The sequence below is a fragment of the Stenotrophomonas sp. STEN225 genome (assembly GCF_056756445.1).
Window position 1 is genome coordinate 169,493 of sequence record NZ_JBRRBV010000005.1, and the last position, 57,406, is coordinate 226,898.

The window sequence follows — 57,406 nt, forward strand, 5'->3', positions numbered from 1 at the left end:
GCGGGTGGCGAGGGTTACGAGCTGGTGCAGGGGCAGGCGGCATTCGAGACCGCTGCGGGTTCACGCCTCGCACTGTACGCGGGGCCGGGCTGTGTGATCGCCGATGAGGGCGCAGCCCGGCTGGACGTGCGCAATACCGGGGGACACGTCCGGGTGACGTGCCTGCGCGGCAGCGCCCGCATCGAGCACCCGCAGGGCCGGCTGCGGCTGCAGGCCGGACAGCAGACCCGCTACGACGAACGCCTGAGCGGCGTGGTGGCCGAGGCCGTGGCCGCCGAGGTCAGCGCCTGGACCGAAGGCATGCTGGTGTTCCGCCGCGCGCCGTTGCGCGAGGTGGTGGACGAGATCAATCGCTATCGCCGCGGCAGGGTCCTGCTCGGTGACGGCGCACAGGCGCGTGCGCCGGTCAGCGGTCGCTTCCGCATCGATGACCCGGACGCGGCGCTGGAACAGCTGCGGTTGACGCTGTCGTTGGAGCTGCGTCGCTTCCCGGGCGGTATCGCCGTCCTGGGGTAGAGTCCCCGGCCACGCGCGTCGCGTGGCTGCCGCATGCAAGGAGAAGCCAAGGAATGCGCAACGAGACCATCGGTGTGCTCGACCTGCGACGCAACCTGTCCGCATTGCTGGAGACCACGCAGCGGCGTCCATTGACGGTGCATCGCTATGGATCGCCCTGGGTCTGCGTGGTGTCCGATCCGCAGTGGCAGGAACAGTCCGTGCTGCTGGATTTCGACCCGCAGGGCCATCCGCTGGCTGCCCTGCTGAGGTTGCAGCAGGCGCTGTCGCTGCCGGAGAAGGGCAGCGTATCACCGGCAATGGCGGCCCGCGGTCTGCTGCTGATGGCGATGCATGGCATACAGGGCCTGCCACAGTTGCACGACCAGGTGATCCATCACCGCTTGTGGCACTGGTTTGTGGCCGGTGCGGTGACCGCGATGGACGGATGGCAGTTGCCGGCACTGCGCCAGGCCACGGCCGCGTTGCTGGCCGACGCGGACGCGGCCGGGTTGCTGTCCGCATTTGGCCGACGTCCCGACGTGATGGTGCTGGCACGACAATGCGGCGGCATCGCTCCGTTGCTGGATGCCGATGCCTGCAGGCGCATGACGTCGCTGTGACAGAGCGGCTGAAGCGCAACGCACGGCACATCACGCGCAACGCGCTGTCGCTTCATCGACCCTGCTGACGTCTTCTCCAGAGTACGGCGCATCCGCGTCGTGGAGCGCAGGCAGCGTCGATGGCGGAACGTCGCAGGATCAGCATGCTCGAGCTGGATCGCCACCTGAGCCGGTCGCTGGAACAGGCCCGGCACGCGCCGCTGTGCGTACAGCGCTACGGGCATCCGTGGGTCTGGGTGCTTTCCAGCGACGCCTGGGCGGACGCCGCGCGATGGGCGGCGCTGGACGTCGAGGCGCATCCGCTGCTGGCGCTGCGCCGCGCAACCGATGCGCAACTGCCGGCGTGGCCGGAAGCAGCCATCGCGACGCTGCCCCTGGACATGGACGATGTCCGCATGCTGCAGCGTGCCGCTCTGCTGCTGTGGGTGCAGGCACTGGACAGCGCGCAACGGGTACACGATGACCTGCGCCATCACCAGGTGTACCGCCGCTTCGTCGGCTTCGGCCGTGGCAGCGCCTGGTCGCCGACGCAATGCGTGCGGATCCTGCAGGCCAGTCGCCACCCGCTGCTGCGTCGCTGCGTGGAAGGCGCGTTGGCGGCAGTACCTGCAACGCTGCTGCAGTCGGCTGGCGTGCCGCCGGCGGGCGCCAGCGCAGACAGGGTGGAGCAGCAGCGAATTGCAGGTGGATGTTTATCGTACTGACACATGCGCCGCTGACCATGGTGCAGCGGTCCCTTCCAGGATGACGAGGGCGGAACAATGGCAAGACAGCTTCGTGGTGGCAGGGCCCGGCAGCACGGTTTCAGCCTGATCGAGATCATGGTGGTGGTGGTGATCATCGGCATTCTTGCCGCACTGATCGTGCCGCGCCTGATGGATCGTCCCGATCAGGCGCGGGTGGTGGCGGCACGCCAGGACATCGCCGCACTGATGCAGGCGCTGAAGCTCTATCGCCTGGACAATGGCCGCTACCCCAGCACCGAGCAGGGATTGCAGGCGTTGGTGGCGCCGCCCAAGAGCAGCGGCGCGATGCCGACAACCCCCTATCTGGACCGCCTGCCGAACGACCCGTGGGGGCATCCGTACCAGTACCAGAACCCGGGCGCGCACGGCGACATCGACGTGTTCTCCCTTGGCGCGGACAGCAAGGCCGGAGGTGATGCCGGCAATGCGGACATCGGCTCCTGGCAGCTGTGAGGTCCACCGATGTCGCCTCCGATGGCAGCCTTTCCGTGTCGTCGCCAGCAGGGCATGGCGGTGATCGTCGCGATGCTGGTGGTCGCACTGGTGGCGGTGATCGCGACCGCGCTGCTGACCCGCCAGGCCGCGCAGCTGCGTGCGCTGCGTGGCGACCAGCTGCGGGCGCAGGTACGCATGGCCGTGGATGCCGCGCTGGAGCGCGCGGGGCAGCAGCTTCGTGACGACGCGCGCGAGCAGCTGACCACCGTGCGCGACGGTCGCTGGGCACGGCCGGTGCAACTGGATGCGCCGCTGCCGGTGCGCCTGCAGATGGTGGACGCGCAGTCGCTGTTCAACCTGCGCAACCTGTTGTCGCAGGGCCAACCGGATGCGCAGGCGCGGCAGGCCTTCGTGGCGCTGTGCGTGGAGCAGGGGGTGTCTGCGGCTACATGCAGCGGTGCCGCGGACCACATCCAGGCACGGCTGCGCGACGGTGATCGCGCCGCGCAGGCGCCCCTGCCGCGCGAAGCCCTGATCGGGCAGGCGCTGGCCGATGCCGAGCCACGCGCCGTCCGGGCGTTGTCCCGGCGCACGGTGGTGTTGCCGGCGCAGACGCTGGTCAACGCCAATACGACTGACTTGGCCGTGCTGCAGGCGGTTGCACCCGGCGCTGATCCGGGCCGGCTGCGGGCGCTGGTGGACGAGCGCGATGGCGGCCGCTGGCTGCTCAACCGCGGTGATATTGCCAACCGCCTGCAGGTGAGCAGCGAGCAGATGTCGGTGATGCCGCTGGGCATCCACAGCGAATGGTTCCTGGCGGTCGGACAGGTCCAGGCAGACGACCGCGACGTCGATTTCCGCGCGTTGATCTGGCGTGAGTACCGCGATGACAGCGTGCGCGTGCAGCGTGTATGGACGAGGATCGGCGCATGAGCGTGCAGCTGCGGGTGCGCCTGCCGGCGCTGGATCGACTGCAGGCCGACAGCCGGGTGGAGTGGGCGCAACTGCGACGCGGTGACGTGGCGGCGCATGGCTGCGAGGCGCTATCGGCGTTGGGACAGCGCCATCCGCAGGCACAGGTGCACGCCTGCCTCGATCCGCATGACCTGATCCTGCTGGAACTGCAGCTGCCGCCGCTGTCAGGTCGCCGGCTGCAGGCCGCGCTGCAGGGCGAGGTGGAGGCGATGCTGCTGGACGACCTGCAGGATGTTGCGCTGGCCAATGGGCCGCAGGCGGCTGACGGGACCGTGCCGGTGGCATGGCTGGGCCAGCAGGCCGTGGCCCAGGCGCAGCAGCTGCTGGCGTCGTGCGGCCTGAGCCTGCAGGGGCTGTACCCGACGCCGCTGCTGCTGCCGTGGACGGAGGGGCGGGCCACGCTGGAGGCGAAGGGCGAGCACCTGCTGGTACGCAGCGGGCGCGACCGCGGCTTCGTGCAGTGGAGTGGCGGGCGCGACGTGGCAGCCGTGCTGCAGGCAACCTCCCTGCGCCTGCAGCAGGCCGGCGTGCAGGCCGTGCAATGGGTGCATGCGGTGCCCTCGGGTTGGCCCGGACACCTGCAGACCAGCACAGTGGCCGCGGGCAGCGAGGCCAGCGGCCCGCTGCCGGCATGGGCACTACCGCTGCAGCGCGGCGGACGACGCCTGCCACGAGTGGCGATCGGGCTGGCACTGGCGGCCGCGGTGCTCGCCGCGACGGGCCTGCAGTTGCAGGTCTCGCGCTGGCGCGGCGAAGGTGAGGCGTTGCAGCGGGAAATGACGCGGCAGTTCAGCGCGCAGTATCCGGAAATCACCGAGGTACTGGATCCGGTCCTGCAGGCACGGCGTGCGTTGGCCGCACCGGTGCAGACGGCTCCACTGCCGCGGATACAGCAACAGGTCGCGCTGGCATTGCAGGCGGTTCCGGAGCTGGCCGGCCGCGTTCGCGGCATGGACTACACGCCCGGCGCGCTTGAACTGGAACTGGACGCCGATGCGCAGGCGCTGGCCGATGATGCGCAGCATCTGGAACGATGGCAGCAGGCGGCGCAGGCGCAGGGCCTGCAGCTGGTCCGCCAGGGCGGTGGCCGCCTGCGGCTGAGCACCGGGGGCAGCCGATGAGGGTACGGACTGCGTGGATGGAAGGCGGCATCGCGGCGCTGTCGCAGTGCTGGCGGCGCCTGCAGCTACGCGAACGCGTCATGCTGACGACGATGGTGGGTGCACTGCTGGCCGCTGCGCTGTGGGCATTCTGGCTGGAGCCCCTGCTGAAGCAGCGCAGCTACTGGCAGGTTGAGCTGCCGCGCCTGCAGGCACAGATGCGGGCACTGGCGCCCTTGCTGGACGCGCGCGAGCGCCAGCGCCTGGCCCGGGAGCAGCGGCCGACACTGACCAGCCTGCGTTCGCGGATCGCCGCCGCCGGCCTTGCCGATGCCGTGCGGGTCGACGCGCGCGAGGGACGCTGGCACGTGCAGGTGCAGTCGGTGCCCGCCGATGTGCTCTGGAACTGGCTCCTGCCGCTGCTGGCCGACCCGACCATCGAACTGCAACGACTGCAACTGCAACGCACAGGGGACGCGGATATGCCGGCGGCACGCATTTCAGGAAGCATCGTGATGAAGGCCGTTGCGGGTGAGCTTCGATGAGGTCGATGCGCGGTCTTGCCTGTGGCGCGGTGCTGGCTCTGGTCGTGGGGATGGTCCACCTGCCCGCGCCGGCATGGGCGCAGGATGCCAGCGACGAGCCGGTGCAGTTGAATCTGGTGGATACCGATATCGGTGGCGTGCTGCGGATGGCGGCGCGTTTCACCGGCCGCCAGTTCCTGATCGATCCACGCGTGACCGGCAAGATGACGGTGGTATCGGATGGTCCTGTCAGTCGCGCGCAGGCCTATCAGCTTCTGCTCGGCGCACTGCGCATGCGTGGTTTCGCCGTGGTCGAGAACGGTGGCATCAGCCGGGTCGTGCCACAGGCCGATGCCAAGCTGCTGGGCGGCCGGGTAGGCGGCGGAGCGGCAGGTGGAGAGGTCGCCACACGGACCTTCGCGCTGCGTTACGAGAATGCGGCCGCACTGGTCGCGGTGCTGCGGCCGATGATCAGCCCGGACAACCCGATCACCGCCAACGCGGGCAACAATACGCTGGTCATCACCGACTATGCCGACAATCTGGAACGCATCGCGCGGGTGATCGCCAGCGTGGACACCCCGGCTGGCATGGACACCGACGTGGTCAAGCTGCAGCAGGGGATCGCCGTGGATGTGGCCGCGATGGTCGCACCGTTGCTGGATGCGCAGGGCGCCGAGCCGGGCCAGAAGGTGGTAGTGATGGCCGATCCGCGCAGCAACAGCGTGCTGCTGCGCTCCAGCAGCCCGGGGCGCACGCGGTTGGCACGCCAGCTGGTGGAGAAGCTGGACCGGGCACAGGACGAGTCCGGCAACCTGCATGTGGTCTATCTGCGCAATGCACAGGCCACGCAGCTGGCGGGCGTGCTGCGTGGCGTGGTGGCCGGGCAGAGCGACGCGCAGGCGATGGGCAGCAGCGAGGGCATCACGCCGCTGCCTGGCGGGGCCGCTCGCAGCGCGCCGACGCAGCCGCAGCCGCAGCAGGCCGGGGCCACGGGCAATGCGCTGCCGTCGCAGCGGCTCGATCCGGACCGGCGCGACCCCGCTGATGCCGGCAGCAGTGGCTTCAGCCAGAACGGCATCTCCGTACAGGCCGATGTCGCTACCAACACGCTGCTGATCTCGGCGCCGGAGCCGGTGTACCGCAACCTGCGTCGGGTGATCGACCAGCTCGACCAGCGGCGCGCGCAGGTGCTGGTGGAAAGCCTGATCGTGGAAGTCAACCAGACCGATGCCGCTGAACTGGGGGTGCAGTGGATGTTGGGCAATGGCCGCACGTTCGCAGGCACCCACTTCGGTGGTGCGACCGGCGGCAGCGGCCTCAATGGCACAGCGCGCACCACGCTGGACGTGCTGCCGCGCGATGGCCTCAACGTGGGCGTGATCGATGGCACCATCACGCTGCCGGGCGTGGGCCAGATCCTCAACATGAAGGCACTGGCCAACGCGCTGCAGAGCAAGGGCGGTGCCAACATCCTGTCCACGCCGAACCTGATGACGCTGGATAACGAGGCCGCCAGCATCATGGTCGGCCAGACCGTCCCATTCGTCAGCGGCCGCTATGTCACCGACGGCGGAGGTGGCAGCAACAATCCGTTCCAGACCATCGAGCGTGAGGACATCGGCCTGAAGCTGCGGGTGCGCCCGCAGATCTCCGAAGGCGGGACGGTGAAGCTGGACATCTATCAGGAAGTGAGCAGCATCGACGGGCAGAGCTCCAGCAGCGAGGGCATCATCACCAACAAGCGGGCACTGGACACCAGCGTGCTGCTCGACGACGGCCAGATCATGGTGCTGGGCGGCCTGCTCGAGGACAGCGTCAGCCACGGTCGCGACGCGGTGCCGGGCCTGGGCCGGATTCCGGTACTGGGCGCGTTGTTCCGCAGCGACACGCGCAGGCGCGCCAAGACCAACCTGATGGTGTTCCTGCGACCGCACGTGGTGCGTGACCCGGCGGCCGGCCAGCGCCTGACCCGCGATCGCTACGACTACATGCGCAACGCCCAGGCCGGTGCACAGCCGGTGCAGAGCTGGGCATTGCCGGCGCTGTCGGCGCCGCAGCTGCCGCCACAGGACCTGGGTACGCTCGGCCAAGGCAACGCGCGCGACGGCCAGGGGCGACCATTGCAGAACACCAGTCTGGCCGCCCTGTACCCGACCGGCGAGGGCACTGCGCAACATGTGCAGTTCGCGCAGGGCCTGGACCCCGCACGCGCCGCGCAGGCGGTGGCGCAGGTGCGGGCATTGGGGCTGCAGGCGTACGCAGAAGCCACACCCGGCGCAGCGGGTCAGCGCCTGCGGGTGCGACTGCCACGCGATCCGGCACAGCTGGACCCGGCCCTGCAGCAGCTGCGGGGGTTGGGATACACCCCGGAACTGGTGATCGGGCCGTGACCGTGGCCAACGATCTGCGATCACTGCCGTATGCCTGGGTGCGCAGCCACGGGGTGATGCTGGCCGACACGGGTGATGGGCCGGTCCTGCTGGGCACCGCCGAGACCCCGGCCTGGGCTGTCGCCGAGCTTCGCCGCCGGCATGGACCCCTGCCGTTCCAGCAACTGGACAGTGCGGCCTGGCAGCAGCGGCTGGGCGAACAGTATCGTGACGGCGGCGACGCCGCGGCGGTCGTCGGCGCGGCGGAGAGCGAAGTCGACCTTGACCGGCTGATGCAGGACATGCCGGAGATCACTGATCTGCTGGATGCACAGGATGACGCGCCGGTGATCCGCATGATCAATGCGCTGCTGGCACAGGCCGCGCGCGATGGCGCCAGCGACCTGCACATCGAGCCGTTCGAGACCCATTCGGTGGTCCGCTACCGTGTCGATGGCACGCTGCGCGACATGGTGCAGCCGCGGCGCGCCCTGCATGCCGCCCTGGTGTCGCGCATCAAGATCATGGCGCACCTGGATATTGCCGAGAAGCGCCTGCCACAGGACGGGCGCATCGCCCTCCGCGTAGGCGGCCGGCCGCTGGACATCCGCGTGTCCACCGTGCCGACCGGGCACGGCGAGCGCGCGGTGCTGCGCCTGCTGGAGAAGGATGCCGGCCGGCTGCAGCTGCAGCGCCTTGGCATGGCCGACGACACCCTGGCCACGTTCACCGGCCTGATCCGCCAGCCACACGGCATCGTGCTGGTCACCGGCCCGACCGGCAGTGGCAAGACCACCTCGCTGTACGCAGCGCTCGGCCAGCTCGACAGCGGCACCAGCAACATCCTCACCGTGGAGGATCCCGTGGAGTACGACTTCGCGGGCATCGGCCAGATCCAGGTCAATGCGCGTATCGGGATGACCTTCGGCACCGCGCTGCGCGCGATCCTGCGCCAGGATCCGGACACCATCATGATCGGTGAGATCCGCGACCTGGAAACCGCGCAGATCGCCGTGCAGTCGTCACTGACGGGTCATGGCGTGCTGGCCTCGCTGCATACCAACGATGCGATCTCGGCAGTGACCCGGCTGGCAGACATGGGGGTGGAGCCGTTCCTGCTGGCGTCTTCGCTGCGCGGTGTGCTGGCACAGCGGCTGGTAAGGCGCCTGTGCATGCAGTGCCGGCGCGCGGAGGTCGACGCCGACGGTCGCACGGTGTGGCGGGCAGTGGGCTGCGCAGCCTGCGCACACAGCGGCTACCGCGGGCGAACCGGCATCCATGAGCTGTTCGTGGTTGATGATCGGGTGCGCGCGCTGATCCATGAAGGGCAGGGCGAGCCCGCGCTGCGCCAGGCGGCACGGGCCGCCGGCATGCGCAGCCTCCGCGAGGACGGCCAGCGCTGGGTCGACAGCGGCCTGACCACGCTGGAGGAAATCCTGCGCGTCAGCGGCGACGGTTGACGCGACGATGGCGCTGTTCGACTACCAGGCCGCCAACGCGCAGGGACGCATCGAAAAGGGCCAGCTGGATGCCGACAGCCCGCGTGGCGCGCGCCAGCTGCTGCGCGGGCGTGGGCTGACGCCCGTGCAGGTCAGCCCCGCGCGCGGCGCAGGCGGGGGCTGGGGAACACGCCGGCTTTCAGCGAGCGAACTGGCCTGGGCCACCCGCCAGCTGGCCAGCCTGCTCGCCGCCAGTCTGCCGCTGGAGGGCGCATTGAGTGCCGTCATCGAGCAGGCAGAGCGACCGCATGTGGCCCAGGCGCTGACCTCGGTGCGCGCCGATGTGCGTGCGGGTCAGCGCTTGACCGTGGCCCTGGCGGCCCGGCCGCGCGACTTCCCGCCGATCTATCGTGCCCTGGTCGGCGCCGGCGAGGACTCGGGCGACCTGGCGCGGGTGATGGAACGCCTGGCCGATTACATCGAGGAGCGCAATGCGCTGCAGGCCAAGGTGCTCACGGCGTTCATCTATCCAGCGGCGATCAGTCTGGTATCGGTGGCGATCGTGATCTTCCTGCTCAGCTATGTGGTGCCGCAGGTGGTGACAGCGTTCGTGCAGGCACGGCAGACACTGCCGATGCTGACCCAGGTGATGTTGGCCGCCAGCGCGTTCGTGCGCAGCTGGGGTGCATGGACAGCGCTGGGCATCGGCCTGCTGGTTGCGGCATGGCGGCTGGCGTTGCGCCGCACCGATCTGCGCCTGCGCTGGGATGCGATGCTGCTGCGCGTACCGGTGATGGGGCGCTTCGTGCTTGGCGTGAACAGTGCGCGCTTCGCCTCGACGCTGGCCATCCTGCTCGATGCCGGCGTGCCATTGCTGCGCGCGCTGGAGGCAGCGCGGCAGACACTGGGAAACACGCTGCTGGTGCGCTGCGCCGAGGATGTTGCCGCGCGCGTGCGTGAGGGCGCGGCACTGGGCGCTGCGTTGAAAGTGCAGAAGGTCTATCCGCCGATCCTGGTGCATCTGGTCACCAGTGGTGAAAAGACCGGCACACTTGCGCCCCTGCTGGATCGCGCCGCGCAGACCCTCTCGCGCGAGATCGAGCGGCGCGCGATGGCACTGACCGCACTGCTCGAGCCGACCATGATCCTGGTGATGGGCGGGGTGGTGCTGACCATCGTGCTGGCGGTGCTGATGCCGATCATGGAAATGAACCAGCTAGTGCAGTGACGGGCGTGCGGCGCACAGGCCACGCTTCTCCACACAATCCTCCATACCTTTTTTCGATCTTCCACAGGTTTCTTAAGCGGCCTGTCATCGGCACGGACGAGCATGAGCCTGTCGTCGCGGAGCGGGCTGGGAGGCCCTCAGCGACAGCAGGCGTGTAGTGACCGTTCCTCCCTTGGCGTTTCCCTTCGCAGCAAACCCTTCAGGAGAAGATCATGTACAAGTACAAGACTCTGGCCGCGCTGGTTGCCACCGCGCTGCTCGCCACTGCCGGCGCCGCGTCGGCGCAGACCGTTACCGGCGGTGGTGCATCGCTGCCGGCCGACCTCTACAAGGGACAGGCTGACAGCATCCTGCCGGCCAACTTCAGCTACGCCGTGACCGGTTCGGGCACCGGCAAGAAGGCGTTCCTGGAGAACAATTCGGCGCTGTTCTCGACCACCGGCACCGTGCATTTCGCTGGCAGCGACTCGGTGCTGAGCGCGACCGAACTGAGCACCTACACCACCAACCACAACCAGTCGACCAATGCCAACCGCTACGGCGCCCTGATCCAGGTGCCGTCGGTGGCCACCTCGGTGACCATCCCGTTCAACAAGCCGGGTTCGGCCGTCAACCTGAGCGTGGCGCAGATCTGCGGCGTGTTCTCGGGCGCGATCAGCGACTGGTCGACCATCGACGCCAACCGCAGCGGTCCGATCCGTGTGGTCTACCGCACCGAAAGCAGCGGCACCAGCGAAATGTTCACCCGCTTCCTGGCTGCCGCCTGCGCCGCTGAGCCGGCTGCGACCTCGAACCTGGTCGGTGGCACGTTCGCCGTGAAGTCGACCTTCGCCGACCTGTACAAGCGCGATGCCAACAAGAACCTGCCGGCGTTCCTGGTCGCCGCGCCGGCCACGGGCGGCACCTCGCTGTACAACGCTGTCTATGCGGCGGATGGCCGCATCGGCTACGTCGGCCCGGACGTGATCCCGAGCCTGACCGATGCGACCAAGGTTGCCAAGGTCAAGGGCTTCTCGCCGGACCAGGTGAGCGTGCAGGCCACCCTGGATACCGTCGCTCCGCCGACCGGCACCGCTGCCGAGAACCCCGCCAACTGGGTGCCGGTGTTCGGCAACCCCTCGGCCGGCTATCCGATTGCCGGCTACACTAACCTGGTGATCGGCCAGTGCTACAAGGATTCGGCAGTTGCCACCAGCCTGCGCGGCTTCCTGGCCCGTCATTATCCGGCGACCTACCCGGCGGCCTACGAGGCGTCGATCACCGGCCATGGTTTCATCCCGCTGACCAAGGCCTGGCGCGATGCGATCCGCAACCGCTTCGTGCTGGCCAGCAGCGCAGCCGGCCTGAACAATCCCAGCACCTGTGCGGGCATCGGCCGTCCGCTGTAATCCGCAGCACCGCGTGAACCCTGTTTGACCCGGCGCCGGCCCCTGTGGCCGGCGTCGCCATTTCCGCCGTGCGGCGTGCAGCGCCATCGCCCCCTGCACGCTGTCGGCTTCATGTCATGCGAACCGTCTATCAGTGGCAGGGCATGCGTTGCGCGTGTCTCCGATCACCGCCGCCAGTGCGGTCCACCAGGTTGATGAGGTTACGATGTCGCACCCGCTCCCGTCCGCTGTTCATCCGGCCGCGCCGATGCGCCGCAATCATCCGATGGCCTGGGCCATCGCGGTCGCACTGGGAAGCGTGGTCGCCCCGGCCAGCCAGGCCCAGCAGGCTTTCAGCCCGGCCTGGTTCGCCGAGCGCGGCGCAGCGCAGGGCGCTGCGAGCCAGAGCGGGCGCATGCCCAACGGCGTGCCCATCCAGTTCCAGTTGCCGGCCCAGCAGCAGGATGCTGCGCGGCAGAAGCTGCAGCAGTCGATCGACAATCTCGGCACCGCCGCGCAGGCCATCGCCCTGCAGCAGCGCCTGCAGGATCAGGCGCGGCAATCGCGGCGGGAGGCCGGGTTCATCGTTGCCGACGGATTGGGCAGGGACGGGTTGAAGGTCGATGAGAATCCGTTGACCCGGGGCTGGATCAACGCCCGCGAGGCGATCCAGTCACAGGGCAGTGACGGACGTGTCCAGGTCAGCATCGAGCAGACCGCGGACAAGGCGATCCTGAACTGGGAGAGCTTCAATGTCGGTCAGAACACCCACCTGAACTTCGTGCAGAGCCCGGACTGGGCCGTGCTCAACCGGATCAACGATCCGAATGCGCGGCCCAGCCAGATTCTTGGCCAGCTCACCGCGGGCGGCACGGTGTTCGTGGCCAACCGCAACGGCGTGGTGTTCGGCAACAACAGCCAGGTCAACGTCCGCAACCTGGTCGCGGCGGCGGCGCGCATCAGCGACGGCCAGTTCCGCGACACCGGGTTGTACAGCGCGGATACGAATACGGCGGCCCTGAGCGATGCCGTTGGCAAGGTGATGGTGGAGCGGGGCGCACGTATCGCGACCCACGAGCCGACCAGCGCCACGCGTGGCGGCGGTTACGTGCTGCTGGCGGGACACAGCGTGGAGAACGCCGGCCAGATCGAGGCACGAAAGGGCCAGGTGCAGCTGGCGGCGGGCGACAGTTTCGTGATCCGGCGCGGCGTTGGCACCGCAGCCAATACCAGCTCGACCACGCGTGGCAATGAAATCGCGCCGCGCTTCATCGCCGACAGTACCGCGGGCAGCGTGCGCAATACCGGCCTGCTGCGTGCCCGCGAGGGTGACGTGACCCTGGCCGGACGCAACGTCGAGCAGGCCGGCGTGGCCGTGGCCAGCACGACGCTCGCACAGCGCGGCACCGTGCATCTTCTGACCTCGGCCAGTGATGCCGGCAGCACCGTCACGCTCGCCGATGGATCGACCACGGCGGTGCTGATCGAGGACGATGGCAAGGCCACGGCACTGGACACCCAGCGCGACAGCCTCATCAGGGAATCGGCAGAGCAGGATGCGATCCGCGCGGGTGCGCGCTCGGCAACCTTCGACAATCTCTCCCAGCACAACGACCGACGCGACCAGTCGCGGGTGGAGATCGTCTCCGGTGGCAACATCCATTTCCGCCCCGATTCGCTCACGGTTGCCACGGGCGGCCAGGTCATCGCCGACGCGGTGGCCCGCAGCTACGTCGACGATGCAGCACGCGTGGACGTGTCGGGTGCCGTGGGCGTGCAGGTCTCGATGGAAAGCAACAATGTCCAGATCAAGGTGCAGGGCAACGAACTGCGCGATGCGCTGGACAACCGTGACAGCGGCAAGCTGACCAGCAGCGAGGTCTGGGTCGACCGCCGCAGGCTCATCCACGTGCCAGCCGGAACCGGGGGCTACGACGGTGAGCGCTGGTATGCCGCAGGCGGCCTGCTGGAAGTGGGCGGCTACCTCGACAACCAGGGGCATTCGATCGGCGAATGGGCCGCGCAGGGAGGCACCGTCCTGCTGGGTGGCAGTGAAGTGATCACGCATGGTGGGTCACGCATCAACCTTGCGGGTGGCAGCCTGGATGTGCAGAGCGGCGTGATCCGGCAGAGCTGGGTGCGCGGCGTGGATGGCCAGGTGTACCGCCTTGATGACGCACCGGCGGAGATGCTGTTCGACGGGGTGTACAACGGCCATGAGGTGAAACAGGAGCGCTGGGGCGTCACCGAGACGTTCCGCGATCCGGTCGTGTTCGCGGCGCAGCGTGTCGACAACGGGTATACGGTCGGCCGCGATGCAGGACGCCTGATCGTCTCCGCCCCGACGGCGGTGCTGGACGGCCACGTGGAGACCGCCACCTTCCAGGGCGCGCAGCAGAACCGCCGGCCCGATGCCGCACTGGACGGCTATGCACAGGCGCAGACGGCAGCAGCGCGCAACGCACAGCTCTACCTCGGGCGTTATGACGGCCAGGGCCGCAGCGGCGTGTTCGGTTCGGACGTGCGCGTGGATGACAAGGCGCCGAAGACGGCGGCGTGGTCACTGCTGGCACCGGTCGGGGAAGAGCGACGCGACACGGTGTGGCTGGACATCGCAGAGTTGAGTGCCCAGCAGTGGGGGCGGATCGATCTGGCGAGCGCCGATCGCATCAGCATTGACGGCCGCCTTCGGTTGCAGGCGGGTGGACAGCTGAATCTGACCGGCAGCGAGGTGGAACTGGCGGGCGACATCGGCATTGCCGGCGGCCAGCTGTCGGCGGGCAACCTGCTGGAGGTGCAGGGCAGGCCGACGGCACTGCTGCACGATGGCCGCGCACGCACCGTTATTGCCGACGGTACCCACATCGATCTTGCCGGTGAATGGAGCAACGCAGCGTTGGGAGAGCCACTGGATGCGGGTGGTGCCTGGACGGATGGCGGCCGCTTGAGCCTGAGCAACAGCCATGACGTGAGGGTGGGCGCGGGGGCGACGGTCGACGTCGAGGCCGGCGCCGCGCTGGACCTGCGCGGCAAGGGTCGTGTCGGCAAAGGGGGCAGCATCAGTCTGCAGGCGAACAGCAGCACGGTGGCAACGGACGGCAGCGGCCGGGTGCAGCTGGGCGAGGGCAGCCGGTTCAGTGGCCTTGGCCAGGGCAGCGGCACGTTCTCGCTGGGCACCGGTGGCCGGGTGCGGGTAGGCGATGCGGATCCGGCCGATGCTGCCGTGCTGCAGATCGATGCCGGCCTGTTCGGCAGCGGCTTTGCCCAGTACGACATCAATGGCCATCAAGGGCTGGAGGTTGCCGATGGCACGCAGCTGGCAGCGAGCATGCCGGGCCTTCGGGTCACCGCGGACGCGCGCGCCGCGACGGACCGGAAGGATGCACTGGAGCGCTGGCTGGCACCGCTCTACAGTGCCGATCCGATGAGCGGGCTGGTCCGCCAGCGCAGCGGTGCCAGCGTGAGCCTGCGCTCGGATCGCAACAGCGTCGGCGGCGACCTGCGGGTGGGCAAGGCCGCGCTGATCGAGGTCGACCCGGGGCAGGCGATCTCCCTGCTCGGCGCCGGCAACATCGACGTGGAAGGTACGTTGCGTGCGCAGGGGGGACGCATCAGCATCGACGATGTGCGCCTGCCGACCACGCTGTATGCCGGGCAGCGGATCGAGCGGACCTGGCGGTTCGCCGACGGTGCGCTGCTGGATGTCAGTGCGGATGCGGTGTCACTGGCCGATGCCGGTGGCCGCCTGCAGGGACAGGTGCGGGCCGGCGGGCGCATCGAGATCGGCGGCGCGCTCGACTGGGAGAGCTCTGCGTCGGTGGACAACCGTCCGCCTGAAGCCTTCGTCGTGCTCGAGCGTGGCGCGCAGCTGCGGGCAGCAGGCGCCTCGGCGCCGCTGGATGTCGACGGGAAGGGACGGACCCGGGTGGACAGCGACGGCGGGCAGATCGTGCTGCGTTCGGCCAACGCTCTGTACCTGGACGGCGCAATGGATGCCTCTGCCGGCGGCAGTAGCGCGCGTGGCGGCACCTTGGGCGTAGCCTTTGGTGGCAGCGTTCATGCGCGCGGTGCGAGCGAGGAGGTACTGCGCGCGCGTGGCATCACGCTCAGCCAGCGCAGCCCGGTCGACGCGGTGCTGCCGGACCGGCTGGAGTACGGGCACGCGGCGCTGTCGGTGGAGCAGATCCAGGCCGGTGGCTTCGACACCCTGTCCGTGTTCGGTGACGTCCGCGCGGAGGGCGATGTCGACCTGCGCATGGGCCAGAGCCTGCGCATCTACGGACAGGGGCAGTCAAGCCTCGGCATGGCCGTGGCAGCACCGCAGTCCAGCGGCATTTCGCTGAGTGCTCCGCACCTGCTGCTGGCACAGTCGCACTGGCAGTCGCTGCCGGGTGAGAACCTGGTGGTTACCGATACCGTGGCGTCGGCTGCGGAAGGCGACCACGTGCTGTCGGCGAGGGCTGATCTGATCGACATCCGTGATGTCACCTGGCTGCCCGGCTTCTACCAGGTCGTGCTGGACAGCCGCAGCGACGTGCGGCTGCTCAACGCGGTGTCCAACGGCGGATCGATCAGTGCGTTGATGGCGAGCGGGTCGATGGACGTGAGTGCCGCCCGCCTGTACCCCACCTCCGGTGCGACGGGCTACCTCGTCGCGGGTGCGTCTGCGGCGACCGTGGCGACGCCCGGATACTGGTCAGATCCGGATGCGGTGCTGCGCATCCGGGGTACCGGCACGGCGGCGGCCACTCCGCCGGAGTCAGCGCTGGGCGCGTTGCAGCTGGTGGCAGCGACCGTGCAGCAGGGCGGAAACGTGCAGGCGCCGATGGGGGCGCTGCAACTGGGCGGCCTGATCCTGGGCGGCACACGTGCCAGCCGGGTGGAGCTGTTGCCGGGCAGCATCACCTCCACCAGTGGCGCAGGTCTGGCGCTGCCCTACGGCGGTACCGTGGACGGCGTGTCGTGGAGAAGAGGCAGCAGCAGCCTGGAATCACTGACGCCGGGTGGCATTGCGTCCAAGGGCGTGACCGTAACCGCCAACGATGTGGATGTGCATGCCGGTGCGCTGCTGGACGTGTCAGGTGGCGGCGAACTGACCGGCGCGGCATTTGTCTCAGGCCGCGGTGGCTCCGTCGACGTGCTGCGCACTGCGCTGGCCGATGCCAACCCGCGCTATGCGTTCAGTGCCTCCGGCAACCCGGTGTACGCGATTGTGCCGGGACGTGCCGGCAGCTTCGCACCCAGCAGTGATGATGGCTTCTCTGCTCCAGCGGTGGGCCAGCAGATCACCGTACCCGCCGGCGTTCCCGGCCTGCCTGCGGGGACCTACACATTGCTGCCGGCCAGCTTCGCGCTGCAGCCGGGTGCATTCCGCGTCGAACTGGGCGCGACGGGAACCTCCGGCGTACCGCAGCCGATCCAGACCGGCACCGGGACCTGGCGCGTGTCCGGCCAGCAGGGATCGGCACTGGGTGGGGTGGCGTCGCCGCTGCTCACCGACATCCTGCTGACGCCGGCGGCGGTGGTGCGCCGGCATTCCGGCTACAACGAAACCAGCTACAACAGCTTCGTGCAGGCCACCGCCGACCGTCGTGGCGAGGCGCGCGGCTGGCAGACCATCGATGCGCTGGGGCTGACCCTGGCACTGGGTGAAGGCGCTGGCCGCGAGGGAACCGCGGCCATCGACTTCGCCGGCACGGCGCGCTTCTCCGCGGCCAATGAAAAGGGACGCGGCGGCACCCTGTTCGCCACGCTCGCCAGCCCGGCCGTGGGTTCGCTGGAGATCGCTGCTGCCGGCAGTCCGTCGCAGGCGCACGATCGTGGCGCGACCTTCACCGACGACGCACTGAATGCGCTGCGGCCGGAACGCATGGTGATCGGCGGACAGTTCAATGAGACGGCTTCGCTGGTGGCGGTGTCCGGCGCGGTGCGCGATGTGGCGATCCGCTCCGGTGCGACCCTGCAGGCGCCGGAGATACTGGTGGCTGCGGCGTCCGGTGGCAGCGGCATCCTGGTCGAAGCCGGGGCGACACTCGATACCTTGTCTTTCGCACGCGACACCGCGTCCGCGCCGACCGTGCCCTATCAGGTCAATGGCGGCCTGCTGGCCGTCTCGAACCAGCGCCTGAACCTGATCACCGGTACGACCGGCGTGGCGGCAGGGCCGGTCGCGATCGACATCGGCGGCTGCCAGACGGACTGCGAAGGCGAGGCACGGCTGGTATCCGATGGCAGCATCGGGGTGGCCACCGATGGCGTGCTGCAGATGCGCGATTCCGCCCGTTATGGCACGCGCCAGCTGGGCGTGAGCATGGCGGCGCTCAACCTCGGCAGCGCCGAGGCGATCGCGCAGGCAGCGGCCGCAGGGGCGTTGCCAAATGGCATGACCATGAACCAGTCCGTGCTGCAGCAGCTGCTGCGCGGCAATGATGCCACCGGCGCACCGGCGCTGGATACGCTGAGCCTGGTCGCACGCGATTCGGTCAACGTGTTCGGCAGTGTCGACCTGGATGCGCGCGACAGTGCCACCGGCCGCGGTGGCCTGCAGACGCTGGTGCTGGGCGCGCAGGCCATCCATGGCTATGGTGCGGCGAGCGACCGTGCGCGCATCCTGGTGGACACACTGGTCTGGGACGGTTCGCTGGCGGCGACGCAGGCACCGGGCAGCGATGCGTCGGCGCCGCCGGCCGATCCCATGGTGGACCGGCTCGGCGCGGGGCAGCTGGATATCGTCACCCGCAACCTGCAGCTGGCGCGCGCGCCGTTCAGCCGTCCCAGCTCCGAGGTGCCCGCGAGCCGCCAGATACTCGGCTTCAGCGCGCTCAACCTCAGCGCATCCGGGCAGCTGCTGTTTTCCGCGCAGGGCACGCTGGACGTGTACCAGCAGCGCGGTGACTATCTCGCGGACAAGGGCTGGCAGTACAGCGGTGGCAGCATCGGCATCGACACGCCGCTGCTGACAGCCGATCCCGGTGCGCAGCTGCGGGTGCGGACCGGCGGCGACTTCCGTCTGCAGGGCGGCCGCGGCACGACCGGCGGCGACGCGCTGGGCAGCGAACTGAGCATCGATGCGCAGCGGATCGCGCTGGACAGCACGATCGCACTGGCCTCCGGCCGCCTGTCAGTGAACGCGCGCGACGGCATCGCGCTCGGCGGCCAGGCGGCGCTGGATCTGGCGGGACGCAGGGTTACGCTGTACGACGTGGACAGGTACAGCTGGGGCGGCGACGTGCTGCTGTCCAGCGATGCGGGTGACGTCAGCACTGATGCCGCCTCACGCATCGATCTGTCGGCGCGCAACAACCGCGGCGGACGGCTGACGGTGAACGCCCTGGCCGGGCGGGCCGATCTGGCCGGTGGCATCGAGGGGGCTGCCAGTGGCCGTTACGACGCAGGTGGCACCGTGGTGCCTTACGACGGCGCAGACATCGTGGTTCGCGCCGGCACGTTGCAGGACTTCGCAGGCCTGAACCAGCGCTTGAACGCGGGCGGTGTCACCGGCGGGCGCACGTTCCGGATCGGTGAGGGTGATCTGCTGATCGGTGACGAGGTGAAGGCGCGCAGGGTCGACATCAGCCTCGACGCAGGCAGCCTGCGCGTAGCGGGGCGCATCGACGCCAGCGGCGAACAGGTCGGTGCGATCCGCCTGTACGCACGTGACGGTCTGCAGGTGGAGGGAACGCTGGATACGCATGGCACCGGCCTGCGCGTGGACAGCCAGGGCAAGATCATCGACAGCCCGAACCGGGCCACGATCGAACTGGGCAGCGCCGCCGGCGGGATCGACATCGGCGCCGGCGCTCATCTGGACCTGCGCGCGGGGACGGCTGTGGCGGTGGGCGGCGGCCGCGGGCAGAACGACGGCGTGGCCCGCGGCACCCTGAAGATCGATGCGCCCCGCATCGGCGGCAACGATGCGGCGATAGCGGTCGCCAACGGTCTGCGCGTCGAAGGTGCGGCCGATATCCAGGTCAATGCGGTGCGACGCTATGAGGACGCGCCCTTGGCGGACACTGTCGACGTCAACGGCAACCGCGCGCAGCGCGTCACCCAGCAGTGGCTGGACCAGATCGTCGATCCGGACAACCGCGCGTGGATGGACGGCGCGCTGGCCAATGCGGATCTCCGACAACGCACGGCTGCGCTGGGCACGCATCGCCTGCGCCCCGGCGTGCAGGTCCTCGCCCGCCGCAGCGAGGCCAATCCCGGAGGTGACCTGACCGTATCCGGTGACATCGACCTGTCCGGCTACCGCTATGGGCCTGAGGCCGATCGCAATGATCCGGCGCGGCGCGGCTTCGGCGAGTCGGCGTCGCTGGTGCTGCGCGCGGAGGGCAACATCAACGTGCACGGCAGCATCAACGATGGCTTCGCGCCGCCACCGGCCAATCCGGACGAGGCAGGATGGCAGTTGCATGAGAGCCGCAACGGCACCGCCGGTCACACGCCGTTCGGCGGCGATCTGGTGGTGCCGGTGGAGGGCGTGAAGCTGCAGCCCGGTACGGAGTTCCAGGCTGGTACCCGCCTGAACTATGACGTGCCGGTCGAATCGGTAACGCTTCCGGTCGGTACCGTGCTGCCCGCGCCGATGGTGATCTCGCAGAACCTGCGCCTGCCCGCGGGCACGGTGCTGGGTGCGGCGGTGACCACCGACTCCGGGCAGACGCTGGCGGCGGGCACCGTGCTGCAGGAGCCGCTGGTGCTGGCGGCCGGTGCGCGACTGGGGGCTGGCTTCCGCCTGCGCAGCGATGTGCAGATGGCCGCCCAGGACTGGCCGGCCGGTGCGATGCTGCCGGTGACCCTGCGCCTGGCACGGGAAGTCGAGCTCAAGGTAGGCGCGTACATTCCATCGCTGACCAAGGTGGAGCTGCCCGGCGACGCATCGGTGAACCTGCGTCCTGCCGACGCCAACGGCAACCAGGGACGCAACTGGGCGCTTGCCCCGATGCTGGCCGAAGGTACGACATCGTGGGACATGACACTGGTGGCGGGGGCTGACAGCGACGCCGCGGATCCGCGTTCGCGACGCTGGGGAAGCGACGGCAGCGTGGTGCTTGCCGATACCCATCAGGGCTCGGTCGGCACCGTGACGACCGAGATCATCTGGGTGGGCGACCGGGTCCTGACCGAACAGGCGTCACTGGACTGGATGGGCGACACCTCCTATGCCGGCCGTCCGATTTCCGAGCTGGCAGACATGTTCGGCTTCAGCGAGGATGAGTTCTGCGCGCTTTCCGATGGCTATTGCGGCCCCGCGCCGCGACAGGTCGCCGCGCAGGGTTCGCTGGATTTCTGGGGCGATGAATCCTATGTCGGCACGCCGGCAAAGGACTTCGCCGAGCTGTTGGGCATGACCGAGGACGAATTCTGCGGAATGGCACCGGGCTACTGTGCCGGCGGTGGCACCCAGACCGAGGTCACCACCTACGGCAAGCGCGCCGGTACACCGGCCTGGAGTGTCCTGCGCACCGGCAAGGGCGACCTGGAACTGCTCGCGGCGGGCGACGTTGCGATGAAGTCCGGGTTCGGCGTCTATACCGCCGGTACGCCCAGCTCACTCGGCGAGGGCCGTGACGCCGCGTTTGATTCACCGCGCGCGGCGGCGCCCTGGAACACCGCGCTGCTGGGTGAGAACCTGGTGCCGGGCAGCTATGACGCCGCAATCGCGGGATACCAGGCCTGGTATCCCGATCATGGCGGCAACCTCCGCGTCGAAGCCGGGCGCGATATCGTCGGTGATGTCTGGACCGCGCGCGCGGAGTCGGGCAGCAGTGAACGCGATCAGGCGCAATACTCCAGTGCCGCGGTCGGCAACTGGCTGTGGCGGCAGGGGACCGGCAGCACGACCGGCGTGGAGCCGGTGCCGACCAGCTGGTGGGTGAATTTCGGTACGTACACCAACGTGTCGGCCATCGCCGGCAGTACCCCGCGGATGGTGGGCTTCACCGGCTTCGGCACATTGGGCGGTGGCAACCTGATGTTGGAGGCCGGGCGCCACGCCGGCGTACGCGATGCGATGGGTGACGCGCTGGGCTCGCTGACGGCGCCGCATTCGAGTGCAATCATCGCTGCCGTGGGATCGACCGGCCGTGTCAGTGATGGCCAGCTGCACCTGACCGGCGGAGGTGACCTGCAGCTGCGCATCGGTGGCGCGCTGAACCCGAATCTGCAGGCGACGATCTCCAGCCTCAATCCATCGAGAGCCGCACAGAATCTCGACCTCAACGGGACGTTCAGCAACCTGCGTGGCAGCCTGCTGCTCGATGCGGGCCGCATCGGTGCAATGGGTGTCACCCTGGACAGCTACGGGACGCTGGGCCAGCTGCGTGCGGCCGATCTGTTCGCCGCCGACGCCGCCCGCCCGATGGGCGGGCCGGTGCTGGTGCTGGGCGATGCGGTCGCACAGCTGCAGGCGCGGGGCGATGTCGTGCTCGGCGGCGTCGCCGATGCCGGCCGGGTTCCACTGGCCAACTACAGCACGGTGGTGCAGGACAACGGCAGCCGCGCTGCGGGCAGCACCTGGTTCTCCCTATGGACCGACGCGACCGCCGTGGACCTGTTCAGCGCCGGTGGCGACCTGGTGCCGGGCCTTGCCGGGCCGGAGAACGTGACCGGCAGCAATCTGTGGCCCGAGCAGGTTGCGCTGGCACCGGGCAGCCGGGAGGAGCTGCTGAACTACTGGCTCTATCCTTCGCGCTTCAGCGCCGTTGCCGCCCAGGGTGACATCAAGCTGGACCGGATCAGTGCCGTGACGGGGACGCAGGATGTGATCCTGCTGGCGCCCTCGGCTACCGGGCGGCTGGACGTCCTGGCGGGCGGCAGCATCTTCGCCCGCAGCGGCGCGACCCAGATCACGCGCTCCGGCGCGGATGCGCGCATGCCGGGGCCGTTCGACCCCGCATTCGTTGCCGAGCAACGCGATGCCAGCGGTAATGTGACGCGCCCGCGGCACAACCTGTCGGTCGATGGCAACATCGCCTCGCCGGAGGCATCGCTTCCGCTGTTCGCGTTCGGCCCCGGTACGCCGTTGTCCACGGTCTCCGCGGCACTGGCACCAAGCCGCTTCTACGCCGTGCAGGGCGACATCATCGGCCTGGCGACAGGCGCCCAACGCACGCTCGACGGCACCGCCTGGCAGCGCACGCAGCTGAACTGGTTCGAGGCAGCAGGCGCGGTGCAGCTGCGGGCAGGGCGGAACATCCTCGGCGTGTCGATGACCGCGTTGAACAGCGCGCCCACCGATATCACGGTGGCGGCGGCGGGACGTGACATCGTGCATCTGGACGCGACGATCGCCGGCCCTGGCAACGTCGAGATCAGTGCCGGCCGCCAGCTGCGCCAGGAAGAGGCGGGCAGCATCGTCAGCCTCGGTGGCATCGTGCAGGGTGACACCCGTCCGGGTGCCAGCATCGCGCTGACGGCCGGCAACCAGCAGATCGATTTCGCGGCCGTGCGTGCCCGCTATCTGGATCCCGCAAACCTGGCCGATCCCGCGCAATCGCTTGCGTCGCAGCCGGGCAGGGCAGTCAAGGTCTACGACCAGAAACTGAAGCAGTGGCTGCAACAACGCTTCGGCATGGCCGCCGATGGCGAGGCAGCGCTGGCTGCGTTCGATGCGTTGCCGCAGGAACAGCAGCGCATCTTCCTGCGCCAGATCTACTACGCCGAGCTGCGCGAAGGCGGACGCGAGTACACCGATGCGGAAGGGCCGCGCTTCGGCTCCTATCTGCGCGGGCGCGAGGCCATCGCCACGCTGATGCCGGACAGGAATGCGGCCGGTGCGACGATCGACCGAACCGGCGATATCGTGATGTACGGTGGCTCCGGTGTGCGCACCGAGGCGGGCGGCAACATCGAACTGATGGCACCGGGAGGCCAGATCGTGGTGGGTGTACAGGGGGTGGTGCCGCCTGCCAGTGCCGGCCTCGTCACCCAGGGGCAGGGCGATATCCGCCTGTTCAGCCAGGACAGCGTGCTGCTGGGCCTGTCGCGGGTGATGACCACCTTCGGTGGCGACATCCTGGCGTGGTCGGAACAGGGCGACATCAATGCCGGTCGCGGCTCGCGCACCACGCTGTTGTACACACCGCCACGGCGCATCTATGACACCTGGGGCAATGTGATCCTGTCGCCCCAGGCGCCGGCCAGTGGTGCGGGCATTGCCACCCTCAATCCGATCGCGGAAGTCGCGCCGGGCGATGTGGATCTGATCGCGCCGCTGGGCACCATCGATGCGGGCGAGGCGGGCATCCGTGTCTCGGGGAACATCAATCTGGCCGCGCTGCAGGTACTCAACGCGGCCAACATCCAGGTGCAGGGAGACAGCAAGGGCCTGCCGGTGCTGGCGTCGGTGAACGTCAACGCGCTGGCTTCGGCCAGCGCCGCCGCCAGCAGTGCCAGCCAGGCGGCACAGGATGTGATCCGCAAGAGCCAGGAGGATGCCCGGCGCAACCAGCCTTCGGTGATCAGCGTGCAGATCCTGGGCTTCGGCAACGCCAGCAGCAGCATCAACCCGCCGGCACGCGGCACGACCGCGGCCAGCGGCTACGACGTAGACAGTGCTTTCCAGTTCCCGCAGGCCCGCGAACCGCAGGCGCGTGGAGAGGGTGGCACACAGCGTCGATAGTTGCCGGGGGTGATCCACGCGGTGCGTGGCGATCCGCAATCGGGCCCGCTGCCACGGAGCGGTGGCGGCCCCCGCCAGGACGGCACGGAGGGCAGGGAGCAGCCATCGGCGGTGAGGAGCACCCACAGGCGCCACCGGGCGCGGGACAGCGCCCGGTGGCCGGGATGGCGGACGCTGCGCCCCGGATGACGTGGGTCGACGGCGTGCAGCTGCGTCTGCGGCTAGAGTTCAAGGACGCGACGGTAGCTCAACGGACCGCGGCCATCACGCAGCCGCAGCCTCAGTTCCAACCCGGTGGCCGGCAGCAGCACGCCCTGACTGGGCAGCGTCGTCCAGCCGGCGCCCGGCTGCCAGGCGCGCACATCGAAGAACTGGACATCGTGCGCCACGGCCAGCCCGCGTGACTGCTCAGGTGGCGGCAACGGATAGCGATCCGATGGCGGCCCGCTGGCCCGCCACAGGGTATTGCCCTGGCGCCACCAGCGCACCCGCTGCCAGCGCAGCCCGTCGCTGCCGACGCTGCGGGTGATCTCCAGCGCGAAGCTCCCGTCGGCCTGCCGTTCGCTGACCAGCGCCGGCGGCAGCAGCCGCTGTGGCTCGTCAGCGGGGCGTACCGCACCATTCATCAGGGCATCGTCCGCACGCATCTCGATGTCGCGCTGGAACTGCTGCAGCACCCGCAATGCGGCATTGGTGCCTGCATCAGCCTGGCGCAGTCGCTGGTCACTGGTGGACACGCTGTCCAGCGCACGCCAGCAGATCACGGCCAGCACGCCCATGAGGGTGATCGCGATCATCACTTCGATCAGGGTGAAGCCCTGCACGCGCCGTTTCACGGTGCAGCGGTCCATGGCAGCAGCATGCGTGCCAGCGACTGTGTCGGTGCATCCTCCGCCACCACGATGAGCTCCAGCAGCGGCTGCCCGTCGCTGCCGCTGCCCAGATGCTGCCGCACCAGGAAGCGGCTGCGACCCTGCACGCAGCGCTGCTGCACATCCGCGGGCGGTTGCGCGGCCAGCCGCAGTTCCTGCCAGCGGTCCTGTGCGCACAGCAGTGCCAGACGTCGGTCGCGCAGCCGCGACTGGTCATCGGTTGCCACTGCCACCGAGCGCATCACCGCCGCCAGCGCGACTGCCACGATGGCCAGTGCGATCAGTACCTCGATCAAGGTGAAACCCCGCCGCGGCCGCATCACTGCACGACCTGCAGCTGTCCACTGCCGTCGTCGCGAAGGCGCAGCTGTCGCCCCTGCAGCGACAGCGCCAGCTCCCACGGCACGCCGATCCATTCCGGACTCAGTTCGATGGCTGCCGCCGGCTGTACGGCGATGCCCGGGCTCTGCCACCGCTGGGGGCGCAGCAGGTCGTCGCGCTGCACGTCGGTCCAGCGGTCGCCCTCGCGTCGGCTGAAGCGGTAGCCCTCGGCATCCGCCTGCCAGCGGAGGCTGCGGCCATCGATGCGGGCCTCATCGCGTGCCACCTGCAGGCGTTGCGCCAATCGCTCGCCTTCCTGACGGAGCTGGCGCGCAGGATCGAGCAGTGTGCCCAGGCCCAGGCCGATGGCCGTTGTACAGATGCCGATGATGACCAGCACCAACATCAGTTCCAGCAGGGTGAAGCCGCGCGGGATGCGCCGCATCGACATCGCCTCCTGTGCCTGCCGATCGCGGACAGGGTAGCGGCGGATGATGAAACAAAAGCGTCAGCGGCGACTGCTAGCGTGGTGGCCGTCAATGTCGACGAAGGTGCGGAACATGGACGGCAGGCGCTGGGATCGCAATCACCTGCTGACACTGCTGGCGGCGACGCTGCTGCTGGCCGTGATGGCCTACTGGGGCATTGCCCTGTTCGCTGCAGGACCACCCGCGGCGGCCAGCGCGGTAAGGCCGTCGACACCGGCCCGGCCACCGTTCGACGCTGCGGCCAGCGCTCCGCTGGTGCGGCTGCTGTCACCGGGTGCGATCCACACCGAGGTAGTGGTGCTGGGTGTGATGGCCAGCGCGCACGCACCGCTGGCACTGCTGTCGGTCGATGGTGGCGCGGTCGATGCCTATGTGCCGGGGCAGCGCCTGGGACCGTCCACGGTACTGGCCGGCATCGGCGCGGAGACCATCGAACTGCAGCAGGCGGGGCGGTCGCGCAGCCTGCCGGTGCCCGCGCTGCCGCCCGTTCCTGCCGATGGCATCGTGCCTGCCGCTGCGGGGCGGCACTGAGGCGCGATCAGCGAGAGGGGCGCTGCGGTGTCACCGCGCGACCAAAGGCGTCGCCCATCCGTTGCCGGGTGCCTTCCAGGTTGTACTGCATGAGCTGGTTGCCGGGCTGCCGCATCAGCCGCTCCGACTCGGACAGGCGCGGTGATCGTGCACGTGGCGGTGCCGGTGCGAGCCTGCGCTGCAGACATTCCCAGGCCGGAATGCGCTCTCCGTTGACCTGCACGTCGATGCAGGGCGGTGTGTCCGCGCGCGTTGCGCGGTCATCGGCGTGCGCAATCGGCATCGCGATGGACGCGAGCAACGCCACGGCAGGCCAGCGCCATGCAGTCAGGATCATGCTCATCTCCTATCTCCCGCCACCCCATGTCGGCTGCTTCATGGACGGGTGGCGGGCGCAGTGTCCGCCTGCGCGCATTCCGCCGCCGTCAACAGATGACAGTGCTGTCACAAAACTGTTGGCGGCTTTGACGCGCCCTGCACGTCCTGTGGGTAGACCCACGCGCCGCTCCCTGGCCACTTCCTTCGATACGACGCGATGCCTTCAATGACGCCTGTTCCGTGCCGAGCTGTCCGACTCCCGCTGCGCCTGCGTCCGCGGGTACTCGCGCTGGCCGTGGCGTCCCTGCCATTGCCGCTGCTCGCGCAGGATGCCACGCCGGCGGCCAGGGTGAACATCAACGAGTACATCGTGCGCGGCAACACCGTACTTGATCCGCGTCTGATCGAGCGCGCCGTTGAGCCCTATCTCGGCCCGGGCAGGACGTTGGCCGACGTCGAGCAGGCGCGCGATGCAGTCAGCGCGCTGTACCAGCAGGCGGGATACCAGTCGGTGTACGTGGAACTGCCCGAGCAGCAGGTCAGTGCCGGCGTGGTGCTGCTGAAGGTGCAGCAGACGCCGATCGGCGAACTGCGCGTGGTCGGTGCGGCGCCTGCTGCGTCGGCGCGGATCCGCGCACGGGTACCGGCGCTGGCCGAGGGCCAGGTGCCGGATTTCGACCGGGCGCAGAAGGAACTGACCGCGCTCAACGAAGGCGGTCGCCGCCAGGTGATGCCGCTGGTCCGTGAGGGAAAGACGCCCGGCACGATGGACGTGGACCTGCAGGTGGAAGAAAAGTCGCCCTGGCGAGCGAGCGCCGCACTCAACAATGACCGCAGTGCCGACACCGAGAAACTGCGCCTGAGTGCCTCGCTGGCGCATGACAACCTGTGGGGACGCGGGCACAGCGCCAGTCTCGGCGTGTTCCTCGCTCCGCAAGATACCGATCAGGCCAAGGTGTTCTCGGCGTCGTACACGCTGCCGTTTGAAGGCAGCCCCTGGAGCCTGGAGGCATCGGGCTATACCTCCGACAGCCGCGTGCTCAATGCCGGCGGCCAGGGGGGCGCGGGAACCGGCACCAACGTGATCGGCAATGGTCATTCGATCGGCCTCAAGCTCAATTACCGCCTGCCCGGCAGCACTGCATGGTGGCGGCAGCTCAGCCTCGGCGTCGACTTCAAGGACACCGAGGAGGACACCTGGATGGGCAGCGACAACCTGAAGACTCCCCTGAAGTACGCACCGCTCACGCTGGCATTCGTGGGTGTGCGCCAGGGCGAACAGGACCAGCTGAGCATCAGCACGCAGCTGGTGGCCGGAACCCGCCGCCTGTTCGGCTATGGCAGCAATGGGTACGACTTCAGCCAGAAGCGGGCGTGGGCCGATCCCAGCTTCGTGGCACTCAAGGCCGATGTGTCGAATACGCATACCTTCGGCAGCGATTGGCAATGGTATGCACGTGGGGCCCTGCAGGTGACCGATGCGCCACTGGTCTCGGCCGAGCAGTTCGCCGCCGGTGGCATGTACACCGTGCGCGGCTACCTGTCGGCCGAGGCGATCGGTGACTACGGCGGTGTGGCGAACCTGGAATGGCGCACCCCGGCATGGCCGCTGTGGAGCGGCAGCCAGCTTCGCGTGTACAGCTTTGCCGACGCGGCCTACCTGCGCCTGCGGCGGCCGCTGCCCGAACAGCGCGACCAGTACAACCTGGCCTCGGTCGGGCTCGGCGCGCAGCTGCGCCTGGGAGATCACCTGCAGTTGCGCCTGGACTATGCGTGGCCCTATGCCGATGGGCCGGTGACCCGCAAGGACGACCCGCGGCTGCATTTCAACATCAGCACCAGTTACTGACCCTTCCCTTGAACATGCGTTCTCCGGAGACCCCTCGCATGGACCGTTTGCTTTCCCGGATGTTGCTGCTGCTGGCCGCGCTGATCGCGCTGCCCGCCGCTGCGGCCGATGCCAGCTGGTGGCAGGCCGAATGGAAATACCGCAAGCCGATCACGATCGACGCAGGCCCGCAGGGTGCCGGTCTGGCAGGCGACGCCGGTCGAACCCCGCTGCTGCTGCGCCTGCATACGGGCAACTTCGGTTTCGACGGCACCCAGGATGCCGGCAGCGATCTGCGTTTCGTGTCGGCGGACGGGCGCACCGTGCTGGCGCACCAGATCGAACAGTTCGACCCGGCGCTGGGGCTGGCCTTGGTGTGGGTGGATGTGCCGGCCGTCAGCGCCGCCGCACCTCAGACGATCTGGATGTACTACGGCAACGACAAGGCGCCGGCCAGTGGGAATGGACAGCAGGTATTCGATCCGGACTACACGCTGGTCTACCACTTCGCCGACGCCAATGTCCCGGCACGTGACACCACGGCCTACGGCAACAATGCGGGCGCAGTGGTGCCGGCCGCCGAAGGTTCGGTGATCGGTCGCGGCGTGCAGTTCGCCGGCACTGCGCTGCCGCTGCCAGCCAGTGCTTCGCTGGCGCAGGAGGCCGGCGCGCCATTGACCGTGTCTGCGTGGATCAAGCCGGGTGCACAGAATGCGGCGCAGGCCATCTATGCCCGTCGCGATGGCAGCGCGGAACTGCTGCTGGGCATCGACAACCGGGTGCCGTTCGTGCAGCTCAATGGCCAGCGCAGCACGCCTGCGCAGCCGATTCCGGAGGGACAGTGGGCGCATCTGGCGCTGACGGCGGAGAAGGGGTCGCTGCAGCTGTATCTCAATGGCCACGTGGTGGCGCAGCTCAGCGGCGAACTTCCGGCCATGTCCACCGCAGCGGTGGTGGGTGCTGACGCGCCGGGTGCCGAGCAGCCGCTGGCCAGCTTCGACGGTGCGCTGGATGAACTGCGGATTTCTCGCGTTGCGCGTCCGGCGGCACTGCTGCTGGCCGATGCCACCGCGCAGGGCGCTGACTCACGCCTGATCAGCTATGGCGCCGATGAGCAGTCCACGGGCCAGAGTCACTTCGGCTTCATCCTGAAGGCGATGCCGTTCGACGCCTGGGTGGTGGTGGCCATCCTCGGCCTGATGATGCTGATGTCGTGGGCGATCATGATCGCCAAGAGCCGTCACTTCGGCCGCACCGGCAAGGCCAATGCGGTGTTCACTGATGCTTTCGGCAAGCTGGCCGGCGTGCCGCTGCGCACGCTCTCGGACATGGACCGGCAGGGCCAGGCACCGGCGGCCATGCGCGACGGTTCGCTGTGGCGCATCTATCAGGTGGCCATCGATGAGATGCAGCAACGCCACCAGCGCGACGGCAACGGCGGCTATCTGAGCGCGGCGACCATCGCGGCGATCCGCGCATCGATGGATGCGGTGATGGTGCGCGAGCAGGAGGCGATGTCGCGTCGCATGAACTGGCTGTCCACCACCATCGAAGGCGCGCCCTATGTGGGCCTGTTCGGTACGGTGATCGGCATCATGCTGGTGTTCGTGGTCGCGGCGATGGCCGGTGCGGTGGACATCAACTCGGTCGCGCCGGGCATGGCGGCGGCCTTGCTGTGTACGGCCGCCGGCCTCGGCGTCGCGATCCCGGCACTGTTCGGCTACAACTGGCTGGGCGCACGCGCCGAGGCCATCGGTGCCGACATGGCCGTGTTCATCGACGAATTCGCCGCCCGCCTGGCTGAAGAGCAGGACGGGCGCGGCCCGGCCACGGTGCAGGGCTGAGGAGCGCGTCATGGCCCAGAAGGCGAAGTTCGGCATCAAGAAGCGCGAGAAGGGCATCAACGTGACGCCCTTCGTCGATGTGCTGCTGGTGGTGCTGGTGATCTTCATCCTCACCAGCAACGCCTCCATTCCCGGCATCGAGGTCAACCTGCCGAAGGCCAGCAACAGTGTGGCGCTGGAGAAGCCCAAGACCAAGGCGATCACCATCGATCCCGGCGGCCAGGTGTTCCTTGACGCCTACCCGGTGACGATGGCCGAGCTGGAGGACCGCCTGCGGACAGAGCGTGCGACCTCGCCGGACTTCCCGGTAATCGTGCGTGGCGACGCCCAGGTGCAGTACGCGCGCGTGGTCGAGGTGCTGGATCTGCTGCGGCGGCTGGAACTGGCCCAGGTTGGCCTGGTCACCGGCAAGGCACAGGGCTGAGGCATGACCGGCCCTCATTCCCCACGGCCGGAGCCCGGCATGCGTGACCGCCCGCTGCTGGTGACCGTCGCGCTGGTGCTGGCGGCGCTGCTGGTAGTGGGCGCCGTGCTGTGGTGGCTGCTGTTCAAGGACACGGCCAGCACCCGCCGCCCCGTGGTGCAGCCGCCGATGCTGGCGTTGCCACCCCCGCCGCCACCCCCACCGCCGCCGCCTGAGAAGCCCCCCGAACCGGAGACCCCGCCGGAGGAGACCCTGCCCGAGCCGGAGCCGCTGGATCAGCCGACCCCGGCCGAGGAGCCGACGCCGACGCCGGACAACGCCGACCCGGTGACCATGAACGCCGACGCGCAGGCGGGCGGTGACAACTTCGGCATCCAGGCGGGCAGTGGCGGCGGCGCGTCCGGTACCGGTCGCGGTGGTGCCGGCAATGCCACCTATGGCCGCTATCTGGGTTACCTGATGCAGCAGGCGATTGCGCGCGATGCGCGGGTCAAGCGCCTGGCCTTCCAGTTGCAGGTGAACGTGTGGCTGGCGCCGGATGGGCGCCTGGAGAAAGTCGAGCTGGTGCGCGGCAGCGGCAATGAAGAGGCCGACGCCGCCGTGCTCGACGCGCTGCGGCAGATCGGCCGGGTGGACCAGCCGCCGCCACCTTCACTGGACTTCCCCGCGCGCGTGCTTGTGCAGGGCCGCAGGCCGGGGGCGTGAACCGTGATTTCCCCGATTTCCCTTCTTCCGATGAGAACCGTGATGAACAACCACGTCCGCGCTCGAACCGACTCCCGCCCGTCGCGGCCGGCCCGACGGGCGCTGCTGTGCTGCGCTGTGCTGCTCAGCCTGGCGACGCCGGCCGGTGCAATGGCTGCTGAGACCACCATGATCAAGCTGATCAAAGGCCTGATGGCCAGTGGCGCGCTCAAGCCCGAGGACGGCCAGGCGCTGCTGGTGCAGGCCGAAGCCGAGGCAGCAGCAGCCCAGCGCGGTGCTGCCGGTGCTGCATCGGCCAGCAGTGGAGGCATCGCGCTTGAGGCGGGCGATGTGCGTGTGCCCTATGTGCCGCAGAGTGTCCGTGATGGCATCCGCGACGAAGTGCGCCAGGACGTAATGGCGCAGGCGAAGGCGGAGGGCTGGGCGGCGCCGAATGAGGTCGCCGAATGGACACAGCGCATCAAGGTGACCGGGGACGTGCGTGTGCGCAGCGAGTCGCGCTTCTATGGCGATGACAACAGCGGCATCGTCAGCAACTGGGCCGCGGTCAATGCGGGCAGTGGATTCGACACCAACACCAATACCAACCTGCAGCTGCCGCCCTTGCTCAACACCCGACAGGACCGCCGTAACCTGTGGCGCATCCGCGCCCGCCTGGGGGTCGAGGCCATGATCGGCGATCACACCACCGCTGGCATCCGACTGGCCAGCGGCAGCAGCAATGGCCCGGTGTCCACCACCGAGCAGCTGGGGGGCGGCCTGAGCAAGAAGGACGTGTGGCTCGACCAGGCGTGGCTGGCCTACAGTCCGGCCGACTGGCTGACCGTGCGTGGTGGCCGTTTCGGCAATCCGTTCTGGAGCAGCGACACCCTGTTCTCCAACGATCTGAACTTCGATGGACTTGCCGCCAACCTGAAGTACGGGTTCGGCGACGGCGATCTGGACCTGTTCGGCACCCTTGCCGTGGCGCCGCTGGAGTACACCTCGGACAGCCTGCAGAGCCGCAGCGGAGAGAAGTCGCCGAACGAGAACAAATGGCTGTCCGGCGCGCAGGCTGGCGTGAACTGGCGCTTCAACGACGACAACGCACTGCGGGCCGCACTGGGCTACTACGACTTCAAGAACATCAGCGGTCGGCTGTCCTCGCCCTGTGCCCTGTACTCCGGCGCCGTCGGCTGCGACACCGACTGGTCGCGCCCGGCGTTCATGCAGAAGGGCAACACCCTGATGCTGATCCGCGACATCGCGCTCAATCCGATGGATCCGGCCGGCACGCCGACGCCGCAGTATGTCGGCCTGGCGTCCGCCTTCCGCCTGGCCACGCTGAACCTGCGTTGGGATACCCGGCTGGCGCAGGACATCGGACTGCGCCTGGAAGGTGACTTCATCCGCAACCTGGCGTACGACACGCGGGCGATGTTCCGCCGCGCGAACAACGGCATCGTCAACAATTTCGGTGCGGGTGACGCTCCCGGCATCGATACGTTCCGCAGCGGCGACACCGCGTGGATGCTGCAGGCAACGTTCGGCGCCATCGATCTGAAGGAGAAGGGGCAGTGGCAGGCACTGCTGGGCTACAAGCGGATCGAGGCCGATGCGCTGCCGGATGCCTACAACGATCCGAACTTCCATCTGGGTGGCACCAACGCGCGCGGCTATTACGTGGGTGGTGCCTATGCGTTGGACGCGCGCAGCTGGATCAGCGGCAAGTGGATGGCTGCCAAGGCGGTGTCGGGCCCGCCGCTGGCGATCGATGTGTTCCAGCTGGAGTTCAACACCGGCTTCTGAGCCGCCAGCGATGACGGGCCGGCACGAAACGTGGCGGGGGTGCAGCGATGCGCCCGTCTAGGGAAAGGAGACCACGCGTGGCAACAAGGAGGAGTGTGATGAGCCGTCGCAAGCTGTTCGAAAATCCCGGGACGTCCAGCCAGATGCTGGGCATCGGTCCGGCCTATGTCTCGGTGGAGGGCCTGCGCCAGCACCTGGCCGAGTTCCTGCTGTACGCCGGCCGCCCGGTGGTGATCATGCGCGGGCGCAGCGAGGTGGGCTATTTCCTGCCGTCCCGCTGCTGGCGCCAGCGTGACGACGATCCGCTGGCGGCCGCCGCGGCCAACCAGATGCTGGATGCCGCGGGTTTCCAGGCCGAGGACATCCAGCAGGTGGAGCGGGAGTTCAACGCGATGCGCCAGCGCACCGTGCTGCACCCGCGCCGTTAGCGCTTTCCGGAAGCGGCGTTCTGGCCGCGTTCGCTGGTGATGCGCGCCCCTTCGCGCATCACCAGGGTGACCGGGGTCTTCTCGACCACCTCCAGCAGTCGCTGCCACTGGGCATCGTCCAGCGCGGCGCTGGCATGCAGTATGCGGTGCACATGGAAACGACCATCAGGATCGCGCTCCGAACGCAGTTCGGCGTGGAACTCGCCCAGCTCCCAGCCCTTGCGCTGGGCGTACATGCGCAGGGTGATGGCGGTGCAGGCGGCCAGTGAGGCCAGGTACAGATCGAACGGGGCGAATCCCTTGCCCTGGCCGCCCAGCGAGGCCGGCTCGTCGGCGTTGACATCGAAGGTGCCGTTGCTGATGTGGTGCAGGTAGTTGTCAGCCATCGAGACAATGCGTGCGTAGGCCATGGGCTTCTCCTGTGCGGGGGATGTGGGGCCGGATCAGGCGCGGTGCCGCGCGGCCATCACCGGTGATGATCGGGTGGCAGGGCTATCGTGACAATGGGACTGACGATCCCGGGAGTGGCGGGTGCCGTGGTGCGGGCTGGGCGTGATGGGGTGCCGCGCCCTACAATCACGTCCCGGACCGTCGCCATCACGCCCATCATTCCCCGGTCCGGCCTGGCACCTATGTCTCCCAATGCCCTGGCGCTGGTCGAGCTGTTGATCCGCGAGCGCCGTGCGTTGTCACGCTTCATCGCGCGCTACCTGGACCCGGTCAGCACCGAGGACACCCTGCAGAACCTGTACCTGAAGGCCAGCAGCGTGCCCGGCGATCCGCCGATCCTTGAACCGCGCGGTTACCTGTACCGCATGGCGTACCATCACGCCCTCAACCGCAGCCAGGCCGACGCACGCGAACGGCGGGCGATGGCCGAGTACGCGTGCGAGGTCGGCGATGCCGTTGGTGGTGAGCAACAGGCGCTGGACCAGGCGCAGCTGCGCGAGATCACCCGGACCATCCTTGCGCTGCCGCCGCAGGTGCGGGAGTGTTTCGTGCTCAACCGCTACCTGGGCCTGAGCGAGCGTGAGATCGCCGCCCGTCTGGGCATTTCCAAGAGCCTGGTCGGCAAGCATGTGCTGCGCGCGGCAATGCTGATCCAGCAGCACCAGCAGGGCGCACGCCGATGACCCGCAATTACCGTGGGCAGAGGCCGCCCGCCCTTGTCACAACAGTCACGCGCACCGGTTCGTGGTGCGACAGGCTACGACCATGACCACGTCCGAACCCTCGCCGCGACAGGCCAGGCATGCGTTGCGCTGGGTGATCCGGTGCAGTGCAGGCCCGTTGCCGGACCGGCAGCAGCGGGCCCTGCAGCGATGGCTGCAGGCCGATCCGCGCCATGCCTTGGCCTGGCGCCGTCAGCAGGCATTCTGGGACGGCCTGGACGCGGCTGGGCCGGAGGTGCTGGCCGCACTGCCGGCACTGACCTCCGATCGCCAGGGCCTGCGCCCGATCGCCCCGCGCAGGCGCCTGTCCTGGTGGTGGGCCAGCGTGGCCGCGGTGGTGCTGGCGGTCCCAGCCCTCCCCGGGGTCGCATTGTGGGCGCGCAGCGATCTGCGTAGCGGCGATGCACCCCGTGTGGTGCAACTGGAGGATGGCAGCACGATCGTGCTGGATGCCCGCACCGCGCTGGCCGTCGCATTCGATGGGGATCAGCGGCAACTGCGGCTGCTGCGCGGCCAGGCGTGGTTCCGGGTCGCGCATGAAGCGCGGCCGTTCCGGGTCGAGGCCGGCGGTGGTCTGGTGCGCGACATCGGTACCGCGTTCAGCGTTTCGTTGCAGGACGCGGTGGTGACCGCCCAGGTCAGCGAAGGGGTAGTGGACGTACATCCCGGTGATGGCAGCCTGCAACGGCTGCATGCAGGGCAGGCACGCGCGTTCCGTGACGGACGCTGGCTGCAGCCGGTGAGCAGCCTCGCCAGCGACGCGGTGGCACCCTGGCGGCGCGGTGAGGTTGCCATCGACGATCTGAGCGCGGCACAGGCCATCGAACGGTTGGCGCGCTATCGGGCCGCACCGGTCTGGGTGCTGGGGACAAAAGCGGAGCAGATCCGGGTCAGTGGCCTGTTCCATCTGCGCCAGCCGGATCCGGCCATCACCGCAGTGGCGGCCCAGGCGGGCCTGCGCGTGCAGCGGCTGCCGGGTGGCGCGCTGGTGGTCTGGTGATGCCGGCAGGGTTTAGATCGCGATGAAAAAAGCCTGAAAAAAGCGTGGGCAGCCAGCAGCGTGCGCTGTCTATAGAGGTACAGCCAGAGCGAAACACCGTTTTTCCTCAAGCCAGACACACCACCGGCAGCAGCTGTGCCCGTGGTTTCCCCACGCTTGAGGAGTTCCGTCCATGCCGTCCACGGCGTCTGCCTGTCACCGTCGCGCCACCACACTGGCCCTGGCCATCTGCACCGCACTGCTGCCGCTGGCCCGGGTGCCGGCCGCGCAGGCGCAACCCAGCACAGCGGCGGCGCTGCGCCAGTACGCCATCCCGGAGCAGTCGCTGGCAGACGCGGTACGCGCGTTCGGGCGCCAGGCCGATGCGCAGGTGGTGTTCCGCAGCGACCTGGTCGAAGGGCGTCGTTCCAGCGCAGTGCAGGGCCAGTACAGCCAGATGCAGGCGCTGCAGCGGCTGCTGCAGGGCAGTGGGGTGCGTGCCCAGCGAGGCCTGGATGGCACCTGGAGCCTGCGCGCCGCGGCGGACGCAGCGCAGGCATCGGCCGAGGGGGAAGGGGTGCGGGTGACCGATACGCTGGACGTCGCCGGTCGCCTGCAGCCGGAAGGCGGCGAAGCGCGCGATCGCCGTGGCTATGACGACGTGTTCGCGCTGGACCTGACCACGGTGTATTCGGGGCGGGACCGGGTGGAGCGCTTCCGCGGCGCCAACCCGGCCGACGTGGTCAAGGATCTGGTCGGCGTTTTCAGCGGCGATGCGCGCAACAGCGGCGCGCTGGACATCAACATCCGCGGCATCCAGGGGCCGGGGCGGGTGCCGGTGAGCATTGACGGCGGTGAACAGGCCCTCACGGTCTGGCGGGGCTACAACGGCGTCAGCAACCGCAACTACATCGATCCCAACCTGATCGGTGGCATCCAGGTCATCAAGGGGCCCGGCCTGGTGCGTGACGTGCACAGCGGCATCGGCGGCGCGCTGGTCATCAGGACCATCGACATCGATGACGTCGTGCCGGCGGGCGAACGCTTCGGCGGGGAGCTGAAGATAGAAGGCAGCAGCAACGCGGTGGCGCCACGCCTGCCACGCCTCCACAGCGGCGAGGACTACCGGACGGTGCCGGGTTTCCCGCAGGGGTCGCCGAACTCGCCCTATGACGACCGTACCCTGGTGGTGCCGGTGCAGTCGCGCAGCGGCAACAATCCGTTCGATGGCGAGGACCAGGCGTGGCGACTGGCGCTGGGCCTGCGCGGCGAGACGGTGGACGTGATGGCGGCCTATGCCCGGCGCCGGCGTGGCAACTATTTCTCCGGCAGCCAGGGCAGCGACTACTACGACCAGGACCCACGCGAGCAGTACGAGTACCAGGGCATCGACTACATCACCACGCTGGCCCGCTACTTCAAGCCGGGTGATGAAGTGCCCAATACGTCGAGTGAACAGGAGTCGTGGCTGCTCAAGGCGACGTGGCAGATCAATGACGACCAGCAGCTGAAGGCGAGCTGGCGGCACACGCTCTCGCACTACGGCGAGATCATGCCTTCGCGCATCCTGTCGGCGCCGGACTACGGCCGCATCCAGTGGCCGCTGAGCCGCGTCGACTCGGATGCCTGGAACCTGGAGTATCGCTGGCAGCCGGCCGGCAGCCGCTGGCTGGATCTGTATGCCAATCTGTGGCGCACCGAGACCGACAGCGATACCTATACCGCGGGCGGCTTCCCCAACTTCGCGCCGGGCAATCCGCAATGGGACCCTGAAGCCAGCCCGATCCTGCGCAACACCGCTCTGGCCAACGCGCGCAACGATCGCACCGGCCTGACGGTCAGCAACCGCTTCGCGTTGCACTCCAGCCTCGACCTGACCGTAGGGGGCAACTGGCAGTACGAGAGCCTGGGTTCGCGCGATCCGTACTTCGGCACCACTGATGGCTGGCGCATGTTTCCGCGTGCCGGCCGCCGCCAGGAGGGTGAGGGCTACCTCAACCTGGAATGGCGTCCGCTCGATGTCCTCACCCTCAACGCCGGCGTCCGCTACAGCCGCTACTGGGCCTTCGACGACTTCCTCGACGCGCACCCGGAGCTTCTGACCAAGGGGGTGGGCAGCAAGCAGGCTACCTATCGGGTCAACGAGCTGCCCGAGCGACCGGCCAGCCTGCAGGCAGAGATCGATGCGCTGGAAGCAGAACGCGAGTTCTGGGAGAGCATCGGCATGGGCTCGGTGATCGATGATTCGATCCGGGGACTGCTGGCCTATTACGAAACACCGCAGGCAGTGGAGCACAACATCGCGTGGCTGCCCGACGCCAACGGCAACTATGCCCGTGCCACCAACCCGTGCCTCAACGGCGAGGTGGCTGCGATCCCGGGCGTGCTGCCGTTGTTCGCCGGCAGCGACCTGGTCTGCAGCATCGGCAACACCTTGCAGGCGCGGCCGGTGAATGGCAGCAACCGGCGCCAGCGCGATCACGCGTGGCTGCCCACTTTCTCGGCGACGGCGCATCTGTCGCCGGCCGCGCGCATCTACCTGCGCTACAGCGAAGCAGTGCGTTTCCCGAGCATGTTCGAAAGCACCATCGCCTTCTCCAGCAGCCTCAACCCGCTGTATGACCTCAAGCCGGAGCATGCCTACAACTACGAGCTGGGTTACGTGCACGACCTGTCGGCGCTGTTCGGAAACACCGCCGACGCCGACGTCAAGCTGGCCTATTACGTGCACAAGACCCGCAACGTGATCGAGCGCGATGCCTACTTCCTGTTCGACAACATCGACAAGCAGACCATCCGCGGCATCGAACTGCAGGCACGCTTCGACAACCGCCGTTTCTTCACCGATCTGGGCATCGCCCGCACGCTGGAGAACGAGGTCTGCGACGAGAGCAGTGCCGTGCTGCTGGATGCCAACCGTGGCCTGGTCCCGAACTGCGTGCAGGACGGGTTCGTCAGCGGCTACCTGCTGACCCAGGCGATTCCGAAGCTGTCGGTCAACGCGTCACTGGGCACCCGCCTGTTCAACGAACGACTGGAGCTGGGCAGCCGCATCATCCACTACCGGCGCCACGAAAACCCGGACCTGCAGGCCTACCGTGACCGGTTGCTGGCCGGTGGCAGCAGCCTGCTCTGGCAGAACGTGCCGTTCACCTGGGGAAACATCACCACGGTGGATGCGTATGCGCGCTGGCGCTTCAACGAGCACGCCAGCGTGGAGCTGGTCGGCAGCAATCTCGGCAACCGCTACTACGTCGACCCGGCCACGCGGTCCACGCTGCCGGCGCCGGGCCGCACCCTCAAGCTGGGCATCACCGCACGCTTCTGAGCACCTGCATTCAAGCGTTGTACCCGTAGTTCCCTCAACCCAAGGAGCAACACCATGAAAATGATCTCCCGTTCCGTCCTGGCGGTCGCCGCCTCCTTCGCCCTGGCCGGCGCGGCGCAGGCAGCCGACATCGTCGGTGCGGCCAGCCCGGTGACCGATGCCGAGCTGTATGTCGCCGTCGGTGATTCCCAGGTCAACGGTGGCCCGCACTCGGCCGGCAAGGCCGGTATCGGCGTCGGCACCGTGTCCAACGCCCGTCGCGTCGATTTCCAGGGCCTGGCCAGCTATTCGGTGCCGACCACCGTCAATGGCACCACCGTGCGCACGCTGGCCATGCCGATCACCGGTGCGCCGGGCAGCCACTCGGGCATGGGCCACTTCAACTTCGTCAAGGTCGGCAGTGGCGATGTCTGGTTCGGTGAATGGTCCAAGGACGGCGCCGCAGGTGGCTTCAACAACCGCCAGGTCTACTTCGTCGGCGACCGTGCCGGCACCACCCTGCCGGCCGGCGTGGCCACCTACAGCGTGGCTGGCCTGAACAAGTTCAACGGCAGCAACCTGCTCAGCGGCACCTTCCGCGCCAACTTCGGCACCGGCACTCTGCTGGGCGGCCTCAGCGGCGGTGGCCTGTCGGTCAACATCAACGCCACCATCAACAGCGCCACCGCCTCGTTCGCAGGCGCGGCCACCGCCAACGGTTCGGTCAGTGGCACCACCCAGGGCCAGTTCTTCGGTGCCAATGCCGCCACCCTGGCCGGTATCGCCACCTTCGCCGGCAACAGCCAGTACGACACCGCCTTCGGCGGCAGCAAGAACTGATCGCCACGCCCCTGACGGGGCAGGGCAGGGACAAGCCGCGATCCGCCAGTCCCTGCTTCGGCCCGCTGCATCGCTTCACACCGGATCGACCATGCGCCTCCCTCTTTTCTGCCTCCTTCTGCTGGCGCTGACCGCCACGGCGCACGCCCAGCAGGACGACCTGCGCCGCGTGCTGGAGCAGGGCAACGACGTGCGCCATCAACGCCAGGACCAGCAGCGGCTGCAACAGGCCGAACCGGATCGGCCGACCGTCACCCTCGATGGCCGGACCCTGCGCGTGGAGCGCACGGTCGACGACCTGGGCCAGGCGCTGTACCTGTCGTTGCAGCACCAGCAATGGCCCGCCGCGCAGGCCTTCCTGCACGAGTACATTGAACTTCCCGGCCATGACCCGCTGCTGCGCCACTACGCGCAGGGCGCGCTGGCGCGGGTTGCGGGCGAGCATCATCGCGCGGCCCTTGAGTACGAGGCCCTGCTGGCCCGGCAGCCGGATTTCCTGCCTGCGCGGCTTGAACTGGCGCGGGTCTACGCCGAGGACCAGCGTGACCGGGAGGCGACGTCGCTGTTCACCGCGATCGCCGCCGACATCGATGACCGCGACCCTGCCACCGCCGGCGTGCGCGGCCGGGTGCAGGGGTATCTGCAGGCGCTACAGGCGCGGCGGCGCTGGAAGGGCGCACTGTCCGCCGGACCTGCATGGAGCGACAACATCAACCGCAGTTCGGCCAGCCGCACCTGCCTGTTCGGCGTGGGCGAGGACTGCATCATCGAGCGCAGGTTGCCCGATGCCCAGCGCGCACCGGGGGTGGACTACGACGGCAGCCTGGAACGCCGCTGGGCACTGGCCGGCCACCACGGCCTGTATGTGCGCGGGTTGGCCTTCGGCCAGGCATGGAAAGACAACCGCGCCTACAACGAACTCAACGCCACTGTGCAGGTGGGCTACAGCTGGCGCAGTGCGCGGCACACCCTGCTGCTGGCCCCCGGCTACGACTATCAGGCACTGGGCAACCGTACCCTGCAGGGCGCCGCAGGCGCGCATGCGGAATGGCAATACGCACTGGACCCGCGCAGCCTGCTGAAGCTGGAGGCGGACTGGAAGCGCCAGCGCTATCGGCAACCGGGGCTGGCCGACAACTACGATGGCGCGATGGGAGCACTGTACGCCACCTGGTTCCGTGCGCTCACTGCGCGCTGGACCGTCTTCGCCGGCATCGATCTGGCCGACAGCGGGGCGGCCGACGCGGCCAATGCCTATCGCCAGCGCGGCCTGCGCGTCGGCGCGGCGCGGCAGTGGAGCGGCACGACTGCCACGCTGTTCCTTTCGCTGCGCGAGCGCAGCTACGATGCCTGGAGTCCGCTGCTGGAAGCGCGCCGGCACGACGACGAGCAGAACCTCATCGCGCTGGTACGCAGCGAACGGCTGGCGGTGGCAGGCCTGGTGCCCAGCCTGAGCCTGCGCTACACCCGCATCGACAGCAATGTGGACTGGCTGTACAGCCATGACCGCAGCCTGCTGAGCCTGAAATGGGAGCGTGCGTTCTGACCGCGGGCCGGGCACACAGCGTGTTTGGCCGAGGTGAATGCGATCTCGCTGTTGTCTTCATCCGTCATCACGCGTTCTTGTAGGGCAACTCGCGCATCCTGCGGGCATTGCGGCCGGATGGGCCGCGCGTGTCAGGGAGTACAGCGTGCTGGAGTCGGGCGATGAACGGGAGGGGCTGCAGGGGCTACGGGTGCTGGTGGCCGAAGATGAATTCGCCATTGCGATGTTCCTGGCCGACTATCTGCAGCTGAAGGGCGCGCACGTCGTGGGCCCGGCCGGTGACCTGCGCGAGTTGGCGCGTCTGGTCGATGATCACCCGATCGACGTCGCCCTGCTGGACATCAACCTGGGTGGTGAGCAGGTGTACCCGCTGGCCGACCGCCTGTCCGAGGCGGGGACGCCGTTCCTGCTGACCTCCGGTTACGACGACAACCTGCCGAGCCGCTTCGCCAGCGCGCCGCGCTGCCCCAAGCCCTACCATATCGACGCGTTGGCCCGGCAGCTGGCCGGACTGGTCGCCGCACCGCGGGCTGCTGCGGGCAAGGTCTGACTGCGCGGCATGGGCCGGCGATTGGATACCGCTGCTCCCTCGTCCGTGCGCGGCACAGCACCTCCGGCGCATCGTCTGGGTGGACTGCATGACGGCATGGATGCGCGCATCGCGCGCCATGACTGGTCAGGGACGCCGCTTGGCCCGACTGGGCGGTGGCCGGCGCATCTGCGCGCCACCGTGGACATGATGTTGGCTCATGGGTTTCCCATGATCATCCTGTGGGGCCAGGAGCTCATCCAGCTCTACAACGACGGCTATGCCGAGATCCTTGCCGACAAGCATCCCGCTGGCCTGGGGCAGCCCACCCGCGACTGCTGGCCCGAGGTCTGGCACATCAACGGGCCGATCTACGACCGGGTCTGGCAGGGTGAGACCGTCACGTTCGAGGACAAGTTGTACCCGCTGGCCCGGCAGGGCCGGCTGGAGGACGTCTGGTTCACCATCACCTACAGTCCGCTCCGCGGCGAGGAAGGGCAGGTGGGCGGTGTGCTGGTCACCATGTTCGAGACCACGGCAGCGCACGTGGCACAGGCCGCGCGTGAGCGCGAGGAGCGGCGGCGGCAGGAGAGCGACCGGCGCCTGGCGCTGGTGTTCAAGGTATTGCCGGTCGGCCTGTGCATTGTCGATGCGCAGGGGCGGATGCAGCTGTCGAACGACCAGATGCGCGCCTATCTTCCCAACAGCCAGGTGCCCTCGGCCGATCCGGTCAACCAGCACCGATGGCAGGGCTGGCATGCCGATGGCAGCCCGATCGCACCGGAGGATTTCGCCATCGCACGGGCCCTGCGCGGAGAAACCGTGGTGCCCGGACTGGAGTTCCAGTTCACCCACGATGATGGGTGTGTCCGCTGGACGCGGGTCGCGGCGGCGCCGCTGCGCGATGTCGACGGCGAGGTGACGGGCGTGTTCGCCATCGCGGTGGACATCGATGATCTCAAGCGTGCCACCGAGCGGCAGGCGGTATTGCTGGCCGAGCTGCAGCACCGCGTGCGCAACATCATGGCCACGATCCACGCCATCGCCTGGCGCACACGCGAGTCGGTCGACAGCGTGGACGAGTACGCTGACCGCCTGTGCGCACGCCTCATGTCGCTTTCTCGCACGCAGACCCTGCTCACCCGCAGCGCCAATGCCGGGGTGAGCCTGCGTGGCATGCTGGACCAGGAGATCGCGGTGCAGGGACACGCGCCCGACGAATTCCTTCTGCAGGGCGAGGAGGACGTGCTGCTGCCGCCCAAGGCGGCCGAGGTGCTGTCGCTGGCGGTCCATGAACTGGCCAGCAACGCGCTCACGCACGGCGCATCGGTGCACAGCGATACGCGGATCGAGGTGTCCTGGTCGATGCAGGACATCGACGGTGAAGCCTGGCTGGACCTGCACTGGTGCGAGCGGCGCGCGGTGAACGACGACTGGGTCGTCCCTTCGCATCGCGGGCTGGGTCGGGCGCTGGTCGAACAGCGCATTCCCTACGAGCTTGGCGGTCGCGGCGAACTTGCGTTCTCACCCCAGGGCGTGGATGCGTGGATCCGCTTGCCGCTGCGCGAGCGCGACAGCCTGCTGCAGACCGATGCCACCTCCAGCCTGTCGCCGCCGCGCGGGTAGCGCCTGCGTTCCTTCAATGGCTGGCCGGGTCAGTGCGTGGCGGCTGCGCCGATCAGGGTGCAGGCGAGCGCCATCGCGACCGGTACCGCCAGATGACGCGTCGCCAGCGCGGTGCCCGTGGTCATCAGCGAAGCCAGGGCAATGCCGAGCGCGAGCACCGGCTGGCCCTGCAGGAACTGGTGGATGCAGCCGGCGCATCCAGCGACGGCCAGGCCAACGGCGAAGCAGACATGGAGCAGGGAGGCAGCATGCATGGGGGGTTCCTCGCGGTGATGCCGTGGGTAGCGGCCGGCGCCGGGGCAAGTTGAGCCGCGATCTTCCATTCCAACGAATGGATCACATTGTGTGCGCGCCACGGTTACGGCGGGCGACCTAGGGTGGTGCTGCAGAAAAATTCGAAACCCGTACGAGGAGGCAGCGATGGCACGAACGATTCCCGAGGGGACGCTGGTGGTGGTGGCCGATGGTGGTTCGGCCCGGGTGTTCACCAATGTCGGCAGCGCGCAGCAGCTCACGCTGAAGCAGGAGGGCGAACTGCGGCTGCAGGACATCAGCGAGACGGGCGTCTCCGGGCAGGGCCCGGCCGGTGCCGTTCCCAAGGACATGTCCATCGCCCAGCTCAACGAAGCGACGTTCGCCAAGCAGGTGGCCGAACAGCTCAACGAGGATGCGCTCAACAACCGGTATGCCCACCTGCTGCTGGTGGCCGACCCCACCACGCTCGGACGGATCCGTCCGCTGCTGCACAAGGAGACGCAGGCACGGTTGCTGGGCGACATCGCCAAGGACCTGACCAACGCGCCGCTGGCAGACATCCAGCGCAGCCTGGCGGGGTAACCTCGGTGCCCTTCATGCGCACGCAGCTGTCCAGCGAGCCGTCACGCGCCGAAGTGGAGGCGCGCGACGGCTGGCAGCTGCTGGAATTCGGTGCGCCCTGGTGCGGCCATTGCCAGGCGGCACAGCCGGCGCTGCAGGAGGTCGTGGAAGCACATGATCTGGCGCACTGGAAGATCGAGGATGGGAAAGGGCGGGCGCTCGGGCGCTCGTTCCAGGTGAAGCTGTGGCCCACGGTGATCCTGCTGCACGACGGCCGGGAAGTGGCACGCGTGGTGCGTCCGCGCGTGCGTGCCGATCTCGCCGCGCTGGAGGGCGCGCTCCCCGACTGAGGGCACGCTGCACCGGGGACTGCGGCCGCACTGCAGCATGCGATGCACGGGCACTGGTGCTAGCATCGGTACACCATCTGAATCGATCCAAATGCCGATGCCCACGCTGGACCGTCGTCTCCTGATCGCCTTCGCCGCCACCGCCATGCTCGCCTCCGGCGCGGCCTGGGCAGCGCCTTCGAAGTCCGCCGCCGACAAGGCGTATGCCTCGGTGGACCCCTTCATCGGTACCGGTGGTGAAGGGCATACCTACCCCGGCGCGACGATACCCTTCGGCATGGTCCAGCTCAGCCCGGACACGCGCATCCAGCCGCGTGAGAAGGCCTACGGCTGGGCCGCCGGATACCGTTATGACGACAGCAGCATCGTCGGCTTTTCGCACACCCACTTCTCCGGCACCGGGCATTCTGATCTCGGCGACATCCTGGTGATGCCGTTCACCGGAAACCCGGGATTGGAACGCGGCGACCCCGAACGGCCCCGCAGCGGCTATGCGTCGCGCTTCCGCCATGACGACGAAAAGGCCGAACCGGGCTACTACGCGGTGACCCTGGACGATTACAAGGTGCGCGCCGAACTGACCACCAGCGCCCGGGTCGGTGTGCATCGCTACGCCTTCCCCAAGGGCGTCGATGCCAAGGTACTGCTGGACATGCGGACCAGCATGTACGACTACCCGGGCAAGGTGCTGTGGTCGCGGGTGCGGGTGCGTACGGACGGCACCATCACCGGTTTCCGCGAGACCCGCGGCTGGGCGCCGGGGCGCCAGCTGTATTTCGCCATGCGCTTCTCGCAACCGTTGGCAGGCCATGCGCTGCACAACACCGAGCAGGACATCGTGTACAAGGGCTTCCCGCCGCCGGGTGAGAAAGATCCGGCACAGCGCGCACAGATCGAAGGCCGCCAGCTGGTCGGCACGTTCGATTTCGGCAGGCTGGATGCTCCGCTGGTGGTGAAGGTGGCGATCTCGCCGGTGAGCGAGGCCGGTGCGATCGCCAACCTGGATGCCGAGGTGGCCGACTTCGACTTCGACCGCGTGCGTGCGCAGGCCCGGCAGGAATGGACGCAGGCACTATCGGTGCTGGACATCGATGCGCCGGAGCATGCGCGGCGTAGCGCCTACACGGCCCTGTACCACACGATGCTGGGGCCGACGCTGTTCATGGATGTGGATGGCCAGTATCGCGGCCCCGACAACACCGTGCATGTCGCCAAGGGGTATGCCCACTATTCCACGTTCTCGTTGTGGGACACCTACCGGGCGCTGCATCCGCTGCTGACTCTGGTGCAGCCGGAAAAACGCAACAGCGACTTCATCAACTCGATGCTGGCTCACCACGAACACAGCCCGTACGGCATGCTCCCGGTGTGGTCGTTCCACGGCCTGGAAGACTGGTGCATGATCGGTTACCACGCGGTGCCGGTCATCGCCGACGCCTATGTGAAGGGCATCCGCGGCTTCGACGCCGCAAAGGCGCTCGACGCGATGGTGGAGACCGCCAATTACGGTCCCTACGACGGCATCGCGCAGTACCGTGAGCTGGGGTATGTGCCCATCGATGAAGAGGGCGAAGCGGCCAGCAAGACCCTGGAATACGCGTTCGACGACTGGACCATCGCGCGCATGGCGCAGGCGATGGGCAGGAGCGAGATCGCGGCGACATTCGACAAGCGTGCGGCGAACTGGCGCAATGCCTTCGACAAGGACACCGGCTTCATGCGTGCCCGCAAGCGCGACGGCAGTTTCCGCACCCCGTTCGATCCCAGCGCCAGCGGCTACGGCACCGACTACACCGAGGGCAATGCCTGGCAGTACTCGTGGTACGTCCCGCAGGACGTGGCGGGCCTGGCCGCCGCGCATGGCGGCAGCGACCGGCTGCTGGCGAGGCTGGACGAGGTGTTCAACGCCACGGTCGATCCGGCGGTCTTCGAGCACATGGAAGACATCACCGGCCTGATCGGCTGGTATGCGCATGGCAACGAGCCCAGCCATCACGTTGCGTACCTCTACGCCTACGCTGGTCAGCCCTGGCGCACGCAGGCGCGCCTGAAGCAGATCATGGACACCCAGTACGCCGACCGTCCCGATGGCCTGGCCGGCAACGATGACGTGGGCCAGATGTCGGCGTGGTACGTGTTCACCGCGCTGGGCTTCTATCCGGTGGCGCCGGGCTCGGGGGAGTACATCCTGGGCCGCCCGTTCCTGCCAAGGACCGCCATGCGCCTGCCCAACGGCAGGACCTTCACCATCGTGGCCGAGGGGCTGGATGACAGGCACACCTATGTGGGCAGTGTGTCCCTGAACGGCAAACCGCTGCAGCGCACCTTCCTGCGCCACGACGAGATCATGGCCGGGGGCGAGCTGCGCTTCACCATGCAGGCCGAGCCGAACAGGGACTGGCCCGGGCAGGGCGCGCAGGCGCCGTACTCGATGTCAACGCCGTAACGGTAGCGCCGGGCCATGCCCGGCGGCTTTGCCGTCACACCATCCCGCCATTGGCTCGCAGCACCTGGCCATTGATCCAGCCGCCGTCGGTTCCAGCCAGGAAAGCCACCGCGCCGGCGATGTCGTCCGGCGTGCCCAGCCGCTCCAGCGGATTCATCTGCGCCAGGCGCTCGATCAGTTCCGGCGACTTGCCCTCCAGGAACAGGTCGGTCGCGGTCGGGCCGGGTGCCACGGCATTGACCGTGATGCCACGGCCACGCAGCTCCTTGCTGAGTATCGCCGTCAGGGTTTCCACGGCCGCCTTGCTTGCGGCGTAGACACCGTAGTTCTCCAGCTTGAGGCCGACCACGCTGGTGGACAGCGCGACGATGCGGCCGCCGTCGCGGACGCGTCGCGCGCTCTCGCGCAGCACGTTGAAGGCGCCCTTGAGATTGATGGCGGTGACCCGATCGAACAACGCGTCGTCGGTGGCTGACAGCGGCGCAAGCTGCAGCACTCCGGCGCTGTTGACCACCACATCGATGCCCTCGAATCGAGCCTCGACGGCATCGAACAAGCGGCTCACCGCCTGCGGATCGGCCACGTCGGCCTGCAGCGCAATGGCTTGGCCGCCGGCGGAGACCAGCTCGGCGGCCAGGGCATCAGCCTCTTCGCGGCGGCCGGCATAGTTGATCGCAACCGCATGGCCGTCGGCCGCCAGCCGACGCGAGATCGCGGCGCCGATGCCGCGGGAGCCGCCGGTGACCAGGGCGACGGTACGGGGAGAGGAGCTGGACATGAAGGCTTCCTTCGAAGACGCGCCCGCGTGGCGCCCCATCATCTTGCTGGTTCCTGGCGTCCGGATAATCATGGAGAATCCGACAACATCATCCGGATGTTCGAACAATGGATCGATTCACCGCCCTGCGCGCTTTTGTCCGTATCGTCGAACGTCGCAGCTTCACCCGCGCTGCAGAGGACCTGGGGCTGCCGAGGGCCACGGTGACCGACGCGATCAAGGCGCTGGAGCGGCGGCTGGGGGTGAGGCTGTTGCACAGGACCACGCGACGGGTGGTGCCGACCCTCGAGGGCGAAGCCTTCTATGGCCGCTGCCTGCGCCTGATCGCCGACATGGACGATGCCGAAGCCGCATTCCGTGATGTCCCGCCGCGTGGCACGCTGCGCATCGAAGTGCACGGAACGCTTGGTCGGCACTTGTTGTTTCCGCACCTGCCCGAGTTCCTGCAGCGCTATCCCGACATCGAGCTGGACGTGAGCGAGGGGGATCGCTACGTGGATCTGCTGCGCGAAGGCGTGGATGCCGCGCTTCGGGTCGGCACCCTGGCCGACAGCGATCTGGTCGCGCGGCGACTGGCACTGCTGCGCGAAGTCACCGTTGCCTCACCGTCCTACGTGGGTTCGCATGGGCTGCCGGACAGCATCGACGCGCTGCTGTCCGGTCATCGGATGGTCGGTTTCCGTTCCGGTGCCAGCGGACAGTTGATTCCTCTGGAGTTCCAGCAGGCCGGGCAGGTGCGCCATGTGCCTCTGCCGGCAACCGTGCGGGTATCCGGCGCAGATGCCTTCCTGGGGGCGGCACTGGCGGGGCTCGGCATCATCCAGGCGCCGCGCTACCGGCTGGATCCCTATATCGAACGTGGTCAGTTGCTGGAGTTGCTGGCGGAATCGCCGCCCACACCCAGCCCGTTGAGCCTGGTTCACCCGCGCAACCGCACGCCGTCGCCGCGGTTGCGGGTATTCATCGACTGGATTGCCGGCGTGTTTGCGCCGGACCGCTAGCGCCCGGCAGGGCCAGCTCGAACACGGTGCCCGATGCGTCGGAGACCACGCTCACCGATCCACCATGGGCCTGCACGATGGCGCGGGTGATCGCCAATCCCAGCCCGGCGCCCTCGTGCCGGCCGCGCTCGCCGCGGAAGAACCGGTCGAACAAGCGGGGCAGTGCCTGCATGGGAATCGGCGGACCGAGGTTGTGGACAGCAATCCGGCTCGTGGGCCCGGTGCCGTCCAGCCGCACCACGATCTCCGTACCCGGCGTGGCGTGCTGCAGGGCGTTGGAAAGCAGGTTGGCGACCGCCCGGTGCAGCATCAGGCGGTTGCCGTTGGCCTCTGCGCTGCCTTCCCGCCGCAGCGTGAGCTGGCGCTCCTCGGCCAGCAGATCGTAGAACTCCAGCAGCGCATCGACCATCGCATCCAGCGCCACCCCCTCGCGCGAGGGCAGGGCGCCGGGTGCTTCGGCCTGGGCCAGATAGAGCAGATCGCCCACGGTCTGTGCCAGCCGTTGCAGCTCTTCCGCGCAGGAGAGCAGCGTCTCGCGATAGGACTCGTTGCTGCGGGGGTGCGCGAGCACCACCTGCACCTGGGTCAGCATGTTGGTGATCGGCGTACGCAGTTCGTGGGCGAGGTCTCCGGAGAACCCGCTGAGGCGCTCGAAGTCCTGTTGCAGCCGCGCCAGCATCCCGTTCAGGCTCTGCGCCAGCTGTTCCAGTTCGACGGGCACGTGCTCGGCCGTGAGCCGGCGCTGCAGTCGTCCGGCGGTGATATGGCGGGCCTCGTCGGCCAGCGTGCGCAGTGGGCGCAGCGTCTGCCGCACGACGTAGCCCCCCAGCAGGCTGCTGGCCACCGCAGCAGCGACCAGAGCGACGGCCAGCAGGTGGCGGAAGCGCTGCAGGAAGTCGGCATGGCGCGCATCGTCGATCGCCAGCAGGGTGGCCAGGCGGCTGCCATCGGCCAGCGTCTGCCGCAGATTGAGGGCGTGCAGGCGGCTTCCGTCGGCCAGCGTCCAGTCATGGCGGCGCGGTTCAGTGTCGGCGGGTTGGGTCCGCGCATGCGCGCGCAAGGCCTCCGGCGCGGTGGAGAAGAGCACGCCGCCCTGCTCATCGACGATGTGGAAGGCGATATCGGGATGGTGGCGCAGCGCATCGCCCAGGCGCTGGGCGCGCTCATCGGACGTGCCGCTGCCGGCGAGGTCGGCGATCAACGCGGCCTTGTTCTCCAGTTCGGCGAAATCCTGTGCGACCAGATCATGGCGCGCGCTCAGATAGATCGCCACGCCCAGTGCAGCCAGCACCAGCGTACCGACCGTGGCGAACAGCACGGTGAGGCGGACGGCAATGGAGCGTCGCAGGCTCATTGCGGTTGCGCTGCTTCGACCTCGGGTGCCTCCAGCACGTAGCCCATCCCGCGCACAGTGACCACCAGCTTTTCGGCGAAGCCATCGTCGATCTTGGCGCGCAGGCGGCGTATCGCCACATCGATGACATTGGTGTCGCTGTCGAAATTCATGTCCCACACCTGCGAGGCGATCAACGAGCGTGGCAGGACCTCGCCGCGCCGTCGTGCCAGCAGCTCCAGCAGCGCGTGTTCCTTCGGGCTCAGTGTGATGCGCTGGCCACCGCGCTCCACGCGCCGGCGCAGCGTATCCACCACCAGATCGGCGACGACGATGCGGTCAGGCTGAGACTGGCCCTGGCCGCGTCGCAGCAGGGTACGCACGCGTGCCAGCAGCTCGGCGAAGGCGAAAGGTTTGGCCAGGTAATCATCGGCACCCAGTTCCAGCCCCTGCACGCGGTCGGCAATGCTGCTGCGCGCCGACAGGAACAGCACCGGCACCTGCCACCCCGCATCGCGCAGGCGCGACAGGACGTTCCAGCCATCGAGACCGGGCAGCATCACATCGAGGATGACCAGCTGGTACTCGCCGCTTGCCGCCAGATGCAGGCCGTCCACGCCGTCGCAGGCGAGATCGACCACGTAGCCCGCTTCGATCAGGCCCTGTCGCAGGTAATTGCCGGTCTTGGGCTCGTCTTCGACGATCAGCAGCTTCATCGTGTGCATGCCGGCCCGCGCAGCGCCGCCCTCATGCCAGCGGGTCCAGCGTGCCGAGCACGGCCACGCAGGCCAGTACCAGCAGCCCGAGTGCGGCCTCGAAGGTGAGGCTGTGACGCAGCGAGCGCAGCGGGCGGAACTGCCAGCCGCCACGGATGGCGGTGGCGAGTGCCGGCACCAGCCGCCAGCGGTGCAGCGCGGCCAGGCCGAGCATGCCCGCGACCAGGGCCAGCTTGAACAGCAGCCAGCGCCCGTGCGCGGTGTTGAACAGGGTCTGCAGCGAGCCCTGCAGATCCACGTAGGTATAGGTGCCGGTCATCGCCAGCAGGGCCACGATTACCGTACCGGGCAGGGCGAAACCATGCGCCACCTGCCAGAGTTCATGGGTGCGTTCACGCAGGGAAGGGCCCTGGGTGCGCAGGGCCAGATGCAGCACCGCGGCGATCGCGCCGACCCATGCGCCTGCGGCGAGCAGGTGGACGGTCCCGGCGGCCAGGCGCAGCGCACCGCGGATGCCGTCGCCGGCGGCGGCGTGGCCGTTCCAGGCCAGGCTTGCCAGGGCGACCGCCGAGAGCGGCAGCAGGATGACACGGCGTGCCGCGGCCACTTTCGCGCTTGCGGCAAGCAGCGGCAGCATTGCCAGCAGCGCCAGCGCACGCACCAGTGCCGCTTCGCCGACCGGTGTGGCGGTGGTGAACCATGCGACGGTCGCTTGATCGACCGCGGCAAGCGGAAGCCCCAGCACGCCTGTCACCCGCACCGCCGCGTCCAGCAGCACGACTGCCAGCGCGATCACGGCCAGTGGCAGGAAGATGCGACGCGCAGGCGCAGGGCGGATGAACAGCATCCTGCCGAACAGCAGCATCAAGGCCAGGTACAACGCCAGCCGCAGGGCATAGGGAGACAGTTCGATCACCACCGCAGCTTACTTCACGCTGAAACGATAGTCGCCGGTGACGGGGTGGCTGTCCTGGCCGACGGCGCGCCACTGCAGGCGATAGTCTCCGGCAGGCAGCGGCTTGGCGAAACTCACGACCAGCCGGTGACCATCGTCCGACACCTGCTGGGAAAGGGCAGGCATCGCCATCAGGGTGCGGCCATGGGCCATGCTCAGTTCGATGCGGGTGGCGCGCGGCATCACCCGCTCGCTGAAGGTCAGCTCGATGCGGTTGGCAGGCGCGACGCTGGCATCGGCGGCGGGCGTTGCCTTCACCAGGCTGGGGTGTGCAAGGGCCAGCGGAGCGGCGGCGACGCCCGGCAGCAGCAGGAGCAGAGCGGCGGAGCGGCGGAGCGAAGACGACATGGTGGGTGCCTGCAGGAATGGGGCGCTCAGGCTGACGGCGGGCACCTTTCGTGGCCCTGACCCGGACATTACCGATCTGTCAGGTTGGCCGGTGCCGGGCCGACCCGCCCTTCCCATCATGGGCGCGCGCGTGGGCAGGCACGCAGGGCGCGGCGGTTGCACAGGTGGGCCATCGCCAGCAGCCCACCGCCGCAGGCGGTGGCCATGCCGTGCCAGAGCAGCGATTCCTTCAGCGGTGGATACAGCGATGCGGACAACAGCAGGCCAGCCCCAGCCAGGGCCAGTCGCATCGGCAGCCAGTGGCGGTGCCGGCGCAGGCCCGCAGCGGTGCTGGCCAGCGCCAGCAGCGAGGCGAGCAACGCGAACGCCCACTCCCAGCGTGACATCAGCAGCAGGGTGGTCATCAGGGCATGGCCGGGGTGCTGGAACGAGCGCAACGCCATCATGGCCGCCGGGACGAAGGCCAGCAGCAGCGGCAGCGCGATGCAGTGCGCTGCGCAGGCCAATGACAGCCCTGCGCCGGCCAGATCGAAACGGGGATGCCAGCGTGCCGATGCTGGCGGCTGTGGCAGACCCCTTGCAGGAACGGTGGGGATGTGGTCCATAATGTTACATAGTAACACTAACGGTACCCTCATGAAGCTTCCCGCCACGTTTCTGCTGCTGCTTTCTGCGGCGTCCGCCCACGCCCATGAGGTGCGCCAGCAGGGCGCGCATGTGCATGGCCAGGCCACGGTCGATGTGGCGCTCGAACGGGGAACACTGGACCTGGCAATGCAGGCCCCCGGTATCGGCCTGCTCGATTTCGAGCGACCGCCCGCCACCCCGCAGGAGCGCGCTGCGCTCGCACGTGCGAAGGCACTGCTGAAGGAAGGCGCATGGGTCACCCTGCCGACAGCGGCCCAGTGCCGCCTTGCCGCCAGCAGCGTGGCCGCCAACGGATTCGCTGCAGACCCGATGCGCGACGCCGGGCACCACGGCCATGCCGGCTTCAGTGCCGGACTGCGTTTCCAGTGCGCGCATCCGTCCGCGCTGCGGGTGCTGGTGGTCCGCCTGCCGGTGCTGTTCCCTGGCCTGCATGAGGTCATCGTCAACAGCACCACGCCCGCCGGACAGGGACGGCACGTGCTGACCGCCGAGACTCTGCGCGTGGTACTTGCGCAGTGAGTGCGGCGGTCATCGATGTGCAGGACCTGCGCTTCGCCTACGGCGATCGCCCGGTACTGGAGATTCCGGCATTGCGCGTCGATGCGGGCAGCAGCGTGCTGCTGCGCGGTGCCAGTGGCGGTGGCAAAAGCACCCTGCTGGGTGTGCTGGCCGGCGTGCTGCGCGCTCGCCAGGGCCGGGTCGACGTCGCCGGACACTCCCTGCATGCGATGAACGGTCCGGCCCGCGACCGCTTCCGTGCCGACCAGCTGGGCGTGATCTTCCAGCAGTTCAACCTGCTGCCGTTCCTCAGCGTGCGCGAGAACATCGCGCTGGGTCTGCGCTTCTCGCGGCTGCGCAGGCAGCGCGTCGGCGCAGCGCTGGACGAGGAGATCGCACGGCTGCTGCAGTCCCTGCAGATCGACCCGACGCTGATGGACCGTCCGGCGGGCAGGCTCAGCGTGGGCCAGCAGCAGCGCGTGGCGGCGGCACGCGCACTGATCGGGCGGCCGCAGGTGCTGCTTGCCGACGAGCCCACCTCGGCACTGGACCGGCACGCGGCGGACGCGTTCGTGCGCCTGATGACCCGGCAATGCCAGGCCTGCGGCACCACCGCGCTGGTGGTCAGCCACGATGAAAGCCTGCAGCCTCTGTTCGACCGGGTCATCGTCCTGGCCGAGATCAATCATGCCGGAGCTGCCCATGCTTGAACTTGCCTGGGCCAGCCTGCGCAGCCGCGCGCTCAGTGTTGCCCTCACGGTGCTGGTGATCGCCCTCAGCGTGGTTCTGCTGCTGGGCGTGGAGCGGGTCCGCACGCAGGCGCATGAAGGTTTTGCCAGCACCGTGTCCGGAACCGATCTGATCGTGGGTGCGCGCTCCGGACCGGTGAACCTGCTGCTCTATTCAGTGTTCCATATCGGCGATCCGACCAACAATGTCTCCTGGCAGTCCTATCAGGCGCTGTCGGCGCTGCCGCAGGTGAAGTGGTCGGTGCCGCTCTCGCTGGGCGATTCCTGGCGGGGCTACCGCGTGGTCGGCACCACCGGCGGCTACTTCGAGCATTACCGCTACGGTGCCGGTCATGAACTGGTCTTCGCACAGGGCGGGCCCTTCTCGGACCTGTACGATGCGGTGATCGGCGCGGAGGTGGCGCAGGCGCAGAACATCACGCCGGGCGACCCGATCGTGCTGGCGCATGGCACCGGGGCGGTGCCCCTGGCCACGCATGCCGACAAGCCGTTCCGCGTGGTGGGGATCCTGCAGCGCACCGGAACACCGGTGGATGCGTCGGTACTGGTATCGCTGCCGGCGATCGAAGCCATCCACATCGACTGGCGTTCCGGCGTGCAGCTGCTCGGCCAGCATGTCAGCGCGGAGCAGGCGCGGCGGCTTGATCTGACCCCGACCAGCATCACCGCCTTCATGCTTGGCCTGAATACCCGCATCGCGACGTTCTCCGTGCAGCGCACGATCAATGACTATCCGGAGGAGGCGATGCTGGCGATCCTGCCGGGCGTCACCCTGCAGCAGTTGTGGCAATCGTTGGGCACGGCCGAGCGGGCACTGCGGTTGATCAGCGCGATGGTGGTGCTGCTGGGAATGGTCTCGCTGGTAGCGCTGCTGGTATCAACCCTGCAGGAGCGGCGCCGCGAGATGGCGGTGCTGCGCGCGGTCGGCGCGCGTCCGCGCTACATCGCCGGTCTACTGGTGGTGGAGGCGGTGGCGACCAGCGCGCTGGCGTGCGGGCTGGCACTGGCGGCGCTGGTGCTGGCCAGTGCCGTGGGGCGCAGCTGGGCGCTGGCGCAGTATGGCCTGTCGATCACCCACGTCTGGCCGGATGCGCGCGAGCTGGGCTGGGTGGCGGGCCTGCTGCTGGTCAGCGCCGTGGCGGGCCTGCTGCCGGCCGCGCTGGCCTACCGGCGCACGCTCGCCGACGGTTTGGCGTCGCCGGGATGAGCATGCGCCGGCTGGGTGGCTTGCCAGTGTTGCTGATGCTGGTTGCCTGCGAGCGGCCGGTCGACACCGGCGTGCAGGCGCTGCCGCCACCGGTGGCGGATCAGGGCGCAGCGACCGTGGAAGAGCAGGAGCTGGACTGGCTGCAGATGATGCCCGCCGACGAGCTGGCGGCGCTGGAACGTGGCGAAGGCCCTGAGGTGGAACACAACGGCAGCCGACGCATGCCGCAGTTCGGCACGTTCCGCACCGTCGACGCCGTACTGCAGCGGCCGGTGCGCCTGCCGGGCTACGTGGTGCCGCTGGCCAGCACTGCGGAAGGACGGCTCAGTGAATTCCTGTTCGTCCCGTATTACGGCGCCTGCATCCATGTGCCACCACCGCCGCCGAACCAGATCGTGCACGTGGTACTGGACCGGGCAATCGAGATGCCTGACATGTACGCTCCGTTCTTCCTGGCCGGAAACCTGCACGCCGAGCGCCTGGACGATGAGCTGGCAGGCTCTGCCTACAGCATGCGCGATGCACGGCTGAAACCCTATGCGCCGTGATCGCCTTGCATGGCTCGCTGGATGCGCGCTGCTGGCCGGATGCGCCCGCGTGCCCGACGGTGCCGGACAGCACCCTGCACCGTTGCCGGCGGCGGCGCCGTCTCCGTCGGCACGCCCGATCGACCGCTGGGATGCCCTGATGCCGGACGAGGACCGTTTCCAGCGACCGCCGCCGCAGATCGGCCTGTCACGCGACGGCATGGCCGGCGTCGGTGGCCTGATTGACGACAGCGGCGCCGGCACGCCGCCCGGTCAGGCGATCGACCACTCCCGTCCGGAGCGCGCCCGGCAGTTCGGCTCTTCGCGCGTGGTGGCATCGGTGGATGGACGTGCGGTGGACCTGGACGGTTACGTCGTGCCCCTGGGCACCACCGACGATGGACGCGTGGACGAGGTGCTGTTCGTCCCTTTCTATGGTGCCTGCATCCATGTACCCCCACCACCGCCGAACCAGATGATCCACGTGACGTTGGCCACGCCGATCACGCTGGGTGCGCTGTGGGACCCCTATCGACTCGCCGGGAGGGTGCAGGTCAAGCGCTTCGACGCCGACATCGCCAGCGCTTCCTACGATGTGGCGGCCGCCACACTGACGCCGATCCACAACTGATGCGCGGGCGTCCACTACTGGCGATGGCGCTGCTGGCGGTGACAGCCACGGCGGTCGGGTGGCTGTACCTGCGGACAGCGCAGCCGCAGCCGCCGCAGGCCACTTCCGTGGCGCCCACCGATGAGATGCGGCAGCGGATCGAGCGGCGGATGGGGGACGATGCGGCCTTCCGCAACGACGTGGCATTCCTGCTGGTGGCAACCCTGCGCGACCGCTGCCGGCCGGCAGAGGCAGGGCTGCTCGCGCGCATGGCCAACCGTGCCGCGCTGCCGGTACTGGGCGCGGTGAGTGCGGTGACTGCGGAGGATCCAGGCCTTGACCGTCCCATCTACCGTTACATCCAGCACCGCGCCGACAGTGCCCGCTGCACGGATCCGCTGCCCCTCGCAGCGGCCGGTGGCCGCGTGCTGCACGTCGATATCGAGCAGTATGCTCGCACCTTCCCGGACAGCTACTTCGATCCCACGCGCAGCAGGGCGCCGCGGGATTTCGGTGGGCATACGCTGCGCGAGCGGGCCTCCAACGCATGCAACAGCGTGGTTTATTCGGTACTGCCGCTCGGCGACGCGGACTGGCGCTGTGCGTCGCTGCGGGCGAACGCGCGGGCCCGGGTGCGCAGCCTGTGCGAGGACGAGCTGCGGCGCCAGCACGGTGACATCGCGGGCGAACTCGACATGGCCGTGGGGCAGGGCATGCAGGAACAGGTGGTCGCGGCGGTGGCGGCGTTGCCGGTGGACTGCAGGTAGCACCAGCGGCGCCTGCCGGGGCTGAACAGCGCCTGGGTCGAAACCTGAACGTGTCGCTGCAGGGCTATAACTATACAGGACATCCGGTATAGTTAATGGAGCCTTCTTGCCCAGGTTTGTTTCCCATGGCCTTGTCCCAGTCCTTGGCCGATGCTCCGGCTCTGTCCCGTGCCCGGCGCTGG

General features: G+C 68.6%; 49 protein-coding genes (2 of these 49 cut by a window edge). 37 read left to right on the top strand and 12 right to left on the bottom strand.

The annotated features are described in order from the left end of the window. The 12 genes from ACVOJ1_RS07210 to ACVOJ1_RS07265 all read left to right on the top strand — a co-directional run. A protein-coding gene (locus tag ACVOJ1_RS07210) for a DUF4880 domain-containing protein (RefSeq protein ID WP_197600095.1) crosses the window boundary here: on the top strand, positions 1-516 show its 3' portion. Its footprint begins 465 nt before the window's first position; the window shows 516 of its 981 coding nt (coding positions 466-981); the start codon falls outside the window, past its left edge; the stop codon is at positions 514-516. Positions 517-569: 53 nt separating this feature from the next. Beyond that, positions 570-1,118, top strand: coding sequence for a hypothetical protein (locus ACVOJ1_RS07215; RefSeq protein ID WP_065176118.1), 549 nt, complete (start codon positions 570-572; stop codon positions 1,116-1,118). 143 nt (positions 1,119-1,261) lie between these two features. Next, a complete protein-coding gene (locus ACVOJ1_RS07220; RefSeq protein ID WP_258012752.1) occupies positions 1,262-1,822 on the top strand; it encodes a hypothetical protein in 561 nt (186 codons plus the stop codon). 57 nt (positions 1,823-1,879) lie between these two features. Further along, positions 1,880-2,317, top strand: a complete 438-nt coding sequence (gspG, locus tag ACVOJ1_RS07225; RefSeq protein WP_111186858.1) for a type II secretion system major pseudopilin GspG — start codon at positions 1,880-1,882, stop codon at positions 2,315-2,317. Between the two features lie 54 nt (positions 2,318-2,371). Then, positions 2,372-3,232, top strand: a complete 861-nt coding sequence (gene gspK, locus ACVOJ1_RS07230) for a type II secretion system minor pseudopilin GspK (RefSeq protein WP_128988305.1) — start codon at positions 2,372-2,374, stop codon at positions 3,230-3,232. After that, positions 3,229-4,395 (top strand): type II secretion system protein GspL, encoded by a 1,167-nt coding sequence (gspL, locus tag ACVOJ1_RS07235; RefSeq protein WP_346480218.1) that lies wholly within the window; start codon positions 3,229-3,231, stop codon positions 4,393-4,395. Before gspK ends, gspL begins: the two co-directional genes overlap by 4 nt. Before the next feature lie 17 nt (positions 4,396-4,412). Then, on the top strand, positions 4,413-4,919 hold the full coding sequence (gene gspM / locus ACVOJ1_RS07240; protein WP_231107808.1) for a type II secretion system protein GspM: 507 nt from the start codon (positions 4,413-4,415) through the stop codon (positions 4,917-4,919). Then, the gene (gene gspD / locus ACVOJ1_RS07245) at positions 4,916-7,291 is read left to right on the top strand and encodes a type II secretion system secretin GspD (RefSeq protein WP_346480219.1); all 2,376 of its coding nucleotides are present in this window, start codon (positions 4,916-4,918) and stop codon (positions 7,289-7,291) included. The genes gspM and gspD overlap by 4 nt, the downstream gene beginning before the upstream one ends. 2 nt (positions 7,292-7,293) lie before the next feature. Then, the gene (gene gspE, locus ACVOJ1_RS07250) at positions 7,294-8,730 is read left to right on the top strand and encodes a type II secretion system ATPase GspE (RefSeq protein ID WP_346480251.1); all 1,437 of its coding nucleotides are present in this window, start codon (positions 7,294-7,296) and stop codon (positions 8,728-8,730) included. Between the two features lie 7 nt (positions 8,731-8,737). Continuing rightward, positions 8,738-9,937: a type II secretion system inner membrane protein GspF gene (gspF, locus tag ACVOJ1_RS07255; RefSeq protein WP_128988248.1), complete on the top strand. Its 1,200-nt coding sequence runs from the start codon at positions 8,738-8,740 to the stop codon at positions 9,935-9,937. Between the two features lie 212 nt (positions 9,938-10,149). Next, positions 10,150-11,325 (top strand): substrate-binding domain-containing protein, encoded by a 1,176-nt coding sequence (locus tag ACVOJ1_RS07260; protein ID WP_346480220.1) that lies wholly within the window; start codon positions 10,150-10,152, stop codon positions 11,323-11,325. 205 nt (positions 11,326-11,530) lie between these two features. Beyond that, positions 11,531-23,929: a filamentous haemagglutinin family protein gene (locus tag ACVOJ1_RS07265; RefSeq protein WP_346480221.1), complete on the top strand. Its 12,399-nt coding sequence runs from the start codon at positions 11,531-11,533 to the stop codon at positions 23,927-23,929. Positions 23,930-24,150: 221 nt separating this feature from the next. On the opposite strand, the gene ACVOJ1_RS07270 is transcribed toward ACVOJ1_RS07265, so the two are convergent. Genes ACVOJ1_RS07270 through gspH form a run of 3 tightly spaced genes read right to left on the bottom strand, consistent with a single transcriptional unit; the run spans position 24,151 to position 25,567 of the window. Continuing rightward, the gene (locus tag ACVOJ1_RS07270) at positions 24,151-24,765 is read right to left on the bottom strand and encodes a prepilin-type N-terminal cleavage/methylation domain-containing protein (protein WP_180875282.1); all 615 of its coding nucleotides are present in this window, start codon (positions 24,763-24,765) and stop codon (positions 24,151-24,153) included. Beyond that, positions 24,762-25,121: a type II secretion system minor pseudopilin GspI gene (gspI, locus tag ACVOJ1_RS07275; protein ID WP_414487427.1), complete on the bottom strand. Its 360-nt coding sequence runs from the start codon at positions 25,119-25,121 to the stop codon at positions 24,762-24,764. Before gspI ends, ACVOJ1_RS07270 begins: the two co-directional genes overlap by 4 nt. Next, complete coding sequence (gene gspH / locus ACVOJ1_RS07280; protein ID WP_346480222.1) at positions 25,121-25,567, bottom strand: type II secretion system minor pseudopilin GspH; 447 nt, start codon at positions 25,565-25,567, stop codon at positions 25,121-25,123. Before gspH ends, gspI begins: the two co-directional genes overlap by 1 nt. A 115-nt stretch (positions 25,568-25,682) precedes the next feature. Here gspH and ACVOJ1_RS07285 point away from each other — a divergent pair, with 115 nt between their 5' ends. Beyond that, positions 25,683-26,141, top strand: a complete 459-nt coding sequence (locus ACVOJ1_RS07285; protein ID WP_053516310.1) for a general secretion pathway protein — start codon at positions 25,683-25,685, stop codon at positions 26,139-26,141. 7 nt (positions 26,142-26,148) lie between these two features. On the opposite strand, the gene ACVOJ1_RS07290 is transcribed toward ACVOJ1_RS07285, so the two are convergent. Continuing rightward, entirely contained in the window at positions 26,149-26,484 is a 336-nt protein-coding gene (locus ACVOJ1_RS07290; protein WP_197600049.1) for a hypothetical protein, read from the bottom strand. Between the two features lie 201 nt (positions 26,485-26,685). Between ACVOJ1_RS07290 and ACVOJ1_RS07295 the strand changes: the two genes are divergently transcribed. The 6 genes from ACVOJ1_RS07295 to ACVOJ1_RS07320 all read left to right on the top strand — a co-directional run bounded on the left by ACVOJ1_RS07295 (position 26,686) and on the right by ACVOJ1_RS07320 (position 33,476). Further along, complete coding sequence (locus ACVOJ1_RS07295; protein WP_263174436.1) at positions 26,686-28,308, top strand: ShlB/FhaC/HecB family hemolysin secretion/activation protein; 1,623 nt, start codon at positions 26,686-26,688, stop codon at positions 28,306-28,308. Positions 28,309-28,346: 38 nt separating this feature from the next. Beyond that, positions 28,347-30,131, top strand: a complete 1,785-nt coding sequence (locus ACVOJ1_RS07300) for a DUF2341 domain-containing protein (protein ID WP_346480223.1) — start codon at positions 28,347-28,349, stop codon at positions 30,129-30,131. Positions 30,132-30,141: 10 nt separating this feature from the next. After that, on the top strand, positions 30,142-30,555 hold the full coding sequence (locus ACVOJ1_RS07305) for an ExbD/TolR family protein (RefSeq protein ID WP_111186882.1): 414 nt from the start codon (positions 30,142-30,144) through the stop codon (positions 30,553-30,555). Positions 30,556-30,594: 39 nt separating this feature from the next. After that, positions 30,595-31,260 carry a cell envelope integrity protein TolA gene (gene tolA, locus ACVOJ1_RS07310; protein ID WP_180875256.1) on the top strand — a complete coding sequence of 222 codons (666 nt, stop codon included), beginning with the start codon at positions 30,595-30,597 and terminating at the stop codon, positions 31,258-31,260. 42 nt (positions 31,261-31,302) lie between these two features. Further along, entirely contained in the window at positions 31,303-33,048 is a 1,746-nt protein-coding gene (locus tag ACVOJ1_RS07315; protein WP_346480224.1) for a putative porin, read from the top strand. 98 nt (positions 33,049-33,146) lie between these two features. Beyond that, entirely contained in the window at positions 33,147-33,476 is a 330-nt protein-coding gene (locus ACVOJ1_RS07320) for a hypothetical protein (protein ID WP_065176173.1), read from the top strand. Here the strand turns inward: ACVOJ1_RS07320 and ACVOJ1_RS07325 are convergent. After that, entirely contained in the window at positions 33,473-33,886 is a 414-nt protein-coding gene (locus tag ACVOJ1_RS07325) for an OsmC family protein (RefSeq protein ID WP_197600046.1), read from the bottom strand. The genes ACVOJ1_RS07320 and ACVOJ1_RS07325 overlap by 4 nt on opposite strands. A gap of 222 nt (positions 33,887-34,108) precedes the next feature. Here ACVOJ1_RS07325 and ACVOJ1_RS07330 point away from each other — a divergent pair, with 222 nt between their 5' ends. The 7 genes from ACVOJ1_RS07330 (at position 34,109) to ACVOJ1_RS07360 (ending at position 43,475) form a co-directional block, all read left to right on the top strand. Next, on the top strand, positions 34,109-34,609 hold the full coding sequence (locus tag ACVOJ1_RS07330) for an RNA polymerase sigma factor (protein ID WP_346480225.1): 501 nt from the start codon (positions 34,109-34,111) through the stop codon (positions 34,607-34,609). 82 nt (positions 34,610-34,691) lie between these two features. Next, positions 34,692-35,648, top strand: a complete 957-nt coding sequence (locus ACVOJ1_RS07335; protein ID WP_346475128.1) for a FecR family protein — start codon at positions 34,692-34,694, stop codon at positions 35,646-35,648. 172 nt (positions 35,649-35,820) lie between these two features. Beyond that, entirely contained in the window at positions 35,821-38,955 is a 3,135-nt protein-coding gene (locus ACVOJ1_RS07340; RefSeq protein WP_346480226.1) for a TonB-dependent receptor, read from the top strand. Positions 38,956-39,009: 54 nt separating this feature from the next. Beyond that, on the top strand, positions 39,010-39,774 hold the full coding sequence (locus ACVOJ1_RS07345; protein ID WP_053516287.1) for a Slam-dependent surface lipoprotein: 765 nt from the start codon (positions 39,010-39,012) through the stop codon (positions 39,772-39,774). Between the two features lie 91 nt (positions 39,775-39,865). Next, complete coding sequence (locus tag ACVOJ1_RS07350; protein WP_164152784.1) at positions 39,866-41,320, top strand: surface lipoprotein assembly modifier; 1,455 nt, start codon at positions 39,866-39,868, stop codon at positions 41,318-41,320. A 145-nt stretch (positions 41,321-41,465) separates the two neighbouring features. After that, positions 41,466-41,870 (top strand): response regulator, encoded by a 405-nt coding sequence (locus ACVOJ1_RS07355; RefSeq protein WP_065176179.1) that lies wholly within the window; start codon positions 41,466-41,468, stop codon positions 41,868-41,870. Positions 41,871-41,879: 9 nt separating this feature from the next. After that, entirely contained in the window at positions 41,880-43,475 is a 1,596-nt protein-coding gene (locus ACVOJ1_RS07360; protein WP_277380724.1) for a sensor histidine kinase, read from the top strand. Positions 43,476-43,504: 29 nt separating this feature from the next. On the opposite strand, the gene ACVOJ1_RS07365 is transcribed toward ACVOJ1_RS07360, so the two are convergent. Next, positions 43,505-43,729 carry a hypothetical protein gene (locus ACVOJ1_RS07365; RefSeq protein WP_053516280.1) on the bottom strand — a complete coding sequence of 75 codons (225 nt, stop codon included), beginning with the start codon at positions 43,727-43,729 and terminating at the stop codon, positions 43,505-43,507. 166 nt (positions 43,730-43,895) lie between these two features. Between ACVOJ1_RS07365 and ACVOJ1_RS07370 the strand changes: the two genes are divergently transcribed. The 3 genes from ACVOJ1_RS07370 to ACVOJ1_RS07380 all read left to right on the top strand — a co-directional run bounded on the left by ACVOJ1_RS07370 (position 43,896) and on the right by ACVOJ1_RS07380 (position 47,087). Beyond that, positions 43,896-44,312, top strand: coding sequence for a baeRF12 domain-containing protein (locus ACVOJ1_RS07370; protein ID WP_053516277.1), 417 nt, complete (start codon positions 43,896-43,898; stop codon positions 44,310-44,312). Positions 44,313-44,317: 5 nt separating this feature from the next. After that, positions 44,318-44,641 (top strand): thioredoxin family protein, encoded by a 324-nt coding sequence (locus ACVOJ1_RS07375; protein ID WP_346480227.1) that lies wholly within the window; start codon positions 44,318-44,320, stop codon positions 44,639-44,641. A gap of 91 nt (positions 44,642-44,732) precedes the next feature. Further along, a complete protein-coding gene (locus tag ACVOJ1_RS07380; RefSeq protein WP_346480228.1) occupies positions 44,733-47,087 on the top strand; it encodes a GH92 family glycosyl hydrolase in 2,355 nt (784 codons plus the stop codon). A 34-nt stretch (positions 47,088-47,121) separates the two neighbouring features. Here the strand turns inward: ACVOJ1_RS07380 and ACVOJ1_RS07385 are convergent, their stop codons facing one another. Further along, a complete protein-coding gene (locus ACVOJ1_RS07385) occupies positions 47,122-47,865 on the bottom strand; it encodes an SDR family oxidoreductase (protein WP_065182361.1) in 744 nt (247 codons plus the stop codon). 107 nt (positions 47,866-47,972) lie between these two features. Between ACVOJ1_RS07385 and ACVOJ1_RS07390 the strand changes: the two genes are divergently transcribed. Then, positions 47,973-48,866, top strand: a complete 894-nt coding sequence (locus ACVOJ1_RS07390; protein ID WP_065176182.1) for a LysR family transcriptional regulator — start codon at positions 47,973-47,975, stop codon at positions 48,864-48,866. Here ACVOJ1_RS07390 and ACVOJ1_RS07395 read toward each other — a convergent pair. The 5 genes from ACVOJ1_RS07395 to ACVOJ1_RS07415 form a co-directional block, all read right to left on the bottom strand. Next, positions 48,826-50,220 carry a heavy metal sensor histidine kinase gene (locus ACVOJ1_RS07395; RefSeq protein WP_277380721.1) on the bottom strand — a complete coding sequence of 465 codons (1,395 nt, stop codon included), beginning with the start codon at positions 50,218-50,220 and terminating at the stop codon, positions 48,826-48,828. The genes ACVOJ1_RS07390 and ACVOJ1_RS07395 overlap by 41 nt on opposite strands. Next, positions 50,217-50,915, bottom strand: coding sequence for a heavy metal response regulator transcription factor (locus tag ACVOJ1_RS07400; RefSeq protein ID WP_346480229.1), 699 nt, complete (start codon positions 50,913-50,915; stop codon positions 50,217-50,219). The genes ACVOJ1_RS07395 and ACVOJ1_RS07400 overlap by 4 nt, the downstream gene beginning before the upstream one ends. A 31-nt stretch (positions 50,916-50,946) precedes the next feature. Continuing rightward, on the bottom strand, positions 50,947-51,831 hold the full coding sequence (gene copD / locus ACVOJ1_RS07405) for a copper homeostasis membrane protein CopD (protein WP_346480230.1): 885 nt from the start codon (positions 51,829-51,831) through the stop codon (positions 50,947-50,949). 9 nt (positions 51,832-51,840) lie between these two features. Beyond that, entirely contained in the window at positions 51,841-52,218 is a 378-nt protein-coding gene (gene copC / locus ACVOJ1_RS07410) for a copper homeostasis periplasmic binding protein CopC (RefSeq protein ID WP_053516266.1), read from the bottom strand. A 116-nt stretch (positions 52,219-52,334) separates the two neighbouring features. After that, the gene (locus tag ACVOJ1_RS07415; protein ID WP_340044585.1) at positions 52,335-52,823 is read right to left on the bottom strand and encodes a MerC domain-containing protein; all 489 of its coding nucleotides are present in this window, start codon (positions 52,821-52,823) and stop codon (positions 52,335-52,337) included. Between the two features lie 31 nt (positions 52,824-52,854). On the opposite strand from ACVOJ1_RS07415, the gene ACVOJ1_RS07420 reads away from it, so the two are divergent. The 7 genes from ACVOJ1_RS07420 to ACVOJ1_RS07450 form a co-directional block, all read left to right on the top strand. Further along, the gene (locus tag ACVOJ1_RS07420) at positions 52,855-53,385 is read left to right on the top strand and encodes a ZrgA family zinc uptake protein (protein ID WP_346480231.1); all 531 of its coding nucleotides are present in this window, start codon (positions 52,855-52,857) and stop codon (positions 53,383-53,385) included. Continuing rightward, entirely contained in the window at positions 53,382-54,074 is a 693-nt protein-coding gene (locus ACVOJ1_RS07425) for an ABC transporter ATP-binding protein (protein WP_193395843.1), read from the top strand. Before ACVOJ1_RS07420 ends, ACVOJ1_RS07425 begins: the two co-directional genes overlap by 4 nt. Then, entirely contained in the window at positions 54,067-55,320 is a 1,254-nt protein-coding gene (locus tag ACVOJ1_RS07430; RefSeq protein WP_346480232.1) for an ABC transporter permease, read from the top strand. The genes ACVOJ1_RS07425 and ACVOJ1_RS07430 overlap by 8 nt, the downstream gene beginning before the upstream one ends. A 2-nt stretch (positions 55,321-55,322) precedes the next feature. After that, on the top strand, positions 55,323-55,868 hold the full coding sequence (locus tag ACVOJ1_RS07435) for a DUF3299 domain-containing protein (RefSeq protein WP_164152801.1): 546 nt from the start codon (positions 55,323-55,325) through the stop codon (positions 55,866-55,868). Further along, the gene (locus ACVOJ1_RS07440) at positions 55,858-56,478 is read left to right on the top strand and encodes a DUF3299 domain-containing protein (RefSeq protein WP_346480233.1); all 621 of its coding nucleotides are present in this window, start codon (positions 55,858-55,860) and stop codon (positions 56,476-56,478) included. The genes ACVOJ1_RS07435 and ACVOJ1_RS07440 overlap by 11 nt, the downstream gene beginning before the upstream one ends. After that, complete coding sequence (locus tag ACVOJ1_RS07445) at positions 56,478-57,224, top strand: hypothetical protein (protein ID WP_253118521.1); 747 nt, start codon at positions 56,478-56,480, stop codon at positions 57,222-57,224. Before ACVOJ1_RS07440 ends, ACVOJ1_RS07445 begins: the two co-directional genes overlap by 1 nt. A gap of 125 nt (positions 57,225-57,349) precedes the next feature. Next, a protein-coding gene (locus ACVOJ1_RS07450; RefSeq protein WP_065176191.1) for an MFS transporter crosses the window boundary here: on the top strand, positions 57,350-57,406 show its 5' portion. It continues 1,476 nt past the right edge of the window; 57 of the gene's 1,533 nt are visible here — the first part of the coding sequence; the start codon lies at positions 57,350-57,352; the stop codon falls past the right edge of the window.

What these genes read in the sequence shown, in the direction of transcription:
- ACVOJ1_RS07415 (WP_340044585.1), bottom strand. Translation starts at nt 52,823, where the DNA reads ATGGACCACATCCCCACCGTTCCTGCAAGGGGTCTGCCACAGCCGCCA.
- ACVOJ1_RS07385 (WP_065182361.1), bottom strand. Translation starts at nt 47,865, where the DNA reads ATGTCCAGCTCCTCTCCCCGTACCGTCGCCCTGGTCACCGGCGGCTCC.
- ACVOJ1_RS07430 (WP_346480232.1), top strand. Translation starts at nt 54,067, where the DNA reads ATGCTTGAACTTGCCTGGGCCAGCCTGCGCAGCCGCGCGCTCAGTGTT.
- ACVOJ1_RS07300 (WP_346480223.1), top strand. Translation starts at nt 28,347, where the DNA reads ATGGACCGTTTGCTTTCCCGGATGTTGCTGCTGCTGGCCGCGCTGATC.
- gspL (WP_346480218.1), top strand. Translation starts at nt 3,229, where the DNA reads ATGAGCGTGCAGCTGCGGGTGCGCCTGCCGGCGCTGGATCGACTGCAG.
- ACVOJ1_RS07260 (WP_346480220.1), top strand. Translation starts at nt 10,150, where the DNA reads ATGTACAAGTACAAGACTCTGGCCGCGCTGGTTGCCACCGCGCTGCTC.
- ACVOJ1_RS07370 (WP_053516277.1), top strand. Translation starts at nt 43,896, where the DNA reads ATGGCACGAACGATTCCCGAGGGGACGCTGGTGGTGGTGGCCGATGGT.
- gspM (WP_231107808.1), top strand. Translation starts at nt 4,413, where the DNA reads ATGGAAGGCGGCATCGCGGCGCTGTCGCAGTGCTGGCGGCGCCTGCAG.
- ACVOJ1_RS07345 (WP_053516287.1), top strand. Translation starts at nt 39,010, where the DNA reads ATGAAAATGATCTCCCGTTCCGTCCTGGCGGTCGCCGCCTCCTTCGCC.
- ACVOJ1_RS07215 (WP_065176118.1), top strand. Translation starts at nt 570, where the DNA reads ATGCGCAACGAGACCATCGGTGTGCTCGACCTGCGACGCAACCTGTCC.
- ACVOJ1_RS07365 (WP_053516280.1), bottom strand. Translation starts at nt 43,729, where the DNA reads ATGCATGCTGCCTCCCTGCTCCATGTCTGCTTCGCCGTTGGCCTGGCC.
- ACVOJ1_RS07360 (WP_277380724.1), top strand. Translation starts at nt 41,880, where the DNA reads ATGGGCCGGCGATTGGATACCGCTGCTCCCTCGTCCGTGCGCGGCACA.
- ACVOJ1_RS07265 (WP_346480221.1), top strand. Translation starts at nt 11,531, where the DNA reads ATGTCGCACCCGCTCCCGTCCGCTGTTCATCCGGCCGCGCCGATGCGC.
- ACVOJ1_RS07445 (WP_253118521.1), top strand. Translation starts at nt 56,478, where the DNA reads ATGCGCGGGCGTCCACTACTGGCGATGGCGCTGCTGGCGGTGACAGCC.
- gspF (WP_128988248.1), top strand. Translation starts at nt 8,738, where the DNA reads ATGGCGCTGTTCGACTACCAGGCCGCCAACGCGCAGGGACGCATCGAA.
- ACVOJ1_RS07325 (WP_197600046.1), bottom strand. Translation starts at nt 33,886, where the DNA reads ATGGCCTACGCACGCATTGTCTCGATGGCTGACAACTACCTGCACCAC.
- tolA (WP_180875256.1), top strand. Translation starts at nt 30,595, where the DNA reads ATGCGTGACCGCCCGCTGCTGGTGACCGTCGCGCTGGTGCTGGCGGCG.
- copC (WP_053516266.1), bottom strand. Translation starts at nt 52,218, where the DNA reads ATGTCGTCTTCGCTCCGCCGCTCCGCCGCTCTGCTCCTGCTGCTGCCG.
- gspK (WP_128988305.1), top strand. Translation starts at nt 2,372, where the DNA reads ATGGCGGTGATCGTCGCGATGCTGGTGGTCGCACTGGTGGCGGTGATC.
- ACVOJ1_RS07295 (WP_263174436.1), top strand. Translation starts at nt 26,686, where the DNA reads ATGACGCCTGTTCCGTGCCGAGCTGTCCGACTCCCGCTGCGCCTGCGT.
- ACVOJ1_RS07290 (WP_197600049.1), bottom strand. Translation starts at nt 26,484, where the DNA reads ATGAGCATGATCCTGACTGCATGGCGCTGGCCTGCCGTGGCGTTGCTC.
- ACVOJ1_RS07390 (WP_065176182.1), top strand. Translation starts at nt 47,973, where the DNA reads ATGGATCGATTCACCGCCCTGCGCGCTTTTGTCCGTATCGTCGAACGT.
- ACVOJ1_RS07335 (WP_346475128.1), top strand. Translation starts at nt 34,692, where the DNA reads ATGACCACGTCCGAACCCTCGCCGCGACAGGCCAGGCATGCGTTGCGC.
- gspI (WP_414487427.1), bottom strand. Translation starts at nt 25,121, where the DNA reads ATGCGGCCGCGGCGGGGTTTCACCTTGATCGAGGTACTGATCGCACTG.
- ACVOJ1_RS07395 (WP_277380721.1), bottom strand. Translation starts at nt 50,220, where the DNA reads ATGAGCCTGCGACGCTCCATTGCCGTCCGCCTCACCGTGCTGTTCGCC.
- ACVOJ1_RS07400 (WP_346480229.1), bottom strand. Translation starts at nt 50,915, where the DNA reads ATGAAGCTGCTGATCGTCGAAGACGAGCCCAAGACCGGCAATTACCTG.
- ACVOJ1_RS07305 (WP_111186882.1), top strand. Translation starts at nt 30,142, where the DNA reads ATGGCCCAGAAGGCGAAGTTCGGCATCAAGAAGCGCGAGAAGGGCATC.
- ACVOJ1_RS07285 (WP_053516310.1), top strand. Translation starts at nt 25,683, where the DNA reads ATGGACGGCAGGCGCTGGGATCGCAATCACCTGCTGACACTGCTGGCG.
- gspD (WP_346480219.1), top strand. Translation starts at nt 4,916, where the DNA reads ATGAGGTCGATGCGCGGTCTTGCCTGTGGCGCGGTGCTGGCTCTGGTC.
- ACVOJ1_RS07340 (WP_346480226.1), top strand. Translation starts at nt 35,821, where the DNA reads ATGCCGTCCACGGCGTCTGCCTGTCACCGTCGCGCCACCACACTGGCC.
- ACVOJ1_RS07330 (WP_346480225.1), top strand. Translation starts at nt 34,109, where the DNA reads ATGTCTCCCAATGCCCTGGCGCTGGTCGAGCTGTTGATCCGCGAGCGC.
- gspG (WP_111186858.1), top strand. Translation starts at nt 1,880, where the DNA reads ATGGCAAGACAGCTTCGTGGTGGCAGGGCCCGGCAGCACGGTTTCAGC.
- gspH (WP_346480222.1), bottom strand. Translation starts at nt 25,567, where the DNA reads ATGCGGCGCATCCCGCGCGGCTTCACCCTGCTGGAACTGATGTTGGTG.
- ACVOJ1_RS07420 (WP_346480231.1), top strand. Translation starts at nt 52,855, where the DNA reads ATGAAGCTTCCCGCCACGTTTCTGCTGCTGCTTTCTGCGGCGTCCGCC.
- ACVOJ1_RS07315 (WP_346480224.1), top strand. Translation starts at nt 31,303, where the DNA reads ATGAACAACCACGTCCGCGCTCGAACCGACTCCCGCCCGTCGCGGCCG.
- ACVOJ1_RS07435 (WP_164152801.1), top strand. Translation starts at nt 55,323, where the DNA reads ATGCGCCGGCTGGGTGGCTTGCCAGTGTTGCTGATGCTGGTTGCCTGC.
- ACVOJ1_RS07220 (WP_258012752.1), top strand. Translation starts at nt 1,262, where the DNA reads ATGCTCGAGCTGGATCGCCACCTGAGCCGGTCGCTGGAACAGGCCCGG.
- ACVOJ1_RS07440 (WP_346480233.1), top strand. Translation starts at nt 55,858, where the DNA reads ATGCGCCGTGATCGCCTTGCATGGCTCGCTGGATGCGCGCTGCTGGCC.
- ACVOJ1_RS07350 (WP_164152784.1), top strand. Translation starts at nt 39,866, where the DNA reads ATGCGCCTCCCTCTTTTCTGCCTCCTTCTGCTGGCGCTGACCGCCACG.
- ACVOJ1_RS07380 (WP_346480228.1), top strand. Translation starts at nt 44,733, where the DNA reads ATGCCGATGCCCACGCTGGACCGTCGTCTCCTGATCGCCTTCGCCGCC.
- ACVOJ1_RS07320 (WP_065176173.1), top strand. Translation starts at nt 33,147, where the DNA reads ATGAGCCGTCGCAAGCTGTTCGAAAATCCCGGGACGTCCAGCCAGATG.